This is a genomic window from Pseudomonas sp. SWRI154, from assembly GCF_014268645.1.
GTDB lineage: Bacteria > Pseudomonadota > Gammaproteobacteria > Pseudomonadales > Pseudomonadaceae > Aquipseudomonas > Aquipseudomonas marvdashtae.
Genome location: NZ_JABWQW010000020.1, coordinates 57,672 through 108,577, shown reverse-complemented (window position 1 = coordinate 108,577; position 50,906 = coordinate 57,672). Strand labels below are relative to the sequence as shown.

Annotated in this window: 42 protein-coding genes and 1 pseudogene (1 of these 43 only partly in view); 18 read left to right on the top strand and 25 right to left on the bottom strand. The window is 60.7% G+C overall.

Translation table 11 applies throughout. From position 1 onward, the window contains the following. Positions 1–532: 532 nt before the first annotated feature. The 3 genes from HU806_RS18160 to HU806_RS18150 all read right to left on the bottom strand — a co-directional run bounded on the left by HU806_RS18160 (position 533) and on the right by HU806_RS18150 (position 2,904). The gene (locus HU806_RS18160; protein WP_186612989.1) at positions 533–817 is read right to left on the bottom strand and encodes a fructose-bisphosphate aldolase; all 285 of its coding nucleotides are present in this window, start codon (positions 815–817) and stop codon (positions 533–535) included. A gap of 456 nt (positions 818–1,273) precedes the next feature. Beyond that, positions 1,274–1,942: a polysaccharide lyase family 7 protein gene (locus HU806_RS18155; RefSeq protein ID WP_186612987.1), complete on the bottom strand. Its 669-nt coding sequence runs from the start codon at positions 1,940–1,942 to the stop codon at positions 1,274–1,276. Between the two features lie 293 nt (positions 1,943–2,235). Beyond that, entirely contained in the window at positions 2,236–2,904 is a 669-nt protein-coding gene (locus tag HU806_RS18150; RefSeq protein WP_186612985.1) for a polysaccharide lyase family 7 protein, read from the bottom strand. Positions 2,905–3,228: 324 nt separating this feature from the next. On the opposite strand from HU806_RS18150, the gene HU806_RS18145 reads away from it, so the two are divergent. From HU806_RS18145 to HU806_RS18135, 3 genes are read left to right on the top strand one after another with little or no spacing between them, the layout of a single operon-like run. After that, on the top strand, positions 3,229–5,352 hold the full coding sequence (locus HU806_RS18145) for a putative bifunctional diguanylate cyclase/phosphodiesterase (RefSeq protein ID WP_186612984.1): 2,124 nt from the start codon (positions 3,229–3,231) through the stop codon (positions 5,350–5,352). A 41-nt stretch (positions 5,353–5,393) separates the two neighbouring features. After that, positions 5,394–5,897 (top strand): M48 metallopeptidase family protein, encoded by a 504-nt coding sequence (locus HU806_RS18140; protein WP_186612981.1) that lies wholly within the window; start codon positions 5,394–5,396, stop codon positions 5,895–5,897. 4 nt (positions 5,898–5,901) lie between these two features. Then, on the top strand, positions 5,902–6,198 hold the full coding sequence (locus tag HU806_RS18135; protein ID WP_186612979.1) for a winged helix-turn-helix domain-containing protein: 297 nt from the start codon (positions 5,902–5,904) through the stop codon (positions 6,196–6,198). Between the two features lie 38 nt (positions 6,199–6,236). On the opposite strand, the gene HU806_RS18130 is transcribed toward HU806_RS18135, so the two are convergent. Beyond that, on the bottom strand, positions 6,237–6,689 hold the full coding sequence (locus tag HU806_RS18130; RefSeq protein ID WP_186612977.1) for a GNAT family N-acetyltransferase: 453 nt from the start codon (positions 6,687–6,689) through the stop codon (positions 6,237–6,239). A gap of 258 nt (positions 6,690–6,947) precedes the next feature. Here HU806_RS18130 and HU806_RS18125 point away from each other — a divergent pair, with 258 nt between their 5' ends. Beyond that, positions 6,948–7,685 (top strand): substrate-binding periplasmic protein, encoded by a 738-nt coding sequence (locus tag HU806_RS18125; protein ID WP_186612975.1) that lies wholly within the window; start codon positions 6,948–6,950, stop codon positions 7,683–7,685. A gap of 95 nt (positions 7,686–7,780) precedes the next feature. On the opposite strand, the gene yccS is transcribed toward HU806_RS18125, so the two are convergent. The 9 genes from yccS to betI all read right to left on the bottom strand — a co-directional run bounded on the left by yccS (position 7,781) and on the right by betI (position 21,824). Then, positions 7,781–9,952 (bottom strand): YccS family putative transporter, encoded by a 2,172-nt coding sequence (gene yccS, locus HU806_RS18120; RefSeq protein WP_186612973.1) that lies wholly within the window; start codon positions 9,950–9,952, stop codon positions 7,781–7,783. Between the two features lie 145 nt (positions 9,953–10,097). After that, positions 10,098–11,276 (bottom strand): BaiN/RdsA family NAD(P)/FAD-dependent oxidoreductase, encoded by a 1,179-nt coding sequence (locus HU806_RS18115; RefSeq protein ID WP_186612971.1) that lies wholly within the window; start codon positions 11,274–11,276, stop codon positions 10,098–10,100. 194 nt (positions 11,277–11,470) lie between these two features. Then, positions 11,471–12,808: an ATP-dependent RNA helicase DbpA gene (gene dbpA, locus HU806_RS18110; protein ID WP_238340361.1), complete on the bottom strand. Its 1,338-nt coding sequence runs from the start codon at positions 12,806–12,808 to the stop codon at positions 11,471–11,473. 308 nt (positions 12,809–13,116) lie between these two features. Beyond that, positions 13,117–14,544, bottom strand: a complete 1,428-nt coding sequence (locus HU806_RS18105) for a multidrug transporter subunit MdtD (protein ID WP_186612969.1) — start codon at positions 14,542–14,544, stop codon at positions 13,117–13,119. Between the two features lie 243 nt (positions 14,545–14,787). After that, a complete protein-coding gene (locus HU806_RS18100) occupies positions 14,788–16,125 on the bottom strand; it encodes a TldD/PmbA family protein (protein ID WP_186612967.1) in 1,338 nt (445 codons plus the stop codon). Beyond that, entirely contained in the window at positions 16,125–17,567 is a 1,443-nt protein-coding gene (locus HU806_RS18095; protein WP_186612965.1) for a TldD/PmbA family protein, read from the bottom strand. Before HU806_RS18095 ends, HU806_RS18100 begins: the two co-directional genes overlap by 1 nt. 158 nt (positions 17,568–17,725) lie before the next feature. Then, positions 17,726–19,429, bottom strand: coding sequence for a choline dehydrogenase (betA, locus tag HU806_RS18090; protein WP_186612963.1), 1,704 nt, complete (start codon positions 19,427–19,429; stop codon positions 17,726–17,728). A gap of 221 nt (positions 19,430–19,650) precedes the next feature. Next, entirely contained in the window at positions 19,651–21,123 is a 1,473-nt protein-coding gene (gene betB, locus HU806_RS18085) for a betaine-aldehyde dehydrogenase (protein ID WP_186612961.1), read from the bottom strand. Positions 21,124–21,203: 80 nt separating this feature from the next. After that, positions 21,204–21,824, bottom strand: coding sequence for a transcriptional regulator BetI (betI, locus tag HU806_RS18080; RefSeq protein WP_186612959.1), 621 nt, complete (start codon positions 21,822–21,824; stop codon positions 21,204–21,206). 366 nt (positions 21,825–22,190) lie between these two features. Between betI and HU806_RS18075 the strand changes: the two genes are divergently transcribed. After that, positions 22,191–23,726: a BCCT family transporter gene (locus HU806_RS18075; protein ID WP_346657183.1), complete on the top strand. Its 1,536-nt coding sequence runs from the start codon at positions 22,191–22,193 to the stop codon at positions 23,724–23,726. Positions 23,727–23,794: 68 nt separating this feature from the next. Here the strand turns inward: HU806_RS18075 and choV are convergent, their stop codons facing one another. From choV to HU806_RS18060, 3 genes are all read right to left on the bottom strand, one after another. Beyond that, a complete protein-coding gene (gene choV / locus HU806_RS18070; RefSeq protein WP_186612957.1) occupies positions 23,795–24,973 on the bottom strand; it encodes a choline ABC transporter ATP-binding protein in 1,179 nt (392 codons plus the stop codon). Continuing rightward, entirely contained in the window at positions 24,970–25,815 is an 846-nt protein-coding gene (gene choW / locus HU806_RS18065; RefSeq protein ID WP_186612955.1) for a choline ABC transporter permease subunit, read from the bottom strand. Before choW ends, choV begins: the two co-directional genes overlap by 4 nt. Positions 25,816–25,886: 71 nt before the next feature. Then, positions 25,887–26,834 (bottom strand): choline ABC transporter substrate-binding protein, encoded by a 948-nt coding sequence (locus HU806_RS18060; RefSeq protein WP_186612953.1) that lies wholly within the window; start codon positions 26,832–26,834, stop codon positions 25,887–25,889. Between the two features lie 435 nt (positions 26,835–27,269). On the opposite strand from HU806_RS18060, the gene HU806_RS18055 reads away from it, so the two are divergent. Beyond that, positions 27,270–28,646, top strand: coding sequence for an L-serine ammonia-lyase (locus HU806_RS18055; RefSeq protein ID WP_186612951.1), 1,377 nt, complete (start codon positions 27,270–27,272; stop codon positions 28,644–28,646). 439 nt (positions 28,647–29,085) lie between these two features. Beyond that, positions 29,086–30,189, top strand: coding sequence for a choline metabolism transcriptional regulator GbdR (gene gbdR, locus HU806_RS18050; RefSeq protein ID WP_186612949.1), 1,104 nt, complete (start codon positions 29,086–29,088; stop codon positions 30,187–30,189). A 148-nt stretch (positions 30,190–30,337) separates the two neighbouring features. On the opposite strand, the gene HU806_RS18045 is transcribed toward gbdR, so the two are convergent. After that, the gene (locus HU806_RS18045; RefSeq protein WP_186612947.1) at positions 30,338–30,601 is read right to left on the bottom strand and encodes a hypothetical protein; all 264 of its coding nucleotides are present in this window, start codon (positions 30,599–30,601) and stop codon (positions 30,338–30,340) included. 461 nt (positions 30,602–31,062) lie between these two features. Between HU806_RS18045 and HU806_RS18040 the strand changes: the two genes are divergently transcribed. Both HU806_RS18040 and HU806_RS26385 read left to right on the top strand, forming a co-directional pair. Further along, positions 31,063–32,358: an AAA family ATPase gene (locus tag HU806_RS18040; RefSeq protein WP_186612945.1), complete on the top strand. Its 1,296-nt coding sequence runs from the start codon at positions 31,063–31,065 to the stop codon at positions 32,356–32,358. After that, the gene (locus HU806_RS26385; RefSeq protein ID WP_202884433.1) at positions 32,355–33,269 is read left to right on the top strand and encodes a hypothetical protein; all 915 of its coding nucleotides are present in this window, start codon (positions 32,355–32,357) and stop codon (positions 33,267–33,269) included. Before HU806_RS18040 ends, HU806_RS26385 begins: the two co-directional genes overlap by 4 nt. A gap of 81 nt (positions 33,270–33,350) precedes the next feature. Here HU806_RS26385 and HU806_RS18030 read toward each other — a convergent pair whose 3' ends face one another. From HU806_RS18030 to choX, 5 genes are all read right to left on the bottom strand, one after another. Beyond that, positions 33,351–34,517: a gamma-butyrobetaine dioxygenase gene (locus HU806_RS18030; RefSeq protein WP_186612943.1), complete on the bottom strand. Its 1,167-nt coding sequence runs from the start codon at positions 34,515–34,517 to the stop codon at positions 33,351–33,353. Positions 34,518–34,537: 20 nt separating this feature from the next. Then, positions 34,538–35,014: a thioesterase family protein gene (locus HU806_RS18025; protein ID WP_186612941.1), complete on the bottom strand. Its 477-nt coding sequence runs from the start codon at positions 35,012–35,014 to the stop codon at positions 34,538–34,540. Between the two features lie 178 nt (positions 35,015–35,192). After that, the gene (locus tag HU806_RS18020) at positions 35,193–36,158 is read right to left on the bottom strand and encodes an L-carnitine dehydrogenase (RefSeq protein ID WP_186612939.1); all 966 of its coding nucleotides are present in this window, start codon (positions 36,156–36,158) and stop codon (positions 35,193–35,195) included. 45 nt (positions 36,159–36,203) lie between these two features. Further along, a complete protein-coding gene (cdhC, locus tag HU806_RS18015) occupies positions 36,204–37,091 on the bottom strand; it encodes a 3-dehydrocarnitine:acetyl-CoA trimethylamine transferase CdhC (RefSeq protein ID WP_186612937.1) in 888 nt (295 codons plus the stop codon). 72 nt (positions 37,092–37,163) lie between these two features. Then, positions 37,164–38,108 carry a choline ABC transporter substrate-binding protein gene (gene choX / locus HU806_RS18010; RefSeq protein ID WP_186612935.1) on the bottom strand — a complete coding sequence of 315 codons (945 nt, stop codon included), beginning with the start codon at positions 38,106–38,108 and terminating at the stop codon, positions 37,164–37,166. A gap of 194 nt (positions 38,109–38,302) precedes the next feature. Here choX and HU806_RS18005 point away from each other — a divergent pair, with 194 nt between their 5' ends. The 3 genes and pseudogenes from HU806_RS18005 to HU806_RS17995 form a co-directional block, all read left to right on the top strand. Further along, entirely contained in the window at positions 38,303–39,286 is a 984-nt protein-coding gene (locus tag HU806_RS18005) for a GlxA family transcriptional regulator (RefSeq protein WP_186612933.1), read from the top strand. Between the two features lie 129 nt (positions 39,287–39,415). Then, positions 39,416–40,591, top strand: a complete 1,176-nt coding sequence (locus HU806_RS18000) for an alginate lyase family protein (RefSeq protein ID WP_186612932.1) — start codon at positions 39,416–39,418, stop codon at positions 40,589–40,591. Positions 40,592–40,658: 67 nt separating this feature from the next. Beyond that, positions 40,659–41,615: pseudogene (locus tag HU806_RS17995) on the top strand (hypothetical protein); the annotation flags it as partial. A 154-nt stretch (positions 41,616–41,769) separates the two neighbouring features. On the opposite strand, the gene HU806_RS17990 reads toward HU806_RS17995, so the two are convergent. The 3 genes from HU806_RS17990 to HU806_RS17980 form a co-directional block, all read right to left on the bottom strand. Further along, positions 41,770–42,186, bottom strand: a complete 417-nt coding sequence (locus HU806_RS17990) for a DUF3010 family protein (RefSeq protein WP_186612929.1) — start codon at positions 42,184–42,186, stop codon at positions 41,770–41,772. A 49-nt stretch (positions 42,187–42,235) separates the two neighbouring features. Then, positions 42,236–43,012: a bestrophin-like domain gene (locus tag HU806_RS17985; protein ID WP_186612927.1), complete on the bottom strand. Its 777-nt coding sequence runs from the start codon at positions 43,010–43,012 to the stop codon at positions 42,236–42,238. A 110-nt stretch (positions 43,013–43,122) separates the two neighbouring features. Continuing rightward, positions 43,123–43,524: a lysozyme inhibitor LprI family protein gene (locus HU806_RS17980; RefSeq protein ID WP_186612925.1), complete on the bottom strand. Its 402-nt coding sequence runs from the start codon at positions 43,522–43,524 to the stop codon at positions 43,123–43,125. Between the two features lie 233 nt (positions 43,525–43,757). Between HU806_RS17980 and HU806_RS17975 the strand changes: the two genes are divergently transcribed. The 6 genes from HU806_RS17975 to etfB all read left to right on the top strand — a co-directional run. Next, entirely contained in the window at positions 43,758–44,735 is a 978-nt protein-coding gene (locus tag HU806_RS17975; RefSeq protein WP_030139307.1) for a dipeptidase, read from the top strand. 79 nt (positions 44,736–44,814) lie between these two features. Next, on the top strand, positions 44,815–45,345 hold the full coding sequence (locus HU806_RS17970; protein WP_030139308.1) for a DUF5943 domain-containing protein: 531 nt from the start codon (positions 44,815–44,817) through the stop codon (positions 45,343–45,345). Between the two features lie 15 nt (positions 45,346–45,360). Then, positions 45,361–47,421, top strand: a complete 2,061-nt coding sequence (dgcA, locus tag HU806_RS17965) for a dimethylglycine demethylation protein DgcA (protein ID WP_186612923.1) — start codon at positions 45,361–45,363, stop codon at positions 47,419–47,421. Between the two features lie 224 nt (positions 47,422–47,645). Continuing rightward, a complete protein-coding gene (gene dgcB / locus HU806_RS17960) occupies positions 47,646–49,595 on the top strand; it encodes a dimethylglycine demethylation protein DgcB (protein ID WP_186612921.1) in 1,950 nt (649 codons plus the stop codon). Next, on the top strand, positions 49,595–50,815 hold the full coding sequence (gene etfA / locus HU806_RS17955) for an electron transfer flavoprotein subunit alpha (protein ID WP_186612919.1): 1,221 nt from the start codon (positions 49,595–49,597) through the stop codon (positions 50,813–50,815). Before dgcB ends, etfA begins: the two co-directional genes overlap by 1 nt. 15 nt (positions 50,816–50,830) lie before the next feature. Beyond that, positions 50,831–50,906: the 5' portion of an electron transfer flavoprotein subunit beta gene (gene etfB / locus HU806_RS17950; protein WP_186612917.1), read on the top strand. The gene runs 695 nt beyond the window's last position; 76 of the gene's 771 nt are visible here — the first part of the coding sequence; its start codon is at positions 50,831–50,833; the stop codon falls past the right edge of the window.

The following is a 50,906-nucleotide window of genomic DNA, read 5'->3' as shown; positions in this document are numbered from 1 at the left end:
ATGAAACTGGGCGGGCTAAGCCCTGTAGCGTACCGAGCTCAGTCCGCGATAGCCTAGCCAGCCAGTGTCCAGCTTTTGGGGCGCACTTCACCCGCTCAAACAGATCTGACGGGTGTACGACAGGGAGAGCCAGGTCGGCTACTAGGCCGCCTCGCGGTGGACGTTGATCTCGGCGCCCCGTTAACCACGCTGGCCGAACGCAGGCGTTGCGCAGTGGGCAACCCGGCATGGATGCCGGATTAGCCGCGCTGGGCCATGGATGGCCCTTCGCGGCGGCCCACGGAGTAATGCCGGAGTGAGGGCACACCGAGCCTAGGCGAGGTGCCGAGTGGTGGGGCAGGAGCGCTTTGGTTACTTTCGCGCTTTTCGAAAGTGACTCGCCGTAAGGGCGAAACCAAAAGTGGCCGTTACAAAAAAACGGATATACACACAGATCCTGATAGCGCTGTGTCAGCCGAAATCCCTATCACTGACCCAGCGCTATCGCGAGCAAGCTCGCTCCCACAGGGGATCATCTCCCACCGGGAGGGCTTTATTGGTCTTCGAGGCCGCGTTGTTCAATGACGCCGAACACGTCGGTAACATCCTGGATCAGGATCCGGGCGACGTTGGTGAGAGTGTTGAAATCGCTGGCGGCCGAATCGCGCAGGGTGGCGCAGGCCATGAGCGTCAGGTAATCGAGGGTCGCATGCAGGCGTTCGCTGGCGCAGGCGTGAAGCGCTGTTAGCGGGGCGGTTTTGTCAATGAACAGCACAGGTTGTGTGGTGGCGATCGGGGTTAAGGGCGTGAAGCGGTTAATCGATTGATGCGTGGTCATAGATGAAATTCCCTGTAGAAAAAGAATTGCCACCTTTTTGCTGCGAAACAAAGTGGGTGGCAGCTACGCGCGGGTTCGCAGACCGAGAATGACCAAACCCGGCAGACCCAGAGGTCTCCCACGCGCAACCGCCATAAAATGAACGCCGGCAATTTTGCCTGAGTTTTCATTTCGCGGTGCAAAGTCATTGTTCTCTGTCGGGCTGCGAAACCCCTGCCCACCGACCAAAGCCAGCAGACCCACCGAACTATAGAGCAGATTCCCAAGGCCAAAATCGACGCTGTAGGACGCACCGGCCCCCGTGGCGAGGGAGCTTGCTCCCGCTCGGGGGGCGCAGCCGCCGTAAAACCGGCAAATGCGGTAGGTCTGGAGGAAAGAGGGCCGCTTCGCAGCCCAGCGGGAGCAAGCTCCCTCGCCACGGGACGTAAAATCCTACGAGATTTTCAGAAGCAGAAATCAGGTGTTGTGATCGATATCCAACACGCTGAACGTCACTTTCCCACCTTCGCTGGTATATCCGGTGTTGTCCTGCACATACACCCCAGCCTTGAAATACAACGGCTTGTCGCGCCAGGCCGCGCCGACGGTCGTGTACCAACTGTTTCCGGCCGCGGTAATGCCCAGGTCGCCGGTCCGATCAAGATGGATCCGGTAAGAGAACGACCGGTTGAGCTTCACTCCCGTGGCGACGGTGATAACCCTGCCCTCGCTGTCATCGGGGCGCATGCGGACCTTGGCAACAATATTGCCGGTGGAACTGGAGTCGCTGTATTGGTATTCCAGCTTGACCATCGGCTTGCTGCTGTCCTTCGCATGGATCTGGCCAATCACGATCTTGCCGCTGCTGGGCACTTGATTGACGACGAGCGTTGCCCGCAGGAAGTTGTCGGCGTCTGGATAGACCCAGTTGCGCAACCTTCCGTCTCTGTAGGTCTCGCGTAATTCGCTGCGCGGGTAGATCGCGTTTTCAGTCTTGGAACCGGTGACGGGGGACCAGAAATAAACCGTGCTGCCCTCGGAATTGAAATACTTGTCCTGGAACCCGTCTATCAAGCGAGGGGTTTCGATGGTTTTCGGCGGGCTGCCTTCGGGAATGCTCAGGTTCCAGGTTGCTAGATCGACCATGTTCGGATCCTTTCTGAGAAGAAGAAATGATTTACGCCACAGCCGGAGGCTCTAAGACGCGTGTTTCGCAGACGCCACGAAGGGGTGGACGGACATTCGTGCGGCGGAGGGTTGGCGTCAGCAGACCGTCAGAGTGGCGATTGCCGTTTTTGTGCCGCAGATAACTGACCGTTAGTCGGAAACGTCAAAAAAATTACTGAACGATGGCTTTCTGACGATGCCTTGCGACGTTGAGCGCAGGGGGCGAGTCGGGGCGGGCAAGCAGCGATCCATGCTGCTGCCGAGGGGAGGGCTTACAGATTGTGATCAATATCCAGCATGCTGAAGGTGACCTTTCCGCCTTCGGTGGCATAGCCAGTGTTGTCCTGCACGTAGACACCTGCCTTGAAGTACAGCGGCTTGTTGTTCCAGGTGCTGTTGACCGTGCCACTCCACTGATAACCGGCACCGCTGATGGTCAAGAGACCTGCACGGTTGAGGTGGATAAGGTATGAGAACGGCTGGTTGAGCTTGATGCCCGTGGCAATGGTAATGACCTGGCCCGTTGCATCATCAGGGCGCATGCGCACCTTGGCGACGATGTTGCCGGTGGAGCTGTAGGTCTTGTACTGATATTCCAGCTTCACCATGGGACTGGTGCTGTCCTTGGCGTGGATCTGGCCAATCACCAACTTGCCGGTGCTGGGCACTTGGCCGACGGTCAAGGTGGCGGCCAGCTTGTTATCGGCTGCCGGATAAAGCCAATTGCGCAATGTGCCGTCGCTGTTGGTTTCGCGCAGTTCGCTGCGTGGGTAAATAGCATTGGCCGTCGTGGCGCCTGTCACAGGCGCCCAGAAAAACACGGTGCCGGTTTCAGAGTTGAAGTACTGGTTCTTGAAGCCTTGAACCAATTGGGAGGTTTGAATGGTCGCCGGTGGGGCGCCTTCGGGAATGCTCAAGTTCCAGGTTGCGAGATCAATCATGTCCAAGTCCTGCGTATCGGGATGTAAGAGGGTGTACGCCGTGTCGGGAGGCTTTAAACCGCCCTTTGAAGCGTCTCGAAACGCTGGGTAGGGGCTTTTGTTATTGACCGTGCGGCGAATGTTTGACGTCAATTGACTGCCGGGTAGGTCATTGCAGCTTTTGTGCCTAAGGAGGGTGACCGTTAGTCGGCTATTTCGGGCTTTGTCTGGATGATGGCGTGATGACACCTACTGCTTTTCAAAATCCCGGTCTAGAGTGAGATCACTGTATGTAGTCCGCTTTGTTTCCTGAGGCGGACATGGCGTCCCGATAAGAGAAGCAGCATGGAATGCGCGCAACCCCCGTTTGGCGAAGACAGCTCTGTCTTGTTGATTGTTGATGATTACCCTGAAAACCTGCTCAGCATGCGAGCGTTGTTGCAGCGCCCGGATTGGCAGGTCATGACCGCAGCCTCCGGGGTCGAGGCGTTGAACCTACTGCTTGAACATGACATCGACCTGGTACTGCTGGATGTGCAGATGCCGGACATGGACGGCTTCGAGGTGGCGCGTCTGATGCGCGGCAGCCAGCGGACGCGGCTTACGCCGATTATTTTCCTGACGGCCAATGAGCAATCCCAGGATGCCGTAATCAAGGGCTATGCCAGTGGCGCGGTGGACTATCTGTTCAAGCCGTTCGACCCGCAAATCCTCAAGCCCAAGGTCCATGCCCTGCTGGAGCACCAGCGCAATCGCCGGGCCTTGCAGCGCCTGAGCCAGGATCTGGAAGCCGCCCGGGCCTTCAACGCCTCGGTACTGGACAACGCCGCCGAAGGCATCCTGGTGGTGGATGAGAATGGGTGCATCCGTTTCGCCAACCCTTCCACGTGCCGTTTGCTCAACGCCACCGCCGACCTGTTGCAAGGGAGGGCGTTCCTGGATTTCGTGCAGAAACCCCACATTCCCGATTGGGTGGGTTCGCAGATTCATACGGCTTATCAGCGGGGCGAAACCTGGCGCCTGCACGACGCAGTGTTGCGTACCGCGCCCGGCCAGCAAGTGTCGGTAGCCTTGTCTTGCGCGCCGCTGTCGTCGGAACAAAGGGCCATGGTGGTGACGCTCCAGGACATGTCGGTGGTTCGTCACCTGCATCAGCAGCTCGAATTCCAGGCCGTTACTGACCCGCTGACCGGCTTGCTCAACCGCAGGGGGTTTTATCAGACGGCGGAAAACCTGTTGATGCGCAGCGAACGGTCGGAAAGCAACTGGGTGCTGCTGTACCTGGACCTCGACGGCTTCAAGCGCGTCAATGATTCCTTGGGACACGATGCCGGCGACCGGGTGTTGCGCTGGGTGTCGGAACAATTGAAAGCTTGCCTGCGTCCGTTCGACATCCTGGCGCGGCTGGGCGGTGACGAGTTCACGGCCTTGCTGGATCTGGAAGTGCCCGAGCAAGCAGCCAAGATTGCCGAGAAGCTCATCGAGCGCGTCTCGGTCTGCCAGCAGATCGACGGCATGGACGTGGCGCTGGGCGCCAGTATCGGTATCGCTACCTACCCGGACTGCGGCTCCAACCTGGACGGTTTGCTGCGCGCCTCGGACATCGCCATGTACGAAGCCAAGCGTGCCGGCCGTCAGCAGTATCGTTATTACGACCATGAAATGAACGGTCGAGCCCGTTCACGGTTGATGCTAGAAGAAAGCGTGCGCTCGGCAATCGAGAACCGTGACTTCAACATGGTCTATCAGCCGCAAGTCGATATCTGCGATGGACGGATTCGTGGGTTCGAAGCGCTGTTGCGCTGGCAGCACCCGAGCGTCGGCGATGTGCCTCCAGGCTTGTTCCTGCCCTTGCTGGAGGAGGCGCGACTGATCAGTCGGCTTGGCAGTTGGATTTATCATCGCAGCGCGGCCCAGCGCAAAGTCTGGGAGCGCTTTTTCGCCGATGACCTGGTGCTGGCGGTGAGCCTGAGCAGCACCCAGTTCGGCATGCCCAACCTGGTGACCGAACTACGCCAGGTTTTGGAACGCCATGCGTTGAAGTCTCGGCAATTGGAGGTCGAGGTGACCGAGGATGCGCTGATGCGCAACCCCGACGAGACCCATAAGCAGTTGCGGCTGCTGCGCCACTTGGGGGTGCGGGTCGCGCTGGACGATTTTGGTTCCGGCCCCTGCTCGCTGGCGCATCTGCGCGACTTGGAACTCGATACGCTCAAGCTGGACCGGCATTTGATCGCCCGATTGCCGGACTCGCCACGGGATGCCGCGCTGGCCGCCTCGGTGATCGATTTATGCACTCATCTAGGCTTGCGGGTGATCGCCGAGGGGGTCGAGACCCAGGCGCAATATCAGTGGCTCAAGGACCATGGCTGCGAATACGTGCAGGGCTTCCTCGTCGCGCGGCCCTTGATGGCCGAGGACACCGACGCCTTTGCGCGGCCTTTCGACTGGAGCGCGGTGCAGGCCTGAATTCGCTACACTGGCGGCCTCATTGATTGTGTTGCCGCCCGATGACCGTGCTCAAATACCTCCAGGCGTACCCCGCCGCCCTGCAAGCCCAGGTGCAACAATTGATTGCCCAGGACCGACTGGGTGATTACCTGCGCGAGCGTTATCCCGGCCGCCATCCGATCCAGAGCGACAAGGCTTTGTACGGTTATGCGCTGGACCTCAAGCAGCAGTATCTGCGTAACGCCCCGGCAATCGACAAGGTGCTGTTCGACAATCGCCTCGACCTGACTCATCGCGCACTTGGCTTGCACACGGCGGTGTCGCGAGTGCAGGGCGGCAAGCTCAAGGCCAAGAAGGAAATTCGTATTGCTTCGTTGTTCAAGGACGCGGCGCCTGAATTCCTGAAGATGATCGTGGTGCACGAATTGGCCCACTTCAAGGAGTCGGACCACAACAAGGCCTTCTATCAATTGTGCGAGCACATGCTGCCGGGCTACCACCAAGTGGAATTCGACTTGCGGGTTTACCTCACCTGGCGGGATCTGCAACAAGACAAGGAATGACCGAATGGACGTCAGCAAGACCAAGAGCAGCTTCTACCGCCGCTTGTATGTGGCGTACCTGATCGACAGCGACACGGCCAGTAACATCCCCGCCCTCACCGAGGCCACCGGCATGCCCCGGCGCACCGCCCAGGATACTGTCGCGGCGCTGGCTGACCTGGATATCACTTGTGAATTCGAGCAAGAGCAGGGCGCCCGGAACCATGCCGGGCGTTACCGGATTCGCGATTGGGGCGCCATTGATCGGCAGTGGATCGAGCGGAATCTGGATCGGATCAAGGCGGTGCTGGAGTATCCCTGAGCAATGGGGAGAATGGCAGCATTGGCGCCTTCGTGAGCTTAAGGTCGATGCATGCCGATGTGTGGAATCCCATCTTCCAGATACTCGACACCTACCGCTTCAAACCCATACCGCCCGTAATACCCTTGCAGATGCGCCTGGGCCGACAATGAGATCGACGTCCCGGGCCAGTGCCTTTCGGCCTGCTTGAGGGCCTGCTCCATCAGTATGTGTCCCAGCCCCTGACCCCGGGCGTTGGGCGCGATGACGACCCGGCCAATCACCACGTCGCTGTTCTGCGAATGGGGGTCGAGCAAGCGAAGATAGGCCACCAGGTGATTGTCCTGCCACGCCATCAGGTGGCATGTATCGCCCTCCAGATCCAGTCCGTCAACGTCCGGGTAGGCGCAGTTCTGCTCGACGATAAAGACGTCGGCGCGCAGTTTTAGAATGGCGTATAGCTGTTCCTTGTTCAGGTCACTGTGATGTTTGCAGACCCATTCGATTTCCATTTTGAATTTCCTTGAGAACTTGATGCCGATATTAGGCGCCTTGGCCTTGGATGTCTTTCTGCGGTTTGTCGGAAAATATGCGATAAAGGTCAAAATGCCATCATCGATGTGTCGCGAGCTTGTCTTCTTTGTGTAATCTTCAATCCAGCACTGTGCAGCGGCTTCGATGAGCTAACGTTAGGACCGGATATCCCCGGATATCCCTTGAGTTTCGGGCTAAAAACAAACCGGGCTTTGAACCCGTCAAGGATGTTTGGCATGCCGCGATTGCATCGAGCTCTTGCTTTGGTCGGGTTGCTGTTGCTGAGCCACAACGCCTGCGCGCAAAAGCTGCGCTTGGTCGCCGATGCCTGGCCGCCCTTTACCGACTCGACGCTGGTCAACGGTGGCTTGGCGACCGATATTGTCACCACTGCGCTGGCGCGAGCGGGGTATGCCAGCGACTTCGAGCAGGTGCCCTGGGCCCGGGCGATGCTGGGCATCAGCGAAGGACGCTACGACGTGCTGATCAACGCCTGGTACGCGGAGGAGCGCACCCATGTGGGCCAGTTCTCGGCCGAATACCTGCTCAATCGCGTGCGCTTCATCAAGCGCAAGGACGCGGACATTGACTTCGATAACCTGCAACAACTGTACGAGTTTCCCATCGCGGTGGTACGCGGTTACGCCTATTCCAAAGCGTTCGATGAGGATGGGCAGGTGCAAAAAGTCCCCGTGCACAACTTTGCGATGGCCGTTCGCATGCTAGTCGCCGACCGGGTGAAGCTGACCCTGGAAGATGAATACGTCGCTCGTTATTACCTGAGTCGTGAATCTGCCAAGGTGCGCAACGCTGTGGAATTCCTGCCCAAGCCGTTGAGCCAGAACAGCCTGCATATCCTGGTCAGCCTGAAGAACCCCGAGCACGAGCAAATCGTGGCCGGGTTTGACCGGGAGATCGCGGCGATGAAAGCCGATGGCAGTTATGAGCGACTACTGAAGGCGCACGGGATGTAGGGATTAGAGCAGCTTCGAGCTTCGAGCTTCAAGCTGCAAGCAGGGCGCCACAGCTTGACTTGCAGCTTATGGCTTGAGGCTTGAAGCTCGCCCCGTCAGGCCTTCATCAGGTGCGCTGCCAGTGTGCGCAACGGTCCCAGTTGGCGGCAGATCAACCCCAGTTGTGTCTGCACCAGCCGCTGGCCTTCGTCGATTTCATCGGGCATCTGCTCCAGCTCACTGGCGAGGGCTTCTTCTTCGTCGCTCTGGATGGCAATCGGTTGCTTGCTCGCCAGGCCCTGGGCGATTTCATCGATGCTCGTCGCCAGTTTCACGCCCGCGCCATTGATCAATTGCTCGCGAACGTCCGCTGGCAACTCGGTGCCCCGGTGGGCGCCCAACCCCGAGAGGTAGCTGAGCAGGGTGTGGGACAGCACCAGGAAGCGGAACCCCACATCGGCTTCCTTCCGGAAATGCCCTGGCTCCATCAGCATGTTCGCCAGCGTGGTTGATAGCGCCGCGTCGGCATTGTGGGCGTTGCGTCGGGCCAGGCGATAGGCCAGGTCGTCACTTTTGCCCGCCGCATACTGCTGCATGATCTGGCGCAGGTAGATGCTGTTGCAGGTCAGCGTGTTGGCCAGCACTTTGTTCAGTCGCCGACCTTGCCAGTCCGGCAGGAACAGGAACACCGCCAACCCGGCGATCAGGCTGCCAAGCAAGGTATCGAACAGCCTTGGCAGCAGCAGTCCATAGCCGTCGCCGACCTGGTTGAAGCAGAACAGCACCATGATGGTGATTGCCGCTGTCGCCAGGGTGTAGCGCGTGGTGCGGTTGGTAAAGAACACCACCCCGGCGAGGATGGCGAAACACGACTGCACCAGCGGGTTCGGGAACAGGTCGAACAGCGCCCAGGCCACCGTCAGGCCGATGGCTGTGCCGATGATCCGCTGGCCGAGCTTGCGCCGGGTGGCGCCGTAGTTGGGTTGGCAGACGAACAAGGTGGTGAGAATGATCCAATAGCCCTGGGACGGGTGGATCAGATGCACCATGGCGTAACCCACGCTCAGGGCCAGGGGCAAGCGCAGGGCATGACGGAACAGCAGCGAGGTGGGCGTCAGTTGAGTGCGCAAGCGCAGCCAGACGTCCTTGAGGTTGCGCGGCGAGCGGTCCAGCAGGCTGCTGTCGGTGGCGTCGGCCAGGGCGTCGGGGTTGCTCGCATCGCTGAGCAGGCGGTCCATGGTGCCAAGGTTTACCGACAAGGCGCGCAACGAGCGCAACAAGCCGCGCCAGGCCGGGTTGCTCTGGATGCGCAGATGCTCAAGGGACGCGTGCAGATCGTTCAAGGCTTCGGCGAAGCTGTCGTCGTAGACAAACGGCTGGCGCAGTTGGATTGACTCGGCCAGTGCCTGGCAGGCTTTGCCTTGCTGGCGCAGCAGGCGTTGGCAGCGGAACAGCACGTCACTGTGAAAAAACGCTTCGGCCAGGGCGTTGTAGGGATAGTGCGAAGAACTGGCGCGTTCGTGGATGTCCTGCGCGAGGAAGTACAACTTCAGGTAGCGGCTGACTTTCGAGCCCGGCCGGCCATTGCCGACGCGATGCAGGATGATTTCCTTGGCGTTGTTGAGCGCGGCGACCACGCGGCCGTTCTGTTGGGCCAGTTCCAGACGTCGGGCTTCGATGTCCAAGTGGCGGATCGGCTCTAGCAGCGATGACTTGAGTTTCAGGTAACGCCCCAGCTCGCGGAACAACCGTGCCAGGCTCTGCTGCACCGGCTGGTTGGAAAACAACGCATGCCACAGCACCGAGAGCAGGCCATACCATGCGGCGCCGGCCACCAGCAGCAAGGGCTCATGCCAGAAATCGGTGACCGCGCCGCCGCGTTGATCCACGCCGATCATCGTATAGACGGAAAGAATCAGGGTAGCCGAGGCAATCGCGCCATAACGTTCGCCCAGGGCGCCGAGCATGGTCAGGCCAAAAGCCGCCAGGGCCAGAGCGATGATGAACAGGATTGGGTAGGGAAACAGCAACTCCACCGACAGCGCGGCGACAGTGAAACAGACCAGCGTCACGGCCAGCGCATTGAGACGGCCCTGCCAACTGTCGTCGGTCTCGGCCAGGGCGCTGGCGATGATGCCCAGGAACAGCGGGATCAGCAGCGCCATCTGATCCAGATACCAGCACAGCCCCATGCTGCCGGTCAGGGCGATGAACACCCGCACGCTATAACTGAATTTGTCCAACGCCCAGAGGCGACGCAAGGATTGGCTAAACGAGGTCGATGACATGAAGTGCAAGGGCCTGACGGGCAATGACGCTAAATTGAGGCAGGAATGACGCCGATGCAATGGCTGCGATCACTTGCGACAGCAAAAAGTGTTCCGGGATGCAATGACGCACCTCGCCACAAAAGCAGGCTCAACATAGGTGAGGTCAGACGTACTGCGCCGCCGCATAGCCGGAAGCCCAGGCCCATTGGAAATTGAATCCGCCCAGATGGCCGGTGACGTCCAGCACTTCACCAATGAAATACAGCCCTGGGCTTTTGAGCGATTCCATGGTCTTGGACGAGACTTCCCGTGTGTCGACGCCGCCCAAGGTGACTTCGGCGGTGCGATAGCCTTCGGTGCCGGCCGGGATCACGTTCCAGCTCGCCAGTTTCTCTGCGATGTCGGCCAGTTCGGAGTGTGTGTATTGCTTCATCGGCTTGGAGACGAACCAGGTATCGGCCAGCAGGCCGGCCATTTTTTTGGTGAACAGTTCGCCCAGCAGCGTCTTGAGTTCGCTGTTAGGGCGTTCGGCCTGTTGCTGTTGCAGCCATTGCGGCACGTCGTGGTCGGGCAGCAGGTTGATTTGCACCGTGTCGCCCGGCTCCCAGAACGACGAAATCTGCAGGATCGCTGGGCCGCTCAGGCCGCGATGGGTGAACAGAATGTTCTCGCGAAAACTCTGATCGTTGCAGCTGACCAGGCAATCCACCGACGTGCCGGAAAGCTCGGTGCAGAGGGCCTTGAGCTGATCGGTGATGGTGAACGGCACCAGCCCGGCGCGAGTTGGCAGCAGCTCATGCCCAAACTGTTTCGCTACCTGATAACCGAAACCGGTGGCGCCCAGGGTTGGGATGGACAGCCCGCCGGTGGCAATCACCAGGGATTGGCAGCAGATGGTTCCAAGGGTGGTTTGCAACAAATAACCGCTTTCGGCTTTTTCGATCTGTTGGACTGAGGTGTCCAGGTGCAAGCTCACGCCGGCCTGGGCACACTCGTCCAGCAGGATCCCGAGAATGTCGCTGGATTTGTTATCGCAGAACAACTGGCCGAGTTTTTTCTCGTGGTAGGGCACGCCGTGCTTGGCCACCAGTGCGATGAAATCCCACTGGGTGTAACGGGCCAGGGCCGATTTGCAGAAGTGCGGGTTTTGCGAGAGAAAATTGCCAGGCTCGGTGTACATGTTGGTGAAATTGCAGCGCCCACCGCCCGACATGAGGATTTTCTTGCCGGCCTTGTTGGCGTGGTCCAGCAACATCACCTGCCGCCCGCGCCCGGCGGCGGTCAGCGCACACATCAACCCTGCGGCGCCAGCGCCAATGATCACGACTTCGGTAGAGCGCAAAACGGTGTCCTCTAAATGTCTGGGGTCTGGCAGGAGTTTGCTCTTGTGGCGAGGGAGCTTGCTCCCGCTCGAGCGCGAAGCGGTCGCAAAACCAACGAACGCGAACTGTCTGAAGAACCGCGTTTATAGCTTTTAGGGCTGCTGCGCAGCCCAGCGGGAGCAAGCTCCCTCGCCACAGGGTGAATCAACGGCAATCAGAGAATCCGCACCCGCAACGAGCGGCCCTTGATCTTGCCGTCATTCAGCCGCTGCAGCGCCTGTTTGGCGATGCCGCGCTCCACGGCCACATAGGCCTGGAAATCGAAAATCGCGATCTTGCCGACCTGGGCGCCGGGGATTCCGGCATCGCCGGTCAGGGCGCCGAGGATGTCGCCGGGGCGGACTTTGTCCTTGCGTCCGGCGCCGATGCACAGGGTGCTCATGGCCGGCAGCAGCGGACCGCCGCCCTGGGACTTGAGGTTGTCCAGTTGGTCCCAGCTCAGCGGCGATTTCTGCAACTGCTCGATGGCCTGGGCGCGATGGGCTTCAGACGGCGCCACCAGACTGATGGCGATGCCTTTCTCCCCGGCGCGGCCGGTGCGGCCGACGCGGTGGATGTGGATTTCCGAATCCCGGGCCAGTTCGACGTTGATCACCATGTCCAGCGCGTCGATGTCCAGGCCGCGCGCGGCCACGTCGGTGGCGACCAGCACCGAGGTGCTGCGGTTGGCGAACATCGCCAGCACCTGGTCACGGTCGCGCTGTTCCAGGTCGCCGTGCAGGCCGACGGCGGAGATGCCCTTGGACGTCAAATGGTCAACGGTCTCCTGGACCTGCTGCTTGGTGAAGCAGAAGGCCACGCAGGAGGCCGGGCGGAAATGCGCGAGCACCTTGACCACCGCGTCCATGCGCTCCTCGGGGGAGATCTCGTAGAAGCGCTGCTCGATCTGCGCGTCGGAGTGGAACGCCTCGGCCTTCACTTGCTGCGGGTTGCGCATGAACTTGGACGACAGTTGCTTGATCCCCACCGGATAAGTGGCGGAAAACAGCAGGGTCTGGCGACGCTCCGGGGTCTGCTGGATGATGTCTTCGATGGCGTCGTAGAAACCCATATCGAGCATGCGGTCGGCTTCGTCGAGGATCAGCGTGTTCAAGCCATCGAGCACCAGCGAGCCCTTGCGCAGGTGCTGCTGGATACGCCCCGGCGTGCCGACGATGATGTGGGCGCCGTGCTCGAGGGAGGCGATCTGCGGGCCGAAGGAGACGCCGCCGCACAAGGTCAGGACCTTGATGTTGTCTTCGGCGCGGGCCAGGCGACGGATTTCCTTGGCGACTTGGTCGGCCAGCTCGCGGGTTGGGCACATCACCAATGCCTGGCAGCCGAAGAAGCGTGGGTTGATCGGGTTCAGCAGGCCGATGCCGAAGGCCGCGGTCTTGCCGCTGCCGGTCTTGGCCTGGGCGATCAGGTCCATGCCCTTGAGAATCACCGGCAAGCTTTGCGCCTGGATCGGCGTCATCTGGGCATAACCGAGTGATTCGAGGTTAGCCAGCATGGCGGCGGACAGCGGCAAAGTATTAAAAGCGGTGGCAATGGTGGTCACGGGACTGGCCTGCAAAACAAAATGTCGCGCAGTGTAGCAGCCTCGTGCCACTTTCTTCGAACGTTCTGGACGAGCTGCGGCGCAGTTCCGAAGCGGACAGATTTCCCTGTGGCGAGGGAGCTTGCTCCCGCTGGGGTGCGAAGCGCCCCCAAACCGACACCACGGTGTACCTGAAGGATCGCATCGCCTGGTTTGCGACTGCTGCGCAGCCGAGCGGGAGCAAGCTCCCTCGCCACAAAAGCGACCTGGCTTTATCGAAGCTAGTGCTCGATATGCTCATCCGGCCGCTTCACCCGCCGTCCGTCTTCCCGTGACAACTGGGAAAAAATCGTTGCCGCCAGCATTGCCATGATTCCCACTGTCACGAATGTCAGTTGGAACGCACCCAATACCGTATCCACGCCATCGTTGCCGACCTGGGCGGTGAAACCGCCGAGCAGGGCGCCGGCGCATGCCACGCCGAGGCTCAGCGAGAGTTGCGCTACCACCGACAACAGGCTGTTGCCGCTGCTGGCGCTGGCGTCGTCGAGGTCGATCAAGGTCACGGTGTTCATCGCGGTGAATTGTAGCGAGTTGATTGCTCCCAGCACCGCCAGTTGCGCCAGCAGCAGCCAGTACGGCGTCTGTTCGCTGACCAGGCCCATGCTCGCCAGCATCACGCCCAGGGCCACGGTGTTGCCGGTCAGGACGATGCGATAGCCCAGGCGTTCGATCAAAGGCCGGGCGACGGACTTGGCGACCATGGCCGCCGCCGCGAGAGGCAGCATGCTCATCCCGGCCTGGGACGGCGAATAGCCCAGCGCTACTTGCAACAGCAGGGGCACGAGGAACGGCAGGGCGCCGCTGCCCAGGCGCGCGAACAGGTTGCCGAGAATGCCCACGGCGAAGGTCCGGGTCTTGAACAGTGACGGTGGGAACAACGCGTTCTCGACATGCCCGGCCCGCAACCAGTACGCCGCCAGGCAGGCCATGCCGCCGAACAGCAGGAGCATGACCCGCAGGTGCGGCAAGTGCAGTTCCCCCAGGCCTTCCATGGCGATGGTGATCAACACCATTGCCGCGCCAAACAACAGGAACCCCAGCCCATCGAAACGTGTGCGCTCGCTGCCACGCAGGTCGGGGATGAATTTCCACACGGCGTAACAGCCGATCACGCCCACTGGCAGGTTGATGATGAAAATCCAGTGCCAGGTCAGGTATTCGACCATCCAGCCACCCATGGTTGGGCCGATCAGCGGGCCGAGCAGGCCGGGGATGGTGATAAAGCCCATGATCCGCACCAGCTCCGAGCGTGGATATGCCCGCAACACCACCAGCCTGCCCACCGGTAGCATCAGTGCACCGCCCAGGCCTTGGACGATCCGGGCGCCGATCAGCATGCTCAATGAGTTCGACAAGGCGCACAGCAGCGAGCCGAAGCTGAACAACAGGATCGCCCCGAAGAAAATCTTCTTGGTGCCGAAACGGTCGGCGATCCAGCCTGAGGCCGGAATCAGCAATGCCACGGTGAGCATGTAGGCAATGATCACGCCCTGCATGCGCAGCGGGTTTTCCGCCAGGTCGCTGGCCATGGCGGGCAGGGCGGTGTTGAGGATGGTCCCGTCCAGGGACTGCATGAAGAAAGCGATTGCCACGACCCACGGAAGCCAGCGGGCGGTGACGGCGTCGAGTGGGGCGCGGTTGGGCATGGGACCTCTTGTATGGAAAGTGAACAATTACCAGTGGTGAGGGGATCTTGGAAAAAATGAACAGCTACCCGTGGCAAGGACGCTCTTGTGGCGAGGGAGCTTGCTCCCGCTGGGGGGCGAAGCACGCCCAAAACCGGCCAACACGGTGTGCCTGAAAGATCGCGTCGCCAGAATTACGACTGCTTCGCAGCCGAGCGGGAGCAAGCTCCCTCGCCACAGGAGGATGAAGCCACCTTCTTACTGCTACAGCGTCAACGTCAACCGCTTCACCAACGCCCCCGGCAACAACATCGAGGCCGTGGCCCGCTGGCTGTAGGTGCTGGCCGAGAGCAGAAGTTCCCGTTCTCGGGTCAGGGCCTCCAGTTGCGAACCGAGCAGGCTGTAGACGCTGTCGTCGAAACGCATGGTGCTCACAGGTGCCTGGATCTGGCCGTTCTCGACCCAGAACGTCGCGAAACGGGTCATGCCGGTCAGGCGCGCCGCCGGTTGGTCCGAGTAGTTCAGGTACCAGAGGTTGCTGATGTACAGGCCAGTGCCAAGCTCCTCGAGAATGTGCCGTTGCTCCAGATGACCTTCTTGCATCTCAAGCGCCGTGGGGTATTCGTAACTGCTGGCGCCGTTGGCGGTGAGGCCGTATTCGGCGGCGCTGCGGGAATTGACCAACTGGGCATTGGCCGTGCCCTTGGCAATCAGCGCCAGGTCATCGCGTGGATAGCCTTCGTCGGAAAATGCCGGACTCAAGGAGCCGCTGACCTGCTCCGTCAGCCACACGTTGGGGCTGAAGTTGGCTTCGTTGGCATAGAACTTCTGCAGCGGGCTTTGCTTGCTGGCAATTGCCCGCGCCGAGAACCCACCCCAACTGAGCATGCCCATGATTTCCTCCAGCGCAGCCGGCGCCAGGTAGGCGCGGTACTCGCCAGGCGGCAGCGCGCGCAGTGGCCGGCCGAGAAATGCCAGTTGTTCGCGGGCTTGCTCGAAGCGCCGGGCAAATTCCTCACTGCTCCATGCGTGCCCGGCATAGCTTGCCTTTACGGCCTGGCCGTTTTCATGAAACAAGCTGAAGTCGAAATTGAAGCTGTTGGCCTGGTGCCAGCCAAACGCTCCCGAGGAACTGGCGAAGCCACGGCTGATGGGGCCGGCGGCGTAAAAACCGACCAGGTCCAGGCCTTCGGCGGCGTGGGTGATTTCTGCGACGGCCTGTGCGGTCTCGGGCAGCGGATGATCCTGCACATTGTTGCTCTGCCAGTGATTGTGATTGAGCAGCAGGTAGGGATCGGCTGGCAGCAGCGGCAAGGTGTCGCGCAATTGTTGCAAGCCTTCGGCCAAGCGTTGCAGGTCCGTCTCGGTGTCGCCGGACAAAGTGATCTGCAAGTCGGCATGACGGCCGTCGTTGATCAACTTGAGACTGACGTTGGCCTGCTGTACCTGTCCGGCCTGGCGAACCTTGGCGTGGTTGAAACGCACGAAAGCCGAGGATTCGGCGGCATAGCCCAGGGTGAATTGTTCAGCGCCGTGCAATGCATTGCGCAACCAATCGACCAACGCCTTGAACGCCCCTGACTCATTAGTGATCGTACTCATCAGGCGTCTCCTCCAAACACATCGACATTGCTGAACACACAGGCCGGCGACGCGTGGCCGACGCGGATCACCTGGTTCGGCTCGCCCTTGCCACAGTTTGGCGTGCCCAGGACTTGCGATGTGCTGGCATCGCCCACCGCCTTCAGGCTCCTCCAGAATTGCGCGGAAATGCCTCGGTAGTTGGGGTTCTTCACCACGCCCTTGAGCTCGCCGTTCTCGATCAATTGGCCCCATTCGCAGCCGAACTGGAATTTGTTGCGAGCGTCGTCGATCGACCAGGAGCGGTTGGTGCGCATCAGCACACCGTGCTCGATGCCCTGAATCAATTGCTCCTGGGTCTGGTCGCCGGGCTCGATGTTCAGGTTCGCCATGCGGTCGATGGGCGGACGATTCCAACCGCAGGCGCGGCTGTTGGCGACACCGTCGAGGCCGGCGCGAAACTGCGACAACGCTCCTCCCAAGGGACGCAGCAACAGGCCTTCTCGAATCAGGAACTGCTTGCTCGCGGCGGTGCCGTCGTCGTCATGGCTGTAACTGGCCAGTTCTTCGGGAATGTCCGGGTCGAAGGTCACGTTCAGCAGATTGGAGCCGTATTGCAGCTGTCCAAAATCGCTGGTCTTGACGAAGCTGGTGCCGGCGTAATTGCGCTCGTCCCCCAGGATGCGGTCCAGTTCCAGCGGATGACCGATGGACTCGTGGATCTGCAGCATCATCTGGTCGGGCATCAGCAGCAGGTCGCGCGTCCCTTGCGGGGTGTTCGGCGCCATCAGCAGCTGCAGCGCCTGGTCGGCGATTTTCGGGCCGGCACCGATCAGGCCGCAGCGACGGATGACATCGAAGCCGCCTTGCTGGCCGAAGTTCTCGCGGCCCAGGGTTCGGGTCTGGCTGTCTTGCCCGTCGAAAGCGGTGACGTCCAAAGCCGGGTAAATGAAACGCTGGGCCTGGCGCAGTTCGGCGCCGGCACTGTTGAGGTAGATCTGTTCGACCTGGGTCAGGCCAATGCTCACTTGCCAGTTCACCAGGCGCTCGTCCGTCGGCACTGCAGCCGACTCGTCGCCGAGCAACTGGTAGCAATCGCCCAGTGGAAGGAAGGCTTGGTCGAAATGAGGAGAGAAATAATCGGCGCGGTCGCTGGACACCGGTTGCTCGCGCAAGTCGAGCAAGGCGTGGGGCTTGAGCCGGCGGGCCTGTTGCTCGGCCCGTTCCAGCGCCGCTTGCAGGCCGGCCTGGGACAAATCGTTGGTGGCCGCATAAGCCTCGACGCCGTTGACTCGCACGGTGAGCATTGCGCCTTCGTCGCGACTCAGGCTGGGCGGTTCGGCGACATTCTTGCGCACCGACAGGTGCTGGCCGGACTCGCGGACATAACGCAAGGAGAAGAACTCGGCGCCCGTGCGCAACGCAGCAAACCGCTGCTTGAGCTGGGGATGAAAATCGAACATGAAACCTCCTTGTCTGGAGTGGCGGTGCAGCGAGGTGCGGCGCGTTGACGCGGCGGCTCTAGATTAGGCCTGGGGCGGGGAGGGATCAAGGTGAATGGGGATTTGCGGTGTCAGGTTGGATGCCATCGCGAGCCTGCTCGCGATGGCGGTCCTGGGTCTTACTGGGCGCTAGCCGTTACTTCACGCAATGGCTTGCCGCGCACCGGCGCATCGCCGGCCACATAGTATGGTGCGGTGCTGCGTGGCAGGGGCTGGCGACCACGGATCTTGTCGGCGATTTTCTCGGCCATCATGATCGTCGGCGCGTTCAGGTTGCCGGTGGTGATGATCGGCATGATCGAAGCATCGACTACTCGCAATCCCTGCATGCCATGCACACGGCCTTCGCTGTCCACCACTGCCATGTCGTCGGTGCCCATCTTGCACGAGCAGGACGGATGGAACGCGGTTTCGGCGTGTTCGCGGATGAACTGGTCCAGTTGCTCGTCCGTCTGCACTTCGATGCCCGGGCTGATCTCGCGACCACGGAACGGGTCGAGCGCCGGTTGCTGCATGATCTCGCGGGTCAGGCGGATGCCATCGCGAAACTCCTGCCAGTCCTGCTCGGTGGCCATGTAGTTGAACAGGATGCTCGGGTGCTGGCGCGGGTCCTTGGACTTGGCCTGGATCCGACCACGGCTTGGCGAACGCATGGAGCCCATGTGCGCCTGGAAACCGTGTTCTTTCACGCCGTTGCTGCCGTTGTAGTTAATCGCTACCGGGAGGAAGTGATACTGGATGTTCGGCCATTCGAAGTCCGGGCGCGTGCGGATGAAACCACCGGCCTCGAACTGGTTGCTGGCGCCGATGCCGGTGCCGTTGAACAGCCACTCGGCGCCGATGGCCGGCTGGTTGTACCAGAGCAGCGACGGGTACAGCGAGACCGGTTGGGTGCAGGCGTATTGCAGGTACAGCTCCAAGTGATCCTGGAGGTTTTCGCCGACGCCCGGCAGGTCGTGGACCACCGGGATGTCGAGGCTTTCCAGCAATTTTGCCGGGCCGACGCCGGAGCGCTGCAGGATCTGCGGCGAGGCGATGGCGCCGGAGCACAGCAGCACTTCCCTGCGCGCCCGGGCTTCGACGCGCTCTTCAGCGGCGCCCACCAGATAACGGACGCCTACGGCGCGCTTGCCTTCGAACACGATTTTGTCGGTCAAGGCATGGGTGACGATGGTCAGCGTGGAGCGCTTCTTGGCGATGTCCAGGTAACCGCGCGCAGTGCTGGCGCGACGACCGTTGGGCGTGACGGTACGGTCCATCGGGCCGAAACCTTCCTGCTGGTAGCCGTTGAGGTCTTCGGTACGTGGGTAACCGGCTTGCACGCCGGCTTCGACCATGGCGTGGAACAGCGGGTTATTGCCGGGCTTGGGCGTGGTCACGCTGACCGGGCCGTCGCCACCGTGGTAGTCATTCGGGCCGATGTCCCGAGTCTCCGCTTTTCTGAAGTAGGGCAGGCAGTCCAGGTAAGTCCAGTCTTCCAGGCCCGGCAGCTTGGCCCAGTTGTCATAGTCCAGGGCGTTGCCGCGGATGTAGCACATGCCGTTGATCAGCGAAGAACCACCCAGGCCCTTGCCGCGACCGCACTCCATGCGGCGACCGTTCATGTGCGGCTCCGGATCGGTCTCGTAGGCCCAGTTGTAGCGGCGGCCCTGCAGCGGGAACGCCAGGGCGGCGGGCATTTGCGTGCGGAAGTCGAGGCGATAATCCGGGCCGCCGGCTTCGAGCAGCAGGACGCTGACGCCTTCGTCTTCGGTCAGGCGGGTCGCCAGGGTGTTACCGGCCGAGCCGGCACCGATGATGATGTAATCGAATTCTTGGGACATGAAATGTACCCTCTTCTGGAATTGGGTTCAGGTCGCGGTTGTCGAGATGCCATATCTTCCGTGGCGAGGGAGCTTGCTCCCGCTCGGCTGCGCAGCAGTCGTAAAACAGGGCGACCATGTTCTGTCTGGAGAACCGTGGGGCCTGAAGTGGGGCCGCTTCGCGGCCCAGCGGGAGCAAGCTCCCTCGCCACAAAAGCCCTCACTCCAGATCCCGAGTCAGATCAGAACACCGACGTGTAATCGCCCATTTCGACCTGTACCGATTTGATGCGCGTGAAGTTGTTCAGCGAGCTGATGCCGTTCTCCCGGCCCACGCCAGATTGCTTGTAGCCACCGACCGGCATCTGCGCCGCCGATTCGCCCCAGGCGTTGATCCAGCAAATGCCGGCTTCGAGCTGGTGGATCACGCGGTGGGCGCGGTTCAGGTCGCGGGTCACGACGCCGGCGGCGAGGCCGAAGTCGGTGTCGTTGGCGCGGCGGATCACTTCTTCTTCGCTGTCATAGGTGAGGATGCTCATCACCGGACCGAAGATTTCTTCGCGCACGATGGTCATCTCATCGGTGCAGTCGGTGAATACGGTCGGCGCGACGAATGCGCCCTTGGCAAGGTCGCCATCGGTCAAGCGACCGCCGCCGCACAGCAAGCGCGCGCCTTCGGCTTTGCCCTTCTCGATGTAGCCCAGCACGCTTTCCATATGGGCGAAGCTCACCAGCGGGCCGAAATTGGTGTTTTCGTCCTCCGGGTCACCGATGCGGATGCGCGCCACGCGCTCGGCGATCTTGGCTTCGAACGCAGCCTTCAGGTGACGAGGTACGAATACCCGGGTGCCGTTGGTGCAGACCTGGCCGGAACTGTAGAAGTTGGCCATCATCGCGGTGTCGGCGGCGCGATCCAGGTCGGCGTCGTCGAAGATGATCAGCGGCGACTTGCCGCCCAACTCCATGGTCACGTCCTTGAGCGAAGAGCTGGAGGCGCTGGCCATGACTTTCTTACCGGTGTCGGTGCCGCCGGTGAAAGAGATTTTCTCGATGCGCGGGTGCTCGGTCAGCCAGGTGCCGACTTCGCGGCCGCTGCCGGTGAGTACGTTGAACACGCCTGCTGGAACCCCGGCTTCGGTGTAGATCTCGGCCAGTTTCAGGGTGGTCAGGGAGGTGACTTCGCTTGGCTTGAAAATCATGGCGTTGCCGGCGGCCAGGGCCGGTGCGGATTTCCACAGGGCGATCTGGATCGGGTAGTTCCACGCGCCGATACCGGCGACCACGCCCAGGGGCTCGCGACGGGTGTAGACGAACGACGTGGCGCGTAGCGGAACCTGCTCGCCTTCGATGGCAGGCACCAGCCCAGCGTAGTATTCCAGCACGTCGGCGCCGGTGACGATATCGACGTATTTGGTTTCGGAGAAGGACTTACCAGTGTCCAGGGTTTCCAGGGCCGCCAGCTCATCGTTGCGCTCGCGCAGGATGTCCACGGCGCGGCGCAGGATGCGCGAACGCTGCATGGCGGTCATCGCCGCCCAGACTTTCTGGCCCTTTTCGGCGCTGACCACGGCGCGCTCGACGTCCTCGAAGGTCGCGCGCTGCACCAGGGCGAGTACTTCACCGTTGGCCGGGTTGATGGCTTCGAAAGTGGCGTCGCCGCTGGCATCGCTGTACGCGCCATCGATGTAGAGTTTTTGCAGTTCGAAACGGGCCATAAAGTCCTCGCAAGTGCATAAGTGGTTGGCTTGACCACCGAGCGTGTCGTTTATAGCTGACTACGCGGTTCGGTGGCGGTTCAGGAGTCGAGCCGTTCTGCGTGCTCTGGTTCCCCTGCCTTGGCCAGTTGGAAATCCATGTATTCGTAAGCGATCTGGTGTGCCTGAGCGGTATCGAACGCGTCTCCCGACAGCGCCCCGCGCAGCCACAACCCGTCAATCAGAGCGGCCAGGCCCCGTGCCGCGCTGCGTGCCTGGTCAACGGGCAACACGCGGCGGAACTGGCAACACAAGTTGGAATACAGACGGTGATCGTTGATCCGCTGCAACCTGTGCAATGACGGGTGGTGCATGCTGGTGGCCCAGAAGGCCAGCCAGGTTTTCATTGCCGGGCCATTCACCTGGCTGGCGTCGAAGTTGCCTTCGATGATCACCTTCAGGTGAGCTCGCGGGCTCGAGTCCGTCAGCGCTTGACGCCGTGCGGTGACGTTCTCGCTCAAGACACTCATCAGGTACTGGGCCGTGGCCGCGATCAGGCCATTCTTGTCCTGAAAGTAGTGACTGATGATGCCGTTCGAAACACCGGCTAAACGGGCGATCAGCGCAATGCTGGCGTCCCCCATTCCGACCTGATCGACGGCCTGCAAAGTGGCTTCGATCAATTGCTGGCGGCGGATGGGTTGCATACCGACCTTGGGCATTTGAAACATCTCCTTAGGCCATCGGGCGCACGAGTGTGGTCCGCCTTCATGTGGGCCAGTCTATTTTGTTTTGATTGAACGTTCAATCAACAAAGAATAAGCTCTGCGACAATTCGTCGCGATTTACCGAAATTTCCTACGCGTAAATGGCGCAGAAACGAGACATCAAGGGCCCCCAGACCCGCGCATGGCGGGGGCGAGGGCTTTCCGGGTGTCTTTATAACACCCGCCGGTCGGCTGCCACCTCACCGATTGGCCGGGTATCGCGTTGCCTTGTCCTTGTCTCGCACTGCCTGGAGCACCCGTGCAATGAGTTCTGCCTCTCTAATAAAAACCCCGCCGCAGAAGGTGACGGTCAACGGTTGGGTGTTCTATACCTCCACCGCGCTGACCCTGCTGCTGACGGCCATTCTGATCATTGCCCCCCAGGAGGCCGGCCGTTTGCTCGGCATTGCCCAGGCGTGGTTGTCCCGCAGCTTCGGCTGGTACTACATGGTGGTCATCGCCGCCTATCTGGTGTTTGTGGTCGGCCTGGCGTTTTCCTCCTACGGCAAGCTCAAGCTGGGCACCAAGGACGATACGCCGGACTTCAGCTATGGCGCCTGGGCCGGGATGTTGTTTTCGTCGGGCATCGGTATCTCGTTGCTGTACTTCGGTGCATCCGAGCCGCTGGATCACTTTTTCAACCCGCCCGAAGGCGTGGCCGGCAGTCAGCAGGCTGCGCGACAGGCGGTGCAGTTGACGTTTTTGCATTGGGGCCTGCACGGCTGGGCGATCTACGCCTTGGTGGGCCTGGCCGTGGCGTATTTCGCCTATCGTCACAACCAGCCGTTGGCGCTGCGTTCGGCGCTGTATCCGCTGGTGGGGGAGCGCTGGGTCAAGGGTGCGGCCGGCCATGCGGTGGACGGTTTCGGCATGTTCGTAACATTGCTGGGGCTGGTGACGAACCTGGGGATCGGCTCGTTGCAGGTGGCGTCCGGGCTGGAGAACCTATTCGGCATTGAGCACAGCAACACCAACCTGCTGATCGTCATCATTGTGATGAGCACCGTGGCAACCATCGCGGCCGTGTCCGGGGTTGAAAACGGCATCCGCCGGCTGTCCAACCTGAACATCGTGCTGTTCAGCGGCCTACTGATTTTCGTGCTGCTGTTCGGTCCGACCCTGCATTTGCTCAACGGCTTCGTGCAAAACATCGGTGACTACCTCAACGGCGTGGTGCTCAAGACCTTCGACCTGTACGTCTACGCGGACGACAGCGCCAAGTCCGGCCGTTGGATGGGGCTGTGGACGCTGTTCTATTGGGCGTGGTGGATTTCCTGGGCACCGTTTGTCGGCATGTTCATCGCCCGTATCTCCCGCGGGCGCACCGTGCGCGAACTGGTGGCGGGCGTGTTGCTGATTCCGCTGGGCTTTACCTTGGCCTGGTTGTCGATTTTCGGTAACTCGGCGCTGGACCTGGTGATGAATCACGGGGCCGTGGAGCTGGGGAAAACCGCGCTGGCGCAGCCGTCGATGTCGATCTATCAATTGCTTGAGTTTTATCCGGCGTCGAAGGTTGTGATCGGTGTGTCGATCTTCGTCGGGTTCGTGTTGTTCCTGACCCCGGCGGACTCAGGCGCGGTAATGATGGCGAACCTTTCGTGCAAGGGCGGCAATGTGGACGAAGACGCGCCGCATTGGCTGAGGATCTTCTGGTCAGTGGTGATCACGCTGGTGACCATCGGCCTGCTGTTTGCCGGCAACTTTGAAGCGATGCAAACCATGGTCGTGCTGGCCGGATTGCCGTTCTCGGTGGTGTTGGTGTGCTTCATGTTCGGGCTGCACAAAGCCATGCGCGAGGATGTGCGGGTTGAGCAGGAGCGGGCGGAGTTGGCGGGGTTGGGTCGGGTCTACAGCTGACCCCATTGTTCTTGCATATACAAAAACGCCGCGATCATCTCGCGGCGTTTTGGTGTGCGTGGGCTTGCTTAGCCCAGGTTCTTGCCGAGCAGCGCGTGGTACAGCTCGCTGTCGCCCAGGATGCCGACGACTTTCTGGTTATCGTGGAGCACCAGTTTGTTGCCGGTCTGGTAGCGGATTTGCAACGCGTCGCGCATGCCAATGTTGGAGTCCACCAGGGTCGGACGGCGGCCGAGGCCTTCGACGGCTTGGCCCGGTGCCCAGTTTTGCAGGTCCAGGGCCGCGCCGTTCTGCCGGGCGCCCTTGATGGTGTTGCCTTCGGCCAGGTCCAGCCAGGAATCGCCGCCCGGGTCCAGGCACACCGATCCGTTGATGCGCTTGCAGTTATCCAGCGTGCGCATCAGGCTGCGACCGCACAGTACGTTGAGCGGGTTGGTATGGGCGACGAACGTACGCACATAGTCGTCCGCCGGGTTCAACACGATCTGTTCCGGCTTGCTGTACTGGATGATCCGGCCGTCTTTCATGATCGCGATACGGCTGCCCAGCTTCAGGGCTTCGTCCAGGTCATGGCTGACGAACACGATGGTCTTGCTCAATTTGCGTTGCAGCTCCAGCAGTTCGTCTTGCAGGCCTTGGCGAATCAGCGGGTCGAGGGCCGAGAAGGGTTCGTCCATCAGCAGAATATCGGCGTCCATCGCCAGGGCGCGGGCCAGGCCGACCCGTTGCTGCATGCCGCCGGACAGCTCGTCGGGCTTCTTGTTGCGCCACTGGGTCAGGCCGACCAACTCCAGCTTTTCATCCACCAGCTTCTTGCGTTCCTTCTCCGGTCGGCCCTGCATTTCCAGGCCGAAGCTGATGTTCTCGCGCACCGTCAGCCAAGGCATCAGGGCGAATTTCTGGAACACCATGGCGATGCGCTTGGTGCGCATCATCTTCAACTCGGCGGGGGTGCAGGAGGCGATGTCGATCTGTCGGCCTTCATGCTCGACGAACAGCTTGCCGCGACTCACTGTGTTCAAACCGTTGATGCAGCGCAACAGGCTGGACTTGCCTGAACCGGACAGGCCCATCAGTACGCAGATCTCGCCTTTTTCGATGTCCAGGGTGGCTTTTTCCACACCGACGATTTGCCCTGTCTTCTTCAGGATTTCGTTGCGAGTCATGCCCTTGTCGAGCAGCTTGAGGGCTTCGCGTGGATCTTTGGAGAAGATCACGTCGACCTCTTCGAAGCGGATTATGCTCATGCGTCACCCCCTACTTTGGCGTCGGGTTGTTTGCAGATTCGGTCGAGCATGATCGCCAGCAATACGATCGCCAGGCCGGCTTCGAAGCCCAGGGCGATATCAGCGGTGTTCAGTGCGTTGACCACGGGTTTGCCCAGGCCATCGGCACCCACCAGCGCGGCGATCACCACCATCGACAACGACAGCATGATGCACTGGGTGATACCGGCGGCGATGCTCGGCATCGCATGGGGCAGTTCGATGCGCGACAGGAGCTGGCGACGGGAGCAGCCGAAGGCTTTGCCGGCGTCCATCAGTTCGTCCGGCACGTCGCGGATGCCCAGGTAGGTCAGGCGGATGGGCGCGGCAATCGCGAACACCACCGTGGAGATCAGGCCCGGGACCACACCCAGACCGAAGAGGGTCAGGGTAGGAATGAGGTAGACGAAGGTCGGTACGGTCTGCATCAGATCGAGCACCGGACGCATCATGGTGTAGAACATCGGCTTGTGCGCAGCAACGATGCCCAGCGGCACGCCGATCAGTACGCAAACCAGGGTCGCGAACAGCACCTGGGCGAGAGTTTCCATGGTCTCCTGCCAGTAACCCAGGTTGAGGATCAGCAGGAAGGAGGCGACGACAAAAACGGTCAGGCCCCATTTGCGCTGGATGAAATGCGCCAGCAAGGCGATGAGGCCGATCAGGGCCAGGGGGTTGAACCAGGTCAGCGCAAACGTCACGCCGTGAATCATCGTTTCCAGGAACAGCGCGATTGCGTCGAAGGTGTTGGCGCCGTTTTGCGTCAACCATTCGACAAAGCCCGCGATGTACTGGCCCAAGGGTATTTTCTGATCAATAAGCATGGTAGTGAACGTCCGCATGCAAGGGAATAAACAGCCCGGGCGAGCGAACCCGCCCGGCATAACATGAGCAGTTACTGTGCGAGCTTGGCTTTCACGGCCTCCAGGCCAGGTTTACCGTCAATGGTGGTCACGCCAGCGAGCCAGGTATCGAGCACCTGTGGGTTTTTCTTCAGCCACGCCTTGGCGGCGGCTTCAGGCTTCATCTTGTCGTCCAGCACGTTGCCCATCAGCGTGCTTTCCATGTCCAGGGTGAAGACCAGGTTTTTCAGCAGTTGGCCGACGTTGCCGCATTCCTGTACGTAGCCTTTGCGCGTGTTGGTGTAGATGGTTGCCTGGCCGAAGTTCGGCCCGAAGAAATCATCGCCACCGGTGAGGTATTTCATCTTGAAACGGGTGTTCATCGGGTGCGGTTCCCAGCCCAGGAACACCACGGCGGTGTTACGGCGCTGGGCGCGATCGACCTGCGATAGCATGCCGGCTTCGCTGGATTCGACGACCTTGAAGCCAGCGTCCTTGAGACCGAAGGCGTTCTTGTCGATCATGCTCTGGATCAAGCGGTTGCCGTCGTTGCCCGGCTCGATGCCGTAGATCTTGCCGTCCAGTTCCTTCTTGAACTTGGCGATGTCGGCGAAATCCTTCAAACCCTTTTCATACAGTTCTTCGGGAACGGCCAGGGTGTACTTGGCGTTCTCCAGGTTGGCGCGCACCGTTTCCACGGTACCGGCTTCGCGGTAGGCCTTGATGTCGTTTTCCATGGTCGGCATCCAGTTGCCGAGGAACACGTCCATGTTCTTGCCGTCGGCCAGGGATTTGTAGGTCACCGGTACGGAGATCATCGTGGTCTTGGTCTTGTAGCCGAGGGCGTCGAGGACGACGCTGGTGGTGGCGGTGGTCACGGTGATGTCGGTCCAGCCGACATCGGAGAAGTTGACGGTGCTGCATTGTGCGGGTTCTGCAGCGTTGGCCAGCATTGGAAGACTCAGCATGGCGGCCAACAACAACGGCGTGGAACCTTTCATGGGTGGACTCCTGGTGTTTTATCGGCAGTGTCCGGTCGGGACAACCGCGCTTTTTTGCTTTTTTTAAGTTGCGGTTGGTGGCGCGTGGGCACTCTTCGTGACACGCGGCCTTGCAAACGAGCCGTAACCGATCATGTACCAGTGCAAATCCAACGCCTACAGGGTGCGTCGTATCCAGTACAGGGAGGGTCGCATCCAGTGTCGGTGACGTCGTTTACAGATTTTTTCCGCCCTCGACTGGCTTCTGACACGCAGAAAAACGTCGCAAAACCTGGGCGACGGCGACGCGGCGTTGCTGGGCATGATTGCGTCGGTGTCAGACGTAGAAAGCCGATTCAAAAGCCGGATGATGCGGCCATCCGGCGTTGAGCGTAGCAGCTGCGCCACTGGGCGCTCCCGCGCCTGGAGATGTGACCGTTCTGGAGATTCAAGGCAATGGCAATCAGCGTGTTCGACTTGTTCAAGATTGGTATCGGCCCGTCCAGTTCCCACACCGTGGGGCCCATGCGTGCGGCGGCGCTGTTTGTCGAAGCGCTTCGGGCCCGGTCGCTGCTGCATGAAGTGCGCCGGATCGAGGTGCAACTGTTCGGTTCGTTGTCGGCCACCGGCATCGGCCACGGCAGCGATACCGCCACGATCATGGGGTTGATGGGCGAATGGCCTGACTCGATCGATCCGTCGCAAATCGGCTCGCGCATCGAGCTGCTGCGCGAAACCCAGACATTGTTGCTCGACGGCCGCCTGCCGGTGCCGTTCATCTGGTCCCGCGACATGCGCCTGCTCGATGAGAACCTGCCGTTCCACCCCAATGCGATGACGCTGGTGGCAGAGGACGACAACGGCGAGCTGCACCGCGATACCTATTATTCGGTCGGCGGCGGATTTGTCGTCGACCAGGCCCAGGCTTCCAGTGGCGTGGCGGACCTGGACGCCACCGAACTGCCTTACGACTTTTCCAGCGCCGAGGAATTACTCGAGCTGTGCCGCACGCACAACCTGCGGGTGGCTGAATTGATGTTGGCCAACGAGAAGGTCTGGCGCTCTGAAGAAGAGATTCGCAGCGGCTTGATGAAGCTCTGGCGGGCCATGCAGGATTGCGTCGAGCAGGGCCTCAAGCACGAAGGCATCCTGCCCGGCGGCCTGAATGTGCGGCGTCGTGCTGCCAAGTTGCACCGCAGCCTGCAAGAGTTGAACAAACCGAACGTGATCGGCTCGACCTTGAGCGCCATGGAATGGGTCAACCTGTTCGCCTTGGCGGTCAACGAGGAAAACGCCGCCGGTGGGCGCATGGTCACGGCGCCGACCAATGGTGCGGCGGGGATCATCCCGGCGGTGTTGCATTACTTCATGAAATTCAGCGAAGCGGTCACCGACGCCAACGTCGTGGACTATTTCCTCGGCGCGGCGGCAGTGGGAATCCTGTGCAAGAAGAACGCGTCGATCTCCGGTGCCGAGGTTGGCTGCCAGGGTGAGGTCGGCTCGGCTTGCGCCATGGCGGCGGCGGGGCTGGCGGAGATCCTCGGCGCCACGCCTGAGCAATTGTGCAACGCGGCGGAGATCGGCCTGGAACACAACCTTGGCCTGACCTGCGACCCGGTAGGCGGCCTGGTCCAGGTGCCTTGCATCGAACGCAACGCCATTGCCGCAGTGAAAGCCATCAACGCCGCGCAAATGGCCCTTCGCGGTGACGGCCAGCATTTCATCTCGCTGGACCGGGTGATCCGTACCATGCGTGATACCGGCGCCGACATGCATGACAAATATAAAGAGACATCGCGGGGTGGCTTGGCGGTGAGTGCGGTGGAATGTTGAGCCCTTGCCACAGGTGAGCAAAAACCGCTCGTAAAATGCACACCGCTATAAAAACACGCCACGTTTTGGCGCGTCGCAAACAGACAAGGCGTGACTTATCGGTCATGCCTTTGTCTATCGCGCTACCGTCCGTCCCCGCGCTTGCGGTGACAACCACCTCGAAGACGCCGCAGCCCAGTAACCACAAGTGCTACCGATCTGCTCACAGCCCACGGCGGTAGCCGTCTGCGCCATTGATGGCAGTTAGAACCCAGCCTCCATCGAAGCCTTGTCTAGACAGGCCGCCATGTCGTTTTCAGGAGTTATTGAACACGCATTCAAATTTAGGCATGGCAATTGCTCTATCCCGATAAAGCCCCGTCTCACGCAAGAGAATGATGGGCAATAACAAGAGCCTCCGCCTGAGGCCATCACCCGCTTTGTGTGAGGAGATACCGCGATGACGACGTCCAACTCCGGGGCCCAACCCCAGAACCGTGCGCCTCAATCCATCGGCTTTTTGCTGTTGGACAATTTCACGCTGATTTCCCTGGCGTCCGCGGTGGAACCGCTACGCATGGCCAACCAGCTGTCCGGTCGCGAGTTGTATCGCTGGACCACCCTGACCGTCGATGGCGGCCAGGTATGGGCCAGCGACGGTTTGCAGATCACCCCGGACGCCTCCATGCACAAAGCGCCGGCCCTCGACACCGTTATCGTCTGTGGCGGCGTCGGCATCCAGCGTACGGTCACCCGCGAGCATGTCTCCTGGCTGCAAAGCCAGGCCCGTCAGTCCCGTCGCCTTGGCGCGGTCTGCACCGGCAGTTGGGCCCTGGCATGCGCCGGCCTGCTGGACGGTTTCGATTGCAGCGTGCACTGGGAATGCCTGGCGGCGATGCAGGAAGCCTTCCCGCGGGTGTCGATGAGCACGCGCCTGTTCACCCTCGACCGCAACCGTTTCACCAGCTCCGGTGGCACCGCGCCGCTGGACATGATGCTGCATCTGATCAGCCGCGATCACGGTCGCGAGCTGTCGGCGGCAATCTCCGAGATGTTTGTCTACGAGCGCATCCGCAACGAGCAGGATCACCAGCGTGTGCCGCTCAAGCACATGCTCGGCACCAATCAGCCGAAGTTGCAGGAAATCGTTGCGCTGATGGAAGCCAACCTCGAAGAGCCGATCGACCTGGACGAACTGGCGGTGTACGTCGCCGTGTCCCGGCGTCAGCTGGAGCGGTTGTTCCAGAAATACCTGCACTGCTCGCCGTCGCGCTATTACCTCAAGCTGCGGCTGATTCGTGCGCGGCAGTTGCTCAAGCAGACGCCGATGTCGATCATCGAAGTGGCCTCGGTGTGCGGCTTTGTCTCCACGCCGCACTTCTCCAAATGCTACCGCGAGTATTTCGGCATTCCACCGCGCGACGAGCGCGTCGGTTCCAATACCGCGCAGCAGGTGGCGATGATGCCGTTGCCGCAAGCCCTGGTGCTGTCGCCGTTGTCCGGGCCGCTGTCGGCGCTGAGCCAGGCGCGCAATGAATCTACTTTTGCCAGTGTGAGGCTCTAGACCAACAGGCTTCTGTGGTGAGGGGATTTATCCCCGCTGGGCTGCGCAGCAGCCCCAAAACCAGGCAACTCGGTGTGCCAGGAAAATTGATTTCACTGCTTTAGGGCTGCTGCGCAGCCCAACGGGGATAAATCCCCTCGCCACAAGGTCAGGCGTTATGGTTTTTCTGGTATTCGGCCAACGCAGGCAACAATTGCTTATCAATCGCCTGGCGCACCGCCGGCAGGATGGTCGCGCTGCTGGTGTACATGTCCTTGACCATCCTCCGCAACTCGTTGGCGCGAGCCCTGTCCAGCCCCCGCACCGCGCATTCGCAGGCCTGCTCGGCGGTGGAGCCGCTGGGTATCTGCAGTCCCAAGGCCTTGAGCTGGCCCAACAGGTCTTCCTGGTCGATCAAATCGGCGTACATCATGACGCTTTTCCTTGTTCAGGGATTGGGGTCGTGACTGGATTCTGGTAGCCGTCCGAAGCGGCGGCAAGGGCAAATCGTCGATCTGTCATGAATGACTATGAGCGGGTCGTTTTCGGCTAACTCGCCCGGTCCAGGACTGGGCAAACTGGGTCCCAAGCTGAATCACGATGGTTTGGTCACCCTCGCGCAACAGCTCCTCCAGTAACGCTCCTGCCCCGATCCTGTCACGGCTTGATCGGGGATTTTTTTGCATTCCGTTTTTGGAGAACCTGTTTTGTGTCTGCTGCACGCAAAGGATGGCTACGAGTTGCTGTTTGGCATTAGCATTACGGCCACTCAGATTGGACTGTCTATGCTTGCTCTTCACCTGCGCTGAGCCCGCTGAGGCGACGTAAAAAGGGTGAAAGCTCGTCTATCAAGGCCGAATCTCCAGTCAGATGGACAAAACGGAAGGTAACGTAATGCTGAAACTCTTGACCCTTAAAGGTGTTGGCCCCGCAGATGCTTTCGGACCTGTTGAGTTTGCTCCTCGTCTGAATTTCATCACTGGCGACAACGGGTTGGGAAAAAGTTTCCTGCTGGACGCTGCATGGTGGGTTTTGACGCGGACTTGGGCGAGAGGTGTTGAGGCAGTGCCCAGGGAGAGTGCGGCCAATGCCAGTATTGGTTTCGCCTTCAGCAAGGTCACGGCAGGCGTCAAGGAAGGCGAAATTCCTTTCGACCAAGGCGTGTGGCGACAGCCAAAGGCACGTCCCTCAATCCCAGGGGTGGTTATTTATGCTGGCGTGGACGGGAGTTTTTCCGCTTGGGACCCTGCTCGAAACTATTGGAATGATTCTCAGGCAGATGTTGAGGAAAAGATCCGCGCTTTCAATTTCACACCCGATGAAGTCTGGAGAGGCGCAGTATCCGAAAAAGGCACGAATATCTGTAACGGCCTGATCCACGATTGGGTTCGATGGCAGCGAAACAGTGGCGATGCAGCGTTCGAAGAGTTGACTCGGGCACTTGATGCTCTCTCTCCGTCAGGCATTGAGAAACTGTCGCCTGGTGAGCCTTGCCATATTGGGGCTCTCGATGAAACCGAATATCCGACTTTGAGAATGCCATACGGCCTCGATGTTCCTTTGGTGCACGCTTCGGCAGGAATGCGGCGTATCGCAGCGTTGGCCTACATGTTGGTTTGGACCTGGAATGGACATAAGCGAGCGTGCAAACAAAGAAAAACCAAACCGGCAAAGGAAATTATCTTTCTAGTCGATGAAGTGGAGTGTCATCTTCATCCTCAATGGCAACGACGTATCGTTCCTGCGTTGCTCAAAGTTGTTCAAGCCATGACAGGCGAGGAGGTAGCAGTTCAGCTAATCATTGCCACTCATTCGCCTTTAGTGCTCGCCTCTGTCGAACCTGACTTCGATGAAGAAATCGATGCTGTATTCAATATTAATCTCGAAGGGGGCGAGGCAAAAATTTCCAAGGAAATGTGGGCAAAGCAAGGGGATGTGGTTAGCTGGCTGGTCTCGGAATCTTTTGGCTTGAGGCAGGCTCGGTCCGTTGATGCTGAGTTGGCAATTGAAGCTGCCGAAGCGTGGATGCGCGAAGACCAGAAAAACCTACCAGCGCACCTTAGTTCACAAAAAGACATCCATCAGGCGCTTCTGAAAACGTTGCCTGAGACGGATCATTTCTGGCCGCGGTGGATTGTGTCCACGGAGAAAAAAAGCGCTGGAGCTGGCACGGATAGGCGGCAGAAATGATCTCGGTCCCCAATCCAATTGACGAGCCAGAGGACTTCAACAAGAAATGTCGGGAAAAAGGAGCTGAATGGCTCGTTGCTAACCCCGACAAGAGCCGTCCCACTGACTTGTGGTCGATATTCAAGCCCGAGCTGGCAAGAGGCTTCAACGACCGATGTGCGGTTGCAGCTATGTGGATACCGGACGGAACCGTTGACCATTTTGTCAGTTGTCATGAGGACATGTCGCTTGCCTACGAATGGTCCAACTATCGATATATGGCGGGCTGGCTGAACAGTTCCAAAAGTAAGAAAAAAGCAGCTGACCTACTCGATCCCTTCCACGTGGGTGACGGCTGGTTTGAAATAGTGCTGCCCTCACTTCAATTGGCGCTCACAGACAAAGTCCCCCCGGCTTTTCGACAGCGCGCAGAAAATACATTGACAGATTTGCCCATTCGAGATGACGAGCGTCTACTTCGCACTCGCCGTGAATGGTTGAGGATGTATGAAGAGGGCGAGCTGAGCCTGGAAGGGTTGCGTAAGAAAGCTCCGCTGATAGCCGATGCCGTCGAGAAGCGAAACAGTGAGCAGCAACGCGTCGTTGCGTTGTCTCACGCCCAAGTCAAGGCAGCTTACGAGCGTGCATGCGCAATAGGTTTGGAAACCGTTCGGGAGCTGACGAGATTAGGAGGGCGCCGCAACGCGGATGGCGGACGACAGCGTATGACTATTTGGACGGCACAAGGGGATTCGGATGCTGTTGCTGCGTTGATAGCTCTGGAGCTTGCATCATTGGTGGGTGGGGAGTTCTATGAATTGACCATAGGGATAGTCGACGCATCGGTAGATATTGCCTTCCAAGCCGCAAGACAGGCGGCTGTGAATTTGAGCGACGCGCTCGGCGTGTCGTTTCATGCCGGTGATCGTTAGTGCTGGGTGGATTATTCATCTGATTCAGTTCCACTGCGCGAAAGCTGTTTGGTTGAACATGCCGCGATTTGGCCGCATAGATCACTTGCGTTGTAGAACCAGAATCCGCGACAACAACTCATCCCGATCCACATAGCACCCCTGGAAATGCCGTGCGCCGGAGTTCGGGTCGAACGCGTTGCGCGCATGAAGCGTGCGGCGGTTGTCGAAGCACCACAGCTGGCCGGGTTCGAGGCGCTGCGTCAGGCGAAATCGCGGCTCGCGGGTCAGGGCGATGAAGCGGCGGTAGGCGCGGTAGAGCCTGGGCATCTGTTCGACCGAGGTGTCGAACGGCCCGCGCAGGAAGTTCGCCATGCGGATTTCCGTGACCTGCCCCAGCGCATCCAGCGCGATGATTGGCGCCAGGCAGCGGTAGTCGCTGTGGCGGTCCTTGTTGCGAAATTCCACCGGGATCTGGCATAGCGCATCGAACGCTTGGCAATCCTCTTGGCGCAGTGCCTCGGCAATGGCAAAACCGTCGACAAAGATACTCTCGCCGCCGTTGGCGTCGTTCACCAGGCAATGCAAGAACTGCAGCCCCGGCTGCAACTCCCGAGTCGGCAGGTCGCTGTGCAGTGGCAGGTTGAAAGCGGTGTAGGCGTTGCTGTCGGCATCGGCCTTGGACTGCACGTTGAACAGCACGCCGAAATTGCTCTCACGGATAAACGAAATGCGCTGGGCGATCTGTTTCAGCGAGCCGGATTCGGTGGGCACGCCGCGTACTTGGGTCAGGCCGATGTCGCGCACCGCCAGAAGCCATTGCAGCAACGCGTCGGTGTCCATCATCAGTGCCTGATATTCGAACACCGGCAGTTTCAGATCATGCTGCCACAGCTGGCGGCGCGGCTTGTTCGCCAGGCGTTCGGCCCTGGAATGGTCGTCATACGCATGGGCGCGCAACCAGCCCGGGTCGAACTGGCTTTGATGGTCACCCTGCCAAACCACGCACAGCTGGCCCGCATCGTCGATGCTGATTTCGCAGGGGCTCACGTCCTCCGGAACATCGACGATCTCCAGGACCTGTTCGCGGGTAACGCTGTAGACGCATTGCGGGCACGGGCAGTTGTCCCTTAGCCACTGATGGTGGAACGGGCTGACCCGGCCGTCGGCCCACGTGACCTGTACCCGGTCGGCCAAGGGGGTCGCAGCGGTCAATGCCTGGACAAGCGGATAGCGTCGGAAGTCGGCGACAGCGGCAGCGGTGTTCATGGCAATCTCCTGTTCGCGGCTTATCGGGCGGGTGGCAGGCCGATGACCCGACCGATGTAGGTCGGTGTCGGCAGGTCGGCTTGGCTATCCAACAGGGTCTTGAGTCGGCCCAGGGTCAGTTCGGCGAACGGCGTCGAGCGCGGGCCGGCCAGATCGACATGCAGCAATATCTGTTCATTGCCGGCCAGCTCTTTATCTCCGCCGACCAGATGCAGGCTGTGGTAGAGATGCAAGCGTTTGGCGTCGTGGTCGATGATCTGCGTGTGCACCTCGACATCAGCGCCGAGCTTCACTTCGTGCAAGTAATTGAGGTGCAGTTCGAGGGTGAACAGCGAGTGGCCGCTGGCTTCGCGGTTCTGGCTGTCGAGGCCGAGTCGGTCCATCAGCGCGTCGGTGGCGTAGCTGAAGATCAACAGGTAGAAGGCATCGCGCAAATGGCCGTTGTAGTCGACCCATTCGGGGAGGATGCGGGTTTGGTAGGTGGTGAGGGTGGGCATGATGGACTCCACGGATCGTCGCTGATGCACAAAACTGTGGCGAGGGAGCTTGCTCCCGCTGGACTGCGAAGCAGTCCCAAACCGGCTGTATGCGGTGTAACAGACCAATTGCATTCGCCGGTTTTACGACCGCTTCGCGGCCGAGCGGGAGCAAGCTCCCTCGCCACAGGGGCGCTGTTTACTCGCTGAAGGCCATGCCATGCCTGGCCTTGGTGGTCTTCACCGCCTCCAGCACTGCCAGCAGGCAATCATCACGATAGCGTTCCAGGGCCGAAATGCTGTGGCTGCCCAATTGCTCGCTCGTGCCGTCCACCACATCGTCGATCAGCTTCTCGGTCAGCTCCGGCGCTGGCAGATAGGTCCAGGGCAGTTGCAACGCCGGGCCGAACTGGGCCATGAAATGACGCATGCCTGCATCGCCGCCGGCCAGGGTGTAGGTCAGGAACGTGCCCATGAATGACCAGCGCAGGCCGGCGCCAAAACGAATGGCATCGTCGATTTCCCCGGTGGTGGCGACACCGTCGTTGACCAGATGCAGGGCTTCGCGCCACAGCGCTTCGAGCAGCCGGTCGGCGATGAAGCCGGGGACTTCCTTGCGCACGTGCAATGGACGCATGCCGAGTGATTCATACACCTGCATCGCTGCTTGCACGGCTTCGGGCGCGGTGTCTTTGCCGCCGACCACTTCCACCAGCGGCAACAGATAAACCGGGTTGAACGGATGCCCGACCACACAGCGTTCCGGGTGGCTGGCGTTCTCATAGAACTCGCTGGGCAGCAGTCCCGAGGTGCTGGAACCGATCAGCGCATTGGGTTTGGCCGCGGCGCTGATCTGGGCGTGCAGTTCGAGTTTGAGTTCCAGCCGCTCGGGGGCGCTTTCCTGGATGAAGTCGGCGTCGCGCACGCATTCTTCGATGGTGGCGACGAAGCGCAGGCGATCCTGCGAGGCGCCGGCGGCCAAGCCTTGTTTCTCGAGGGCGCCCCAGGCGTTGGCGACGCGTTTGCGCAAGGCTGCCTCGGCACCGGGCGCCGGGTCCCAGGCGACCACGTCCAGGCCATGGGCCAGGGCGCGGCTGACCCAGCCGCTGCCAATCACGCCGCTGCCCAAAGCGGCGAATGTCTTGATGTCAGTGATGAAGCGCATGGTGATTTCCTGAACAGAATTGGTAAATGAAAGGCCTGGTCCTGCTTAGCCGCGCTGGACCAGGCCCATTTTCTTGCGGCCTTCAGCCGGGGTGAGGACGCGAGCCCCGAGGCGGCTGAGGATTTCGCCAGCGCGCTCCACCAGCTGGCCGTTGGTGGCAAGCACGCCTTTGTCCAGCCAGAGGTTGTCTTCCAGCCCGACCCGCACGTTGCCGCCCAGCAATACCGCCTGGGCCGCCATCGGCATTTGCATGCGGCCAATGCCAAAACCGGCCCACACCGCGTCCGCCGGCAGGTTGTCGACCATGGCTTTCATGGTGGTGGTGTCGGCAGGCGCGCCCCACGGAATGCCCAGGCAGAGTTGGAACAACGGGTTGTCCAGCAGGCCTTCCTTGATCATCTGTTTGGCGAACCACAGGTGGCCGGTGTCGAAGATTTCCAGCTCGGCCTTCACGCCGAGCTCGGTGATGCGCTTGGCGCCGGCCCGCAGTTGCGCAGGGGTAGAAACGTAAATGGTGTCGCCGTCGCCGAAGTTCAGCGTGCCGCAATCCAACGTGCAGATTTCCGGCAACAGCTCTTCGACGTGGGCCAGGCGGGTCAGTGGGCCCACCAGGTCGGTGTTGGGGCCGAACTCCATCGGGCTTTCACCGCCGCCGATCTCCAGGTCGCCGCCCATGCCGGCGGTGAGGTTGACGATGATGTCGACGTCCGCCTCACGGATGCGCTCCATCACTTCGCGGTACAGCGCGACGTCACGGCTGAACCTGCCGGTCTGCGGATCGCGGACGTGGCAATGGACCACCGTGGCCCCCGCTTTCGCCGCCTCGACGGCAGCGGCGGCGATCTGTTTCGGAGTGACCGGCACGTGAGGGCTCTTGGCGGTTGTGTCGCCAGCACCGGTGAGTGCGCAGGTGATGATGACGTCGTGGTTCATGGTGCGGATTCCTTCAGGCGTAGTGAGACACTGCGCAGCCCTTTTGCTACTGCGCAGATGGAGATCGGTTGATCAGTTGCTGGTGAGTTTCAGATTGTCGGCGGCCGGCTTGCCGTCGAAGGTGGTCACGCCTTCGAGCCAGCGCTGTTTGTCCTGCGGGTGATCCTTGAGCCATTGCCGGGCCGATTCGAGCGGATCCTTGTGATCGAGCAATGGTTGCATCATCCGGCTCTCGTCTTCGGCGGTGAAGGTCAGGTTGCTCAGCAGGCGACCGACGTTCGGGCATTGCTCGGCGTAGTTCGGCGCGGTCACGGTCCAGACGGTGGCCATGCCTTCGTTCGGGCCGAGGGCGTCTTCGCTGCCGGTGAGGTAGGTCATTTGCACGTTGACGTTCATCGGGTGCGGCGCCCAGCCGAAGAACACCACGGCTTCCTTGCGCCGCACGGCGCGATCCACGGCGGCGAGCATGCCGGCCTCGCTGGACTCCACCAGCTGGAACTTGCCCAGGCCGAACTGGTTCTTGGCGATCATCGCCTTGATCTGGGTGTTAGCGCCGGAGCCGGGCTCGATGCCGTAGATCTTGCCGCCCAGCTCCTTCTCGAACTTGGCGATGTCGGAAAACGTCTTCAGGCCCTTATCGGCCAGGTAAGTCGGTACGGCCAGGGTGGCGCGGGCGTCCTTGAGGCTTGGTTGCTCCAGCACCTTGACCTGTTTTGCTTCGACGAACGGGGTGATGGTCTGGGTCATCAGCGGGTTCCAGTAGCCCAGGAACAGGTCCAGGCGCTGGTCGCGGATCCCGGCGAAGATGATCTGTTGGGAAGCGCTGGTCTGCTTGGTCTTGTAGCCGAGGCCGTCGAGCATCACCTGGGTCAAGGCGCTGGTGGCGATGACGTCGGTCCAGTTGACCACGCCCAGGCGCACGTTCTGGCACGCGGCGGGCTCGGCTGCGAGGGCGGCCTGATTCACAAGGGCGGTGGCGCTGAGTGCAAGGACGCAAGCGCTGGTCAGTCGTTTCATGTCGGGTTCCTCGGCAGTTTTTATTGTTATGGGAGTTCCGGTGTCTGTGCGCCGGTGATGCCAAGTTACGCAGCCAGGGCCTGCTCAAAACGCACAGCGGCGACGTGCTCTTGCACTGCAGCGACCTGTCCTCTTGAAGGGGCGTTGCAACTGGCGTATCAAGGTCCGCACGCTACCCGACCACCGAGCGCGCCATGTCCCAGGATTTCTACTTCTTGTTGATGCCGGGTTTCTCGGCCATCGGTTTCATCTCGGCCATCGAGCCCTTGCGGGTCGCCAACCGTTTTCGTGGCGAGCTGTATCGCTGGCACGTGTTAAGCGCCGATGGTGGGGCGGTTTTGGCGAGCAATGGCATGTCGGTCAACGCTGATGCCGCGTTGGAGCCGCTGAAGAAAGGCGCGACGTTGTGGGTAGTGGCGGGTTTTGATCCGTTGAAATACGCCGGCCCGGTGCTGGAGCGCTGGTTGCATCGGTTGGACAGCGAAGGCGTGATCCTGGGCGGCATCGACACCGGCAGTGTGGTCCTGGCCGAGGCGGGACTGCTGGAAGGGCATCGCGTGACGCTGCATTGGGAAGCGATCGAGGCGTTCAAGGAGTCCTATCCACAACTCAGCGTGACCCAGGAACTCTTCGAAATCGACCGCCGCCGCATCACCTGTGCAGGCGGTACCGCGTCAATCGACCTTATGCTTGACTTGATCGGTCAGGCCCACGGTTCGGAGCTGGCGATCCAGGTCAGCGAGCAATTCGTGCTCGGCCGCATCCGCCCGCGCAAAGACCACCAGCGCATGGAAATCGCCAACCGCTACGGCATTCGCAACAAGAAGCTGGTTCACGTCATCGGCGAGATGGAAACCCACAGTGAACCACCCCTGAGCACCTTGGCCCTGGCCGAGTCGATCAACGTCACCCGCCGCCAGCTCGAACGCCTGTTCCGCCTGCACCTGAATGACACCCCGAGCAACTTCTACCTGCGCCTGCGCCTGGAAAAGGCCCGGCAACTGCTGCGCCAGACCGACATGAGCGTGCTGGAAGTGAGTATCGCCTGCGGGTTTGAGTCGCCGTCGTATTTCACCCGCAGTTATCGGGCACGGTTCGCGCGGTGTCCTAGGGAGGATCGGCGACGGCAGGGGGAAGAGCGTGATGTAGTTGAACCGGCCGGCTATGGTTTTCGATGATTTAGTAACAACTAATCATCATCGAATTATTTTTAAACTGCTTCAACTGTCAAGTTTGACAGTTGAAGCAGTCCTTTTTTTGGGCCAATGTGCATCCAGATGCTATGTTGCGCAACGTCGAGCCGGAAAATGAAAAAAATAATCGGATACGTACTCTTCTCAGTTTTCATATTTACTAATCCCTTGGCACTGGGGGGATTTACACATCCTGGTGTGCTTGTCGGTTCGAAACAGTTGCAATATGTAAGAGATAATTTATCGAGAGAGCCTTGGAGAACCGCCTATGAAGAAACTATGCGGGATCCTCTAGCCAATTTGGAATATGTGCCGAAACCTTGGGCTACTGTGGAGTGCGGCTCATATTCTGATCCGAATCATGGATGCAGCGATGAGATGAGGGACGCTCAGGCAGCCTATACGCAGGCACTCCTGTGGAGGTTGAATGGCGATGTTCGCTATGCAGAGAATGTTCGAAAGATACTCAATGCATGGGCTGATACGCTCACAGGGGGGCATATCGACAGCAATGCTCCGTTGCAGGCGGCGTGGGCAGCAGAGCTATTCACCCGGGCCGCTGAGATCGTGAAATATACCTATAGTGGATGGCCGCAGCCGGAAAAGGACAAGGTCACCCGATTATTCGCAAGTCAGTATTACCCCGATGTGTTACGCGCGTTTTCGGGCGGCTATGCTTGCAATAACAAAAACTGGCATGCCAGTGCCATTGAAGCGATGTTCAATATTGCGGTTTTTAACAAAAATCAATCATGGCTGGATGATGCCGTTGCGAGATGGCGTAGCCTTGTGCCTTCCTATATTTATCTTTCCTCCGACGGCGCGCGCCCGAAAGACGCTTCGTGGTGTCCGCGAAACAACACGCAAATTAATGCACACTGGAGCAACCCTGAAGCCTACGTAGAGGGTATGACACAAGAAAGTTGTCGAGACTTCGAACATACGGCTTATGGTTTGGCGGCCATCATCAATGTTGCGGAGAGCGCCCATTTGCAGGGAATTGATTTATATGGGGATCAAACCAGCCAGGCAGCGTCACGCATTGCTGCGGCAATGGAATTGCACAGTGCCTATCAAAATGGTGAGCAGGCAAAATTATGCAAAGCCTATGATGGACACAAGAACGATACGGTCGGTACGTTCGATATTGGTTTCAATCACTACGCGTTGCGTCAAGGCGTTTCCCTGCCGCAGACGTGGCTTTTCCTGCAAGAGCACCGCCCCGTCAAAGGAAAGTTCCACTACCTCTGGGAAACCCTGACGCATGGGTCCACGGGGATCATCCCCTGAAGTCAGGCGCATCTGGTAGGTGAGGGGGCGGATGGGCGGGAGCTGGTTTGACAGGCGTTTATACTAGAAGGACCCTGGCGAGCTGATCGCCTCGGCCATCGCCGGGGCACTGGTGCCTTATGAAAAGGGCATCCGCAAGCTCGCCAAATCCATGGGCATCGACAAACTCAGCTTCTTGCGCACCTTGTCCTGGGATTTCAGCCAGCCGCAACTGCCCGAAGGGGCGACGCTGACCCAGGCGCTGGAGCTGTTGCACCGTGCCGCGGATAAAACCGTGGTGTTGATGATTGACGAAGCCCAGCATGCGTTAACCACCGAGGCCGGGGTCAACGCAATGTTCGGCCTCAAGGCTGCCCGTGACCAGCTCAGCCAGGGCCGTGAGGGTGATACCAGCGGCCTGCGGCTGGTGTTCACCGGTTCCAATCGCGACAAGCTCGCCCACTTGGTACTGAGCCGTAACCAACCGTTCTACGGGTCCAGCATCACGCCGTTCCCTTTGCTGGGCAAAGCCTTCACCCAAGCCTACACCGCTCATTTGAACGCCCACTTGGCCCAGACCAACCAGTTCAACGCCGATGACTTCGACCAGGCGTTTGAGCTGGTTGGGCGCCGTCCGGAGATGTTGCGCAGCGTCATCGGCGAAATTGCCCTGGAACTGGGTGAGGCGAGCCATTTGGGTGAATTGCTGCGCAACAGCGCCGAAACGCTGCGCGCCGGCGTCTGGACCGAGTTCGAGAGCGCCTGGCACGCCCTGACGGTGCCACAACGCGCCGTGTTGCAGGTCATGGCCGAGCGCTCGCAGAACAACGAGCCTTTCGCACCCTTCACCGATTCGACATTGGAGGCGGTGAGCAAGGCGTTGAAGAGCATGGGGAGCGAAGTCGTACCCGGAACCCAGACCATCCAATCCTGCATCGACGCGCTGCGTGAAAAGGAATTGGTGTGGAAGTCCAACCGGGGTGGTTATGCGTTGGAAGACAAGGCGTTTGCTGATTGGTTGAAGTGGTATCGCCAGCAACATTGAATTTTGAATATATCCCGTGGCGAGGAGCTTGCTCCCGCTGGTGGCGCAGCCGCCCCGAAACCAGACGCCGCGGTGTAACAGGTGAACCCTGCAAACCGGTTTACGACTGCTGCGCAGCCGAGCGGGAGCAAGCTCCCTCGCCACAGGTGTAGCGTTATTTCTTCATCAACGCCGAACACGCCGCCTTGTACGCCTCATGCTGATATTTGTTTAGCGTCGCCGGCAAGGCGAAGTCATGTTTCTTGCTCTGTGCATTGATGGTCTGCGGCGACAGCAGCGTCACCTCACAACCTTCCAGCAACTGGAAAATCCCTTCGATCTTGAACGTCGTCGGCCCACCGGCGAATTCGCCTTTCTTGCTGCGCTTCTTGATGGCGATACGTTCGATACCATTGGCCGTCACGAATGCTCGCACTTGCGCAGCGAAGGCCTTGACGTTGGCGGCTTCGTCGTCATCGTCCAGAGCGATTTTCTTGGTGTTCAGCGCGACGTGGCTCAGCGCCTGCTGGTCCAGCGAGGCAACGGCGATGATCGCTTCGCTGCCTTTTATTTCGATGCCGCAGATGATCATGCTTGGCCTTGGATTCGGGGGGTCTGGAGCGCCAGTCTATCTGCCTTGATCAATTCATGCTCGCGCGCAGGTCCAGCATGATCTTGTCGAAATAGTCGACCCGGATCACGCCAAAGCGCGGGTACTCGAAATCCAGGATCACATACAGCACGCAGACCATCACCGCTGCGTAACCGAGGCTGTGCAGCCAGTTGCGTTGCCGGGCGCCCGCCATGCCATAGCCGATCAGCAAGGCGCTGATCAAAGTCATGGTGATCAGCATCAGGTAGATCGTCAGGGGCGGGTGGGTTTCATGGGCCACCGCGCGGGTGGTGGTGATGTCGATCATCTCGTTCTGTGCCTGCAACACCGGGGTTCCCAGCGTTGGGGTGGGCATCTGTTGCAGGGCGGCGACGGTACGTTTCCAGATGGTTTGCTGCAAGTCATTGGCCCGGTCATGGGCGGCTTCGTCGACTTCGTCTTCACGCAGGTCGCGGTAGTACTCGATGCGGGCGTCGACATAATCGCGGAACGCCCGACGGATCTCCGGTTGTTCACTGGCTGGCAGCAGGTCCAGGCGCAGCCAGGCCGTGCCCATGGCATTGGTTTCGGCAACGATTAATGCTCGGCGCTGGTCGAGGCGCGAAGCCGCGCCGGAAAAGGTAAAGGCAATCAGCAGCGCCAGCAGGCCGAACACCGCGCCTTCAATGGCGCCGATGCCCTGGCGGGCGCCGTCCGGGTCCTGGGCCAGGTGACGTTTGCCGACCCGACGACCGGCTTCGATGCCAAGCACGATGGCGATAAAGATGGCTAACCCGTAGAAGGGCAAGGCGGTAAGAGAGTGCATACGAAAATCCTTTTGATCGTCGTGTGTGACTCGTCTGTACAGCCGGGCTCGGACGGGTATGTAGCCAGTGTAGACGGCGTTGCGCAGTTCTTCCTGTGATCGCTGGCCGGTCATTCCTGCCCAATCGACTCCAAAAACTCCGACCGGTCATCGCTCACCTGGGCCATGCAGTCGTTTTCGGCGATTTTGTAGGCGTCGCTGCCGGGTTTGGCCGGGAAGGCGGCGATGGCGCAGTCGGCGTCGCGCTGTTTTTGCCACACTTGTTGGGCGGCCTTGAGCTTGGCGGTGATGTCGTTGAGCTGGGCCTTGTCGCTGGCGTAGCGGGTTTGCAGGCGCTCGTTGAGGCTCTGCAGGTTTTCATTGAGCAATTGTTCGGCGGCGGTTTTGCCGTAGGCCGAGCAGGCCAGGGTCTGGACGTCGTTTTCGACTTCGTCGCAGGGATTGGGCTCGGTGTCTTCGGTTGCGTGTGCCAGGGTGCTGATCAGCGCCAAAGCCAGGAAGATTGATTTCATCGCGTCGCCGCTCAAGTCCAGTAAAAACCAGTGATGCGGCGGATTCTGGCGCAAGCGTCGAGTAAAGAACAGACGAGCAGGGTGGGCCTGTTGTAGCCCATTGTCGTGGATTGACGCTTTCGGCAATTCCCCTGTCGTTTTTGCACCGGGTCGCGACGGCCCTCAGGCATATGCTGGCCCCAAAGCGCCGGCACACGATTCGGCGCATGAATCGCCAACAAGGGGACTGCCTGATGAGCCCAGCCGAATTGCACGCCGACAGCATCGTTATCGACGGGCTGATCATTGCCAAGTGGAACCGCGACCTGTTCGAAGACATGCGCAAGGGCGGCCTGACCGCAGCCAACTGCACCGTGTCGGTGTGGGAAGGTTTCCAGGCCACCATCAACAACATCGTCGCCAGCCAGAAACTGATCCGCGAGAACAGCGACCTGGTGATCCCGGTGAAAACCACCGCCGACATCCGTCGCGCCAAGGAGCAGGGCAAGACCGGCATCATCTTCGGCTTCCAGAACGCACACGCCTTCGAAGACCAACTCGGCTACGTCGAGATCTTCAAGCAGCTCGGCGTGGGCGTGGTGCAGATGTGCTACAACACCCAGAACCTGGTCGGCACCGGCTGCTACGAGCGCGACGGCGGCCTGTCGGGCTTCGGCCGTGAAATCGTCGCCGAGATGAACCGCGTCGGCATCATGTGCGACCTGTCTCACGTCGGTTCCAAGACCTCCGAAGAGGTCATCCTCGAATCGAAAAAGCCGGTCTGCTACTCCCACTGCTTGCCGTCCGGCCTGAAAGAACACCCACGCAACAAATCCGATGAAGAACTGAAGTTCATCGCCGACCATGGTGGTTTCGTCGGCGTGACCATGTTCGCGCCGTTCCTGGCCAAGGGCATCGATTCGACCATCGACGATTACGCCGAAGCCATCGAATACACCATGAACATCGTCGGCGAGGACGCCATCGGCATCGGCACCGACTTCACCCAAGGCCACGGCCAGGACTTCTTCGAAATGCTGACCCACGACAAGGGCTACGCCCGTCGTCTGACCAGCTTCGGCAAGATCATCAACCCGCTGGGCATCCGCACCGTGGGCGAGTTCCCGAACCTCACCGAGACGCTGCTCAAGCGCGGTCACCCGGAGCGGGTGGTGCGCAAGATCATGGGCGAGAACTGGGTCAACGTCCTCAAGGACGTCTGGGGCGAGTAAACCCCGCTGCATCACTGAATCCTTTACCTGCGGCCACTCGCGCCGCAGGCACACCACGAATTTCCGGAGTCAAGTTTTCATGGCCAAGATCGCCCCGCAACTGCCTATCGAAGTCGACAGCGAAACCGGTGTCTGGACTTCCGACGCCCTGCCGATGCTGTACGTACCGCGTCACTTCTTCGTCAACAACCACATGGGCATCGAGGAAGTGCTGGGCGCCGACGCCTACGCCGAAATTCTCTACAAGGCCGGCTACAAATCCGCCTGGCACTGGTGTGAAAAAGAAGCCGAATGCCACGGCCTGGAAGGCGTCGCGGTGTTCGAGCACTACATGAAGCGCCTGTCGCAGCGTGGCTGGGGCCTGTTCAAGATCCAGGACATCGACCTGGACAAAGGCACCGCCAGCGTCAAGCTCGAGCATTCGGCGTTCGTCTACGTGTACGGCAAGGTCGGGCGCAAGGTCGACTACATGTTCACTGGCTGGTTCGCCGGCGCCATGGACCAGATCCTCGCCGCGCGCGGCAGTTCGATCCGCACCGTGGCCGAGCAGGTCTATGGCGGTTCCGAAGAAGGCCACGACGACGGCCTGTTCATCGTCAAGCCGTTGTAAGTCGAGGATCGCGCCATGGCTTTTGAAGCAATGTTCCAGCCGATCCAGATCGGCAAGCTGACCATCCGCAACCGCGTGCTCAGCACCGCGCACGCCGAGGTCTACGCCACCGACGGCGGCATGACCACCGACCGGTACGTGAAGTATTACGAAGAGAAGGCCAAGGGCGGCATCGGCCTGGCGATCTGCGGTGGCTCGTCGGTGGTTGCCATCGACAGCCCGCAGGAGTGGTGGAGCTCGGTGAACCTGTCCACCGACCGGATCATCCCGCACTTCCAGAACCTGGCCGACGCCATGCACAAGCATGGCGCCAAGATCATGATCCAGATTACCCACATGGGCCGTCGCTCGCGCTGGGACGGTTTCAACTGGCCGACCCTGATGTCGCCGTCCGGCGTGCGTGAGCCGGTGCACCGTGCGACCTGCAAGACCATCGAACCGGAAGAAATCTGGCGGGTGATCGGCAACTACGCCCAGGCCGCGCGCCGGGCCAAGGCCGGCGGCCTGGACGGCGTCGAGTTGTCCGCCGTGCACCAGCACATGATCGACCAGTTCTGGAGCCCGCGAGTCAACAAGCGGACCGACGAATGGGGCGGCAGCTTCGAAGGCCGCATGAAGTTCGGCCTGGAAGTGTTGAAGGCCGTACGCGCCGAAGTGGGCGACGATTTCTGCGTGGGCATGCGCCTGTGCGGCGACGAGTTCCACCCGGACGGCTTGTCCCATGAGGACATGAAGCAGATCGCCAAGTACTACGACGACACCGGCATGCTCGATTTCATCGGCGTGGTGGGCTCGGGTTGCGACACCCACAACACCCTGGCCAACGTCATCCCGAACATGAGCTATCCGCCGGAGCCGTTCCTGCACCTGGCCGCCGGTATCAAGGAAGTGGTCAAGGTCCCGGTGCTGCACGCGCAGAACATCAAGGACCCGAACCAGGCCACGCGGATCCTGGAGGGCGGTTACGTCGACATGGTCGGCATGACCCGCGCCCACATCGCCGACCCGCACCTGATTGCCAAGATCAAGATGGGCCAGATCGATCAGATCAAGCAGTGCGTCGGCGCCAACTACTGCATCGACCGCCAGTACCAAGGGCTGGACGTGCTGTGCATCCAGAACGCCGCGACGTCCCGTGAATACATGGGCGTGCCGCACATCATCGAGAAGTCCACCGGGCCCAAGCGCAAGGTAGTCGTGGTCGGTGCCGGCCCGGCGGGTATGGAAGCGGCGCGGGTGGCCGCCGAACGTGGGCACGATGTGACCCTGTTCGAGAAGAAGGAATTCATCGGCGGGCAGATCACCACCGCCTCGAAGGCCCCGCAACGGGACCAGATCGCCGGTATCACCCGTTGGTTCCAACTGGAGCTGGCGCGGCTGAAAGTCGACCTGCGCCTGGGCGTTGCGGCTGACGCGGCGACCATCATGGACCTGCGTCCGGACGTGGTGGTGCTCGCCGTCGGCGGCCATCCGTTCCTGGAGCAGAACGAACACTGGGGCGCCGCCGAAGGGCTGGTGGTCAGCAGCTGGGACGTGCTCGACGGCAAGGTGGCGCCGGGCAAGAACGTGCTGGTCTACGACACCATCTGCGAATTCACCGGCATGTCGGTGGCGGATTTCCTCGCCGACAAAGGCAGCCAGGTCGAGATCGTCACCGACGACATCAAGCCGGGCGTTGCCATTGGCGGGACGTCGTTCCCGACTTACTACCGCAGCATGTACCCCAAGGAAGTGATCATGACCGGGGACATGATGCTGGAGAAGGTCTATCGCGAAGGCGACAAGCTGGTGGCGGTGCTGGAGAACGAATACACCGGTGCCAAGGAAGAGCGCGTGGTTGACCAGGTGGTGGTGGAAAACGGCGTGCGGCCGGACGAAGAAATCTACTACGCGCTGAAGGAAGGTTCGCGCAACAAGGGCCAGATCGACGTCGAAGCCCTGTTCGCGATCAAGCCCCAACCGTGTCTGGAGCAGAGTGGCGAAGGTTACTTGCTGTTCCGCATTGGCGACTGCGTGGCCCAGCGTAATACCCACGCGGCCATTTATGACGCCCTGCGGTTGTGCAAGGATTTCTAACGGCTTAACACCATCACCTGTGGCGAGGGAGCTTGCTCCCGCTGGGCTGGTCCGACGTTTCGGGCGAAGCGGCCCCAAATCATCAGTCGAGGAGCATCAGGTTTACACCTGGGGCTGTTTTGGGAGCGCTTCGCGCTCCAGCGGGAGCAAGCTCCCTCGCCACAAGTAGGTGCGTCGCTCTCACTGGCGCGCACACGACCCTGAGGTCTTTGGGAGCAACACCTATGTTGAACACCCTTCTTCCAATCCTGCTGTTCGCAGCCCTCGGCCTCGCGGTCCTTGGTGCCTTGCGGCGGGTGAACATGTGGCGCCGGGGACGACCGTCGAAAGTCGACCTGATCGGCGGCCTCTTCGCCATGCCCAAGCGCTACATGGTGGACTTGCACCATGTGGTGGCGCGGGACAAATACATTGCCAATACCCACGTCGCCACGGCGGGCGGGGCGGTGGCATCGATTGTGTTGGCGATCCTGGTCCACGGTTTTGGCTTGCACAACCGCATCCTCGGTTACGCCCTGCTGCTGATGTCGGCGGTGATGTTCGTTGGCGCAATCTTCATGTACCTGCGTCGGCGCAACCCGCCAGCGCGGTTGTCGAAAGGCCCGTGGATGCGCCTGCCGAAAAGCCTGCTGGCCTTCTCGGCGTCGTTCTTCCTGGTGACCCTGCCGGTGGCGGGCATCCTCCCGGAAAACTTCGGTGGTTGGCTGGTGGCGGCGGTCCTGGGTGTCGGCGTGTTGTGGGGCGTGTCGGAGTTGTTTTTCGGCATGACCTGGGGCGGGCCGATGAAACACGCCTTCGCCGGTGCCCTGCACCTGGCCTGGCACCGCCGCGCCGAACGCTTTGGTGGTGGCCGTTCCACGGGCTTGAAGCCGCTGGACCTGAACGACCCCGCCGCGCCGCTGGGTGTGGAAAAACCCAAGGACTTCACTTGGAACCAACTGCTGGGCTTCGATGCCTGCGTGCAGTGCGGCAAGTGCGAAGCGGCCTGCCCGGCGTTCGCCGCCGGTCAGCCGTTGAACCCGAAAAAACTCATCCAGGACATGGTCGTCGGCCTGGCCGGCGGCACCGATGCGAAATTCGCCGGCAGCCCATATCCAGGTAAACCGGTGGGCGAACATGCTGGTAATCCCCACCAGCCGATCGTCAACGGCCTTGTGGACGCCGAGACCCTGTGGTCTTGCACCACTTGCCGGGCGTGCGTCGAGGAATGCCCGATGATGATCGAGCACGTCGATGCCATCGTCGACATGCGCCGCCACCTGACTCTGGAAAAAGGCGCCACGCCGAACAAAGGCGCCGAGGTGCTGGAAAACCTCATCGCCACCGACAACCCTGGCGGCTTCGCCCCGGGTGGGCGGATGAACTGGGCGGCGGACCTGAACCTGAACCTGCTCAGCGAGAAGAAATCCACCGACGTGCTGTTCTGGGTCGGCGACGGTGCTTTCGACATGCGCAACCAACGCACCCTGCGCGCCTTCGTCAAAGTGCTCAAGGCAGCGAAGATCGACTTTGCCGTGCTCGGGCTCGAAGAGCGCGACAGCGGCGACGTGGCCCGGCGCCTGGGTGACGAAGCGACGTTCCAGCTGTTGGCCAAGCGCAACATCCAGACCCTGGCCAAATACAGCTTCAACCGCATCGTCACCTGCGACCCACACAGCTTCCACGTGCTGAAAAACGAATACGGCGCCTTCGATGGCAACTACCTGGTGCAGCACCACAGCACCTATATGGCGGAGATCATCGACGCCGGGGCGTTGAACCTCGGCCAGCACAAGGGCGACAGCGTGACCTATCACGACCCGTGCTACCTGGGCCGCTACAACGGCGAATACGAGGCGCCGCGCCAAGTGCTGCGTGCGCTGGGCATCGAGGTCAAGGAAATGCAGCGTTCCGGTTTCCGTTCCCGTTGCTGCGGCGGTGGCGGCGGTGCGCCGATCACTGACATCCCGGGCAAGCAGCGTATCCCCGATATGCGCATGGAAGATATTCGCGAAACCGGCGCCGAACTGGTGGCCGTGGGTTGCCCACAGTGCACGGCGATGCTCGAAGGCGTGGTCGAACCACGACCGATGATCAAGGACATTGCCGAACTGGTGGCCGATGCGCTGCTCGAAGACGCGGCCCCGAGCAAGCCCGTGGCCCCGGCCAAACGTGAACCTGCGGAGGTGCATTAATGAGCGACATCATCCGCCGCGACCCTCGCGCCGAGTGGATCGCCCGCAACCGCCTGCATCCGCTGCACGCGGCCATGCAACCGGTGCAGCATAGCTGGATGGGCCCCAACGGCGTCATTCGCAAAAACGTCCATGGCGTCGGCTTCATCGGCCCTAACGGCATCAAGCGGATTGATCGCAGCGGCGCCCAGCAGGGGGGCGCGAGCAAACGCACCGCTGCCATTGAGGTGCAATTGCCGCTGCATCAGGTGCCGCAACCGGCATTCCACATTTGCGTCGTTCCGGACATGGTGGGTGGCCGCCTCAGCAGCCACGACCGTGACCTGCTGGGCCTGGCCCATCAGCTTGCCGGGAGTGACGGTGCGGTGTTGGCGGTGGTGTTTGGCGAGCATAAGGAAAGCGCCTTCGCCACGGCGGGTGTCGACCGCTTGCTGGTACTCGATGGCGAGGAGTTCAGCGGGTATGCACCGGAACAACGGGTGCAAGGCTTGCGGGCTGTGGATAACCAATTCAACCCGCGCCATTGGTTGCTGCCTGACAGTCGCAGCGGTGGTGGTGAACTGGGCCGGCGCTTTGCCGCAGCCCTGGGCGAACGCCCGGCCACGCGGGTCTGGCAGGTCAAGGGCGAGGCGTGCATCGGCCGCGCCGGTGCGGGCCTGCAAGACTTGGCTCGGCCGTTGGCGCGCTTGATCCTGGCGGCGGCCGAATGCGCCGAACCGGTCAGCGAAACCCGTCACGAAGCCTTGCCGGTGGAGTTATCCACAAGCGTGGCGCGCAGCTTGTCGCGCATCGAAGACCTTGGTGCGGTGGCGGTGGACCCGGGGGCGATCCCGATGGCCGAGGCGGAATTCATTTTCTCCGGCGGCAACGGGGTCAAGGACTGGGCATTGTTCCACCAGACCGCCGCGGCCCTGGGCGCCACCGAAGGCGCTTCGCGGGTGGCGGTGGACGACGGTTTCATGGCCCGGGATCGCCAGGTCGGTGCGTCCGGCACCTGGGTCACGGCGCGGGTTTACGTGGCCGTGGGAATTTCCGGGGCGATCCAGCACCTGCAAGGCATTGGCGCCTGCGACAAAGTCGTGGCGATCAATCTCGATCCGGGTTGCGACATGATCAAACGGGCAGACCTGTCGGTGATCGGTGACAGCGCGGCGATTCTCCAGGCCTTGATCGCGGCGGTAGAGGCTTACCGCAACGAAGCCAAGCGCGATGCGGCTTAAGCTAAGGAAACGTTCATGACTACCCAAGTGATCAGCCTCGTCTCCATCGGCGCCCACCCGACCTCTGGTCGACCCCGGCGCGCCGAACAGG

Coding starts and splice junctions, on each gene's coding strand:
- HU806_RS18160 (WP_186612989.1), bottom strand. CDS start 817: ATGACCACGCATCAATCGATTAACCGCTTCACGCCCTTAACCCCGATC.
- HU806_RS18155 (WP_186612987.1), bottom strand. CDS start 1,942: ATGGTCGATCTAGCAACCTGGAACCTGAGCATTCCCGAAGGCAGCCCG.
- HU806_RS18150 (WP_186612985.1), bottom strand. CDS start 2,904: ATGATTGATCTCGCAACCTGGAACTTGAGCATTCCCGAAGGCGCCCCA.
- HU806_RS18145 (WP_186612984.1), top strand. CDS start 3,229: ATGGAATGCGCGCAACCCCCGTTTGGCGAAGACAGCTCTGTCTTGTTG.
- HU806_RS18140 (WP_186612981.1), top strand. CDS start 5,394: ATGACCGTGCTCAAATACCTCCAGGCGTACCCCGCCGCCCTGCAAGCC.
- HU806_RS18135 (WP_186612979.1), top strand. CDS start 5,902: ATGGACGTCAGCAAGACCAAGAGCAGCTTCTACCGCCGCTTGTATGTG.
- HU806_RS18130 (WP_186612977.1), bottom strand. CDS start 6,689: ATGGAAATCGAATGGGTCTGCAAACATCACAGTGACCTGAACAAGGAA.
- HU806_RS18125 (WP_186612975.1), top strand. CDS start 6,948: ATGCCGCGATTGCATCGAGCTCTTGCTTTGGTCGGGTTGCTGTTGCTG.
- yccS (WP_186612973.1), bottom strand. CDS start 9,952: ATGTCATCGACCTCGTTTAGCCAATCCTTGCGTCGCCTCTGGGCGTTG.
- dbpA (WP_238340361.1), bottom strand. CDS start 12,808: ATGCTGGCTAACCTCGAATCACTCGGTTATGCCCAGATGACGCCGATC.
- HU806_RS18105 (WP_186612969.1), bottom strand. CDS start 14,544: ATGCCCAACCGCGCCCCACTCGACGCCGTCACCGCCCGCTGGCTTCCG.
- HU806_RS18100 (WP_186612967.1), bottom strand. CDS start 16,125: ATGAGTACGATCACTAATGAGTCAGGGGCGTTCAAGGCGTTGGTCGAT.
- HU806_RS18095 (WP_186612965.1), bottom strand. CDS start 17,567: ATGTTCGATTTTCATCCCCAGCTCAAGCAGCGGTTTGCTGCGTTGCGC.
- betA (WP_186612963.1), bottom strand. CDS start 19,429: ATGTCCCAAGAATTCGATTACATCATCATCGGTGCCGGCTCGGCCGGT.
- betB (WP_186612961.1), bottom strand. CDS start 21,123: ATGGCCCGTTTCGAACTGCAAAAACTCTACATCGATGGCGCGTACAGC.
- betI (WP_186612959.1), bottom strand. CDS start 21,824: ATGCCCAAGGTCGGTATGCAACCCATCCGCCGCCAGCAATTGATCGAA.
- choV (WP_186612957.1), bottom strand. CDS start 24,973: ATGAGCATAATCCGCTTCGAAGAGGTCGACGTGATCTTCTCCAAAGAT.
- choW (WP_186612955.1), bottom strand. CDS start 25,815: ATGCTTATTGATCAGAAAATACCCTTGGGCCAGTACATCGCGGGCTTT.
- HU806_RS18060 (WP_186612953.1), bottom strand. CDS start 26,834: ATGAAAGGTTCCACGCCGTTGTTGTTGGCCGCCATGCTGAGTCTTCCA.
- HU806_RS18055 (WP_186612951.1), top strand. CDS start 27,270: ATGGCAATCAGCGTGTTCGACTTGTTCAAGATTGGTATCGGCCCGTCC.
- gbdR (WP_186612949.1), top strand. CDS start 29,086: ATGACGACGTCCAACTCCGGGGCCCAACCCCAGAACCGTGCGCCTCAA.
- HU806_RS18045 (WP_186612947.1), bottom strand. CDS start 30,601: ATGATGTACGCCGATTTGATCGACCAGGAAGACCTGTTGGGCCAGCTC.
- HU806_RS18040 (WP_186612945.1), top strand. CDS start 31,063: ATGCTGAAACTCTTGACCCTTAAAGGTGTTGGCCCCGCAGATGCTTTC.
- HU806_RS26385 (WP_202884433.1), top strand. CDS start 32,355: ATGATCTCGGTCCCCAATCCAATTGACGAGCCAGAGGACTTCAACAAG.
- HU806_RS18030 (WP_186612943.1), bottom strand. CDS start 34,517: ATGAACACCGCTGCCGCTGTCGCCGACTTCCGACGCTATCCGCTTGTC.
- HU806_RS18025 (WP_186612941.1), bottom strand. CDS start 35,014: ATGCCCACCCTCACCACCTACCAAACCCGCATCCTCCCCGAATGGGTC.
- HU806_RS18020 (WP_186612939.1), bottom strand. CDS start 36,158: ATGCGCTTCATCACTGACATCAAGACATTCGCCGCTTTGGGCAGCGGC.
- cdhC (WP_186612937.1), bottom strand. CDS start 37,091: ATGAACCACGACGTCATCATCACCTGCGCACTCACCGGTGCTGGCGAC.
- choX (WP_186612935.1), bottom strand. CDS start 38,108: ATGAAACGACTGACCAGCGCTTGCGTCCTTGCACTCAGCGCCACCGCC.
- HU806_RS18005 (WP_186612933.1), top strand. CDS start 38,303: ATGTCCCAGGATTTCTACTTCTTGTTGATGCCGGGTTTCTCGGCCATC.
- HU806_RS18000 (WP_186612932.1), top strand. CDS start 39,416: ATGAAAAAAATAATCGGATACGTACTCTTCTCAGTTTTCATATTTACT.
- HU806_RS17990 (WP_186612929.1), bottom strand. CDS start 42,186: ATGATCATCTGCGGCATCGAAATAAAAGGCAGCGAAGCGATCATCGCC.
- HU806_RS17985 (WP_186612927.1), bottom strand. CDS start 43,012: ATGCACTCTCTTACCGCCTTGCCCTTCTACGGGTTAGCCATCTTTATC.
- HU806_RS17980 (WP_186612925.1), bottom strand. CDS start 43,524: ATGAAATCAATCTTCCTGGCTTTGGCGCTGATCAGCACCCTGGCACAC.
- HU806_RS17975 (WP_030139307.1), top strand. CDS start 43,758: ATGAGCCCAGCCGAATTGCACGCCGACAGCATCGTTATCGACGGGCTG.
- HU806_RS17970 (WP_030139308.1), top strand. CDS start 44,815: ATGGCCAAGATCGCCCCGCAACTGCCTATCGAAGTCGACAGCGAAACC.
- dgcA (WP_186612923.1), top strand. CDS start 45,361: ATGGCTTTTGAAGCAATGTTCCAGCCGATCCAGATCGGCAAGCTGACC.
- dgcB (WP_186612921.1), top strand. CDS start 47,646: ATGTTGAACACCCTTCTTCCAATCCTGCTGTTCGCAGCCCTCGGCCTC.
- etfA (WP_186612919.1), top strand. CDS start 49,595: ATGAGCGACATCATCCGCCGCGACCCTCGCGCCGAGTGGATCGCCCGC.